The organism is Acetatifactor muris (assembly GCF_024623325.1).
GTDB classification, from domain to species: Bacteria; Bacillota; Clostridia; order Lachnospirales; family Lachnospiraceae; genus Acetatifactor; species Acetatifactor muris.
Genome location: NZ_JANJZD010000003.1, coordinates 1 through 57,671, shown reverse-complemented (window position 1 = coordinate 57,671; position 57,671 = coordinate 1). Strand labels below are relative to the sequence as shown.

Annotated in this window: 51 protein-coding genes, 1 tRNA gene and 1 pseudogene; 47 read left to right on the top strand and 6 right to left on the bottom strand. The window is 49.6% G+C overall.

What is annotated here, in order from left to right; genetic code table 11:
• The first annotated feature begins 180 nt into the window (after positions 1 to 180).
• From NSB25_RS03555 to NSB25_RS03440, 24 genes are all read left to right on the top strand, one after another.
• The gene (locus tag NSB25_RS03555) at positions 181 to 2,031 is read left to right on the top strand and encodes an ABC transporter ATP-binding protein/permease (protein ID WP_172454945.1); all 1,851 of its coding nucleotides are present in this window, start codon (positions 181 to 183) and stop codon (positions 2,029 to 2,031) included.
• Positions 2,028 to 3,719, top strand: a complete 1,692-nt coding sequence (locus NSB25_RS03550; RefSeq protein WP_103238182.1) for an amino acid ABC transporter ATP-binding/permease protein — start codon at positions 2,028 to 2,030, stop codon at positions 3,717 to 3,719. Before NSB25_RS03555 ends, NSB25_RS03550 begins: the two co-directional genes overlap by 4 nt.
• Positions 3,719 to 4,069 carry a nitrous oxide-stimulated promoter family protein gene (locus NSB25_RS03545; RefSeq protein ID WP_103238183.1) on the top strand — a complete coding sequence of 117 codons (351 nt, stop codon included), beginning with the start codon at positions 3,719 to 3,721 and terminating at the stop codon, positions 4,067 to 4,069. The genes NSB25_RS03550 and NSB25_RS03545 overlap by 1 nt, the downstream gene beginning before the upstream one ends.
• Positions 4,059 to 4,442, top strand: coding sequence for a YbaN family protein (locus NSB25_RS03540; RefSeq protein WP_103238184.1), 384 nt, complete (start codon positions 4,059 to 4,061; stop codon positions 4,440 to 4,442). The genes NSB25_RS03545 and NSB25_RS03540 overlap by 11 nt, the downstream gene beginning before the upstream one ends.
• 75 nt (positions 4,443 to 4,517) lie before the next feature.
• Positions 4,518 to 4,721: a hypothetical protein gene (locus NSB25_RS03535; protein WP_103238185.1), complete on the top strand. Its 204-nt coding sequence runs from the start codon at positions 4,518 to 4,520 to the stop codon at positions 4,719 to 4,721.
• A gap of 615 nt (positions 4,722 to 5,336) precedes the next feature.
• Positions 5,337 to 6,098: a class I SAM-dependent methyltransferase gene (locus tag NSB25_RS03530; RefSeq protein WP_146039972.1), complete on the top strand. Its 762-nt coding sequence runs from the start codon at positions 5,337 to 5,339 to the stop codon at positions 6,096 to 6,098.
• Between the two features lie 288 nt (positions 6,099 to 6,386).
• On the top strand, positions 6,387 to 7,271 hold the full coding sequence (locus NSB25_RS03525; protein WP_103238187.1) for a carbon-nitrogen hydrolase family protein: 885 nt from the start codon (positions 6,387 to 6,389) through the stop codon (positions 7,269 to 7,271).
• Positions 7,272 to 7,455: 184 nt separating this feature from the next.
• Complete coding sequence (locus NSB25_RS03520) at positions 7,456 to 8,907, top strand: aminoacyl-histidine dipeptidase (protein ID WP_103238188.1); 1,452 nt, start codon at positions 7,456 to 7,458, stop codon at positions 8,905 to 8,907.
• Positions 8,908 to 8,968: 61 nt separating this feature from the next.
• Positions 8,969 to 9,043, top strand: a tRNA-Pro gene (locus NSB25_RS03515).
• 154 nt (positions 9,044 to 9,197) lie between these two features.
• On the top strand, positions 9,198 to 10,364 hold the full coding sequence (gene rlmD / locus NSB25_RS03510) for a 23S rRNA (uracil(1939)-C(5))-methyltransferase RlmD (protein WP_242982289.1): 1,167 nt from the start codon (positions 9,198 to 9,200) through the stop codon (positions 10,362 to 10,364).
• Between the two features lie 29 nt (positions 10,365 to 10,393).
• Positions 10,394 to 11,593: a CapA family protein gene (locus tag NSB25_RS03505; RefSeq protein ID WP_103238189.1), complete on the top strand. Its 1,200-nt coding sequence runs from the start codon at positions 10,394 to 10,396 to the stop codon at positions 11,591 to 11,593.
• 10 nt (positions 11,594 to 11,603) lie between these two features.
• Positions 11,604 to 12,632 carry an asparaginase gene (locus NSB25_RS03500; RefSeq protein ID WP_103238250.1) on the top strand — a complete coding sequence of 343 codons (1,029 nt, stop codon included), beginning with the start codon at positions 11,604 to 11,606 and terminating at the stop codon, positions 12,630 to 12,632.
• Between the two features lie 214 nt (positions 12,633 to 12,846).
• Positions 12,847 to 14,136, top strand: coding sequence for a trigger factor (gene tig / locus NSB25_RS03495; protein ID WP_103238251.1), 1,290 nt, complete (start codon positions 12,847 to 12,849; stop codon positions 14,134 to 14,136).
• Between the two features lie 290 nt (positions 14,137 to 14,426).
• Positions 14,427 to 15,023: an ATP-dependent Clp endopeptidase proteolytic subunit ClpP gene (clpP, locus tag NSB25_RS03490; protein WP_103238190.1), complete on the top strand. Its 597-nt coding sequence runs from the start codon at positions 14,427 to 14,429 to the stop codon at positions 15,021 to 15,023.
• Positions 15,024 to 15,059: 36 nt separating this feature from the next.
• Entirely contained in the window at positions 15,060 to 16,334 is a 1,275-nt protein-coding gene (gene clpX / locus NSB25_RS03485; RefSeq protein ID WP_103238191.1) for an ATP-dependent Clp protease ATP-binding subunit ClpX, read from the top strand.
• A gap of 62 nt (positions 16,335 to 16,396) precedes the next feature.
• Entirely contained in the window at positions 16,397 to 16,993 is a 597-nt protein-coding gene (gene yihA / locus NSB25_RS03480; protein ID WP_103238192.1) for a ribosome biogenesis GTP-binding protein YihA/YsxC, read from the top strand.
• A 35-nt stretch (positions 16,994 to 17,028) separates the two neighbouring features.
• Entirely contained in the window at positions 17,029 to 18,222 is a 1,194-nt protein-coding gene (ytvI, locus tag NSB25_RS03475) for a sporulation integral membrane protein YtvI (RefSeq protein WP_103238193.1), read from the top strand.
• A 245-nt stretch (positions 18,223 to 18,467) separates the two neighbouring features.
• Positions 18,468 to 19,031 (top strand): RNA polymerase sigma factor, encoded by a 564-nt coding sequence (locus NSB25_RS03470; protein ID WP_103238194.1) that lies wholly within the window; start codon positions 18,468 to 18,470, stop codon positions 19,029 to 19,031.
• The gene (locus tag NSB25_RS03465; protein WP_103238195.1) at positions 19,024 to 19,839 is read left to right on the top strand and encodes a hypothetical protein; all 816 of its coding nucleotides are present in this window, start codon (positions 19,024 to 19,026) and stop codon (positions 19,837 to 19,839) included. The genes NSB25_RS03470 and NSB25_RS03465 overlap by 8 nt, the downstream gene beginning before the upstream one ends.
• A 91-nt stretch (positions 19,840 to 19,930) precedes the next feature.
• The gene (locus NSB25_RS03460; protein ID WP_103238196.1) at positions 19,931 to 20,629 is read left to right on the top strand and encodes a response regulator transcription factor; all 699 of its coding nucleotides are present in this window, start codon (positions 19,931 to 19,933) and stop codon (positions 20,627 to 20,629) included.
• Positions 20,610 to 20,783, top strand: coding sequence for a hypothetical protein (locus NSB25_RS03455; RefSeq protein ID WP_172454946.1), 174 nt, complete (start codon positions 20,610 to 20,612; stop codon positions 20,781 to 20,783). Before NSB25_RS03460 ends, NSB25_RS03455 begins: the two co-directional genes overlap by 20 nt.
• A 47-nt stretch (positions 20,784 to 20,830) precedes the next feature.
• Positions 20,831 to 21,841: a TraX family protein gene (locus NSB25_RS03450; RefSeq protein WP_172454947.1), complete on the top strand. Its 1,011-nt coding sequence runs from the start codon at positions 20,831 to 20,833 to the stop codon at positions 21,839 to 21,841.
• Between the two features lie 165 nt (positions 21,842 to 22,006).
• Positions 22,007 to 22,777, top strand: a complete 771-nt coding sequence (locus NSB25_RS03445) for an ABC transporter ATP-binding protein (protein WP_103238197.1) — start codon at positions 22,007 to 22,009, stop codon at positions 22,775 to 22,777.
• Between the two features lie 4 nt (positions 22,778 to 22,781).
• Entirely contained in the window at positions 22,782 to 24,362 is a 1,581-nt protein-coding gene (locus NSB25_RS03440; protein WP_103238198.1) for a putative ABC exporter domain-containing protein, read from the top strand.
• A gap of 48 nt (positions 24,363 to 24,410) precedes the next feature.
• Here NSB25_RS03440 and NSB25_RS03435 read toward each other — a convergent pair whose 3' ends face one another.
• Entirely contained in the window at positions 24,411 to 24,764 is a 354-nt protein-coding gene (locus NSB25_RS03435; RefSeq protein WP_103238199.1) for a helix-turn-helix domain-containing protein, read from the bottom strand.
• A gap of 232 nt (positions 24,765 to 24,996) precedes the next feature.
• On the opposite strand from NSB25_RS03435, the gene NSB25_RS03430 reads away from it, so the two are divergent.
• The 10 genes from NSB25_RS03430 (at position 24,997) to NSB25_RS03385 (ending at position 37,751) form a co-directional block, all read left to right on the top strand.
• Positions 24,997 to 25,371 carry a GntR family transcriptional regulator gene (locus NSB25_RS03430; RefSeq protein ID WP_103238253.1) on the top strand — a complete coding sequence of 125 codons (375 nt, stop codon included), beginning with the start codon at positions 24,997 to 24,999 and terminating at the stop codon, positions 25,369 to 25,371.
• Positions 25,364 to 26,065, top strand: a complete 702-nt coding sequence (locus NSB25_RS03425) for an ABC transporter ATP-binding protein (RefSeq protein WP_103238200.1) — start codon at positions 25,364 to 25,366, stop codon at positions 26,063 to 26,065. The genes NSB25_RS03430 and NSB25_RS03425 overlap by 8 nt, the downstream gene beginning before the upstream one ends.
• Positions 26,059 to 26,898, top strand: a complete 840-nt coding sequence (locus tag NSB25_RS03420; RefSeq protein WP_103238201.1) for a hypothetical protein — start codon at positions 26,059 to 26,061, stop codon at positions 26,896 to 26,898. Before NSB25_RS03425 ends, NSB25_RS03420 begins: the two co-directional genes overlap by 7 nt.
• A gap of 55 nt (positions 26,899 to 26,953) precedes the next feature.
• Entirely contained in the window at positions 26,954 to 30,532 is a 3,579-nt protein-coding gene (locus NSB25_RS03415) for a DUF5717 family protein (protein WP_103238202.1), read from the top strand.
• 39 nt (positions 30,533 to 30,571) lie between these two features.
• Positions 30,572 to 31,858 (top strand): DUF5716 family protein, encoded by a 1,287-nt coding sequence (locus NSB25_RS03410; RefSeq protein WP_103238203.1) that lies wholly within the window; start codon positions 30,572 to 30,574, stop codon positions 31,856 to 31,858.
• Positions 31,859 to 31,871: 13 nt separating this feature from the next.
• A complete protein-coding gene (locus NSB25_RS03405) occupies positions 31,872 to 32,723 on the top strand; it encodes a tetratricopeptide repeat protein (protein ID WP_103238204.1) in 852 nt (283 codons plus the stop codon).
• A 34-nt stretch (positions 32,724 to 32,757) separates the two neighbouring features.
• Positions 32,758 to 33,936, top strand: a complete 1,179-nt coding sequence (locus NSB25_RS03400; protein WP_103238205.1) for a hypothetical protein — start codon at positions 32,758 to 32,760, stop codon at positions 33,934 to 33,936.
• A gap of 111 nt (positions 33,937 to 34,047) precedes the next feature.
• Positions 34,048 to 35,499 carry an adenylosuccinate lyase gene (purB, locus tag NSB25_RS03395; protein WP_103238206.1) on the top strand — a complete coding sequence of 484 codons (1,452 nt, stop codon included), beginning with the start codon at positions 34,048 to 34,050 and terminating at the stop codon, positions 35,497 to 35,499.
• 79 nt (positions 35,500 to 35,578) lie between these two features.
• The gene (locus tag NSB25_RS03390; RefSeq protein ID WP_103238207.1) at positions 35,579 to 37,003 is read left to right on the top strand and encodes an amidophosphoribosyltransferase; all 1,425 of its coding nucleotides are present in this window, start codon (positions 35,579 to 35,581) and stop codon (positions 37,001 to 37,003) included.
• Positions 37,004 to 37,130: 127 nt separating this feature from the next.
• Positions 37,131 to 37,751 carry a lysophospholipid acyltransferase family protein gene (locus NSB25_RS03385; protein WP_242982290.1) on the top strand — a complete coding sequence of 207 codons (621 nt, stop codon included), beginning with the start codon at positions 37,131 to 37,133 and terminating at the stop codon, positions 37,749 to 37,751.
• An 87-nt stretch (positions 37,752 to 37,838) separates the two neighbouring features.
• Here the strand turns inward: NSB25_RS03385 and NSB25_RS03380 are convergent, their stop codons facing one another.
• A complete protein-coding gene (locus NSB25_RS03380; protein ID WP_103238208.1) occupies positions 37,839 to 38,714 on the bottom strand; it encodes a phosphoribosylaminoimidazolesuccinocarboxamide synthase in 876 nt (291 codons plus the stop codon).
• 258 nt (positions 38,715 to 38,972) lie between these two features.
• Between NSB25_RS03380 and NSB25_RS03375 the strand changes: the two genes are divergently transcribed.
• The 7 genes from NSB25_RS03375 to NSB25_RS03345 all read left to right on the top strand — a co-directional run bounded on the left by NSB25_RS03375 (position 38,973) and on the right by NSB25_RS03345 (position 45,416).
• Positions 38,973 to 39,506, top strand: a complete 534-nt coding sequence (locus NSB25_RS03375) for a methylated-DNA--[protein]-cysteine S-methyltransferase (protein WP_103238209.1) — start codon at positions 38,973 to 38,975, stop codon at positions 39,504 to 39,506.
• Positions 39,507 to 39,652: 146 nt separating this feature from the next.
• Positions 39,653 to 39,964: an MGMT family protein gene (locus tag NSB25_RS03370; RefSeq protein WP_103238210.1), complete on the top strand. Its 312-nt coding sequence runs from the start codon at positions 39,653 to 39,655 to the stop codon at positions 39,962 to 39,964.
• A 150-nt stretch (positions 39,965 to 40,114) separates the two neighbouring features.
• Entirely contained in the window at positions 40,115 to 40,516 is a 402-nt protein-coding gene (locus NSB25_RS03365; protein WP_146039973.1) for a hypothetical protein, read from the top strand.
• 179 nt (positions 40,517 to 40,695) lie between these two features.
• The gene (locus NSB25_RS03360; protein ID WP_103238212.1) at positions 40,696 to 41,316 is read left to right on the top strand and encodes a DUF1653 domain-containing protein; all 621 of its coding nucleotides are present in this window, start codon (positions 40,696 to 40,698) and stop codon (positions 41,314 to 41,316) included.
• A gap of 168 nt (positions 41,317 to 41,484) precedes the next feature.
• Positions 41,485 to 42,447 carry a 5'-nucleotidase gene (locus NSB25_RS03355; protein ID WP_103238255.1) on the top strand — a complete coding sequence of 321 codons (963 nt, stop codon included), beginning with the start codon at positions 41,485 to 41,487 and terminating at the stop codon, positions 42,445 to 42,447.
• Between the two features lie 32 nt (positions 42,448 to 42,479).
• Positions 42,480 to 44,348: an A/G-specific adenine glycosylase gene (mutY, locus tag NSB25_RS03350; RefSeq protein ID WP_103238256.1), complete on the top strand. Its 1,869-nt coding sequence runs from the start codon at positions 42,480 to 42,482 to the stop codon at positions 44,346 to 44,348.
• Between the two features lie 39 nt (positions 44,349 to 44,387).
• Positions 44,388 to 45,416 carry a glycosyltransferase family 2 protein gene (locus NSB25_RS03345; protein ID WP_103238257.1) on the top strand — a complete coding sequence of 343 codons (1,029 nt, stop codon included), beginning with the start codon at positions 44,388 to 44,390 and terminating at the stop codon, positions 45,414 to 45,416.
• A 107-nt stretch (positions 45,417 to 45,523) separates the two neighbouring features.
• Here the strand turns inward: NSB25_RS03345 and NSB25_RS03340 are convergent, their stop codons facing one another.
• The gene (locus NSB25_RS03340) at positions 45,524 to 46,204 is read right to left on the bottom strand and encodes a phosphatase PAP2 family protein (RefSeq protein ID WP_103238213.1); all 681 of its coding nucleotides are present in this window, start codon (positions 46,202 to 46,204) and stop codon (positions 45,524 to 45,526) included.
• 205 nt (positions 46,205 to 46,409) lie between these two features.
• Positions 46,410 to 47,333 carry a diacylglycerol/lipid kinase family protein gene (locus NSB25_RS03335; RefSeq protein ID WP_103238214.1) on the bottom strand — a complete coding sequence of 308 codons (924 nt, stop codon included), beginning with the start codon at positions 47,331 to 47,333 and terminating at the stop codon, positions 46,410 to 46,412.
• 188 nt (positions 47,334 to 47,521) lie between these two features.
• Between NSB25_RS03335 and glyA the strand changes: the two genes are divergently transcribed.
• The 5 genes from glyA (at position 47,522) to NSB25_RS03310 (ending at position 54,430) form a co-directional block, all read left to right on the top strand.
• Positions 47,522 to 48,760: a serine hydroxymethyltransferase gene (gene glyA, locus NSB25_RS03330; RefSeq protein ID WP_103238215.1), complete on the top strand. Its 1,239-nt coding sequence runs from the start codon at positions 47,522 to 47,524 to the stop codon at positions 48,758 to 48,760.
• A 104-nt stretch (positions 48,761 to 48,864) separates the two neighbouring features.
• On the top strand, positions 48,865 to 50,076 hold the full coding sequence (locus NSB25_RS03325; RefSeq protein ID WP_103238216.1) for a homoserine dehydrogenase: 1,212 nt from the start codon (positions 48,865 to 48,867) through the stop codon (positions 50,074 to 50,076).
• 70 nt (positions 50,077 to 50,146) lie between these two features.
• Complete coding sequence (locus NSB25_RS03320) at positions 50,147 to 51,349, top strand: cofactor-independent phosphoglycerate mutase (protein ID WP_103238217.1); 1,203 nt, start codon at positions 50,147 to 50,149, stop codon at positions 51,347 to 51,349.
• Positions 51,350 to 51,425: 76 nt separating this feature from the next.
• Positions 51,426 to 52,745, top strand: a complete 1,320-nt coding sequence (locus tag NSB25_RS03315; protein WP_103238218.1) for an aspartate kinase — start codon at positions 51,426 to 51,428, stop codon at positions 52,743 to 52,745.
• 356 nt (positions 52,746 to 53,101) lie between these two features.
• Positions 53,102 to 54,430 carry a glycoside hydrolase family 3 N-terminal domain-containing protein gene (locus NSB25_RS03310; protein ID WP_103238219.1) on the top strand — a complete coding sequence of 443 codons (1,329 nt, stop codon included), beginning with the start codon at positions 53,102 to 53,104 and terminating at the stop codon, positions 54,428 to 54,430.
• 63 nt (positions 54,431 to 54,493) lie between these two features.
• Here NSB25_RS03310 and NSB25_RS03305 read toward each other — a convergent pair whose 3' ends face one another.
• Positions 54,494 to 55,507, bottom strand: coding sequence for a hypothetical protein (locus tag NSB25_RS03305; protein ID WP_103238220.1), 1,014 nt, complete (start codon positions 55,505 to 55,507; stop codon positions 54,494 to 54,496).
• 352 nt (positions 55,508 to 55,859) lie between these two features.
• On the opposite strand from NSB25_RS03305, the gene NSB25_RS03300 reads away from it, so the two are divergent.
• Complete coding sequence (locus NSB25_RS03300; RefSeq protein WP_103238258.1) at positions 55,860 to 57,335, top strand: UDP-N-acetylmuramoyl-L-alanyl-D-glutamate--2,6-diaminopimelate ligase; 1,476 nt, start codon at positions 55,860 to 55,862, stop codon at positions 57,333 to 57,335.
• 151 nt (positions 57,336 to 57,486) lie between these two features.
• Here the strand turns inward: NSB25_RS03300 and NSB25_RS03295 are convergent.
• Positions 57,487 to 57,671 (bottom strand): annotated as a pseudogene (locus NSB25_RS03295) (hypothetical protein); the annotation flags it as partial.

Genomic DNA, 57,671 nt, shown 5'->3' with positions numbered 1-57,671 from the left:
TCAATGTACGCAGATGCGCCTGTAAACAGAAACACAGAATGCCTTAACCTGGAAAAGGGATCTGCATCCGGAAAGCGGCCCCCTTGAAATGGGATAAATCGGAGGACATAAGGAAAAAGGCACAGACGGCTGGAATGGAGAAAGCGCTGCCTATAAAATGACGATTGCGGAGGTAAATTTATGATGATCAATAAAAGGCTGATCGGGACAGTCAGCGAAAGCAAAAAGTACATAGCAGGGAATGTGGCGGCACAGTGGTGTTCCCTTGCGGCGAATATTGTCATGATGACGGCGGTGACAGGCCTGCTTGCTTCTCTTTTCCATAAAACGGCAGATAAAAACAACGGGTTCCTTACGGCGGCTATAGCAGCGGCGGCAGTTATGGTCCGTTATAACTGCACACTTCTTTCAAGCCGTATGGGATATCTCTCATCCAAAACGGTTAAAAAAACACTGCGTGAAAAAATATACGAAAAACTTCTGCGGCTGGGCGCTTCTTACAATGAGCAGGTGAAAACATCGGAAGTGGTACAGGTAGCGGTGGAGGGCGTGGAGCAGCTCGAAACCTATTTCGGGGCATATCTCCCGCAGTTTTTTTATGCAATGCTTGCCCCGCTTACATTGTTTTCCTGTTTGTGCTTTGTCAATGTGCCGTCCGCTGTTGTACTGTTTGTATGTGTGCCTCTGATACCTGTATCGATTGCGGCGGTGCAGACATGGGCAAAAAAGCTGCTGTCAAAATATTGGGGGCAGTACACGGCTTTGGGAGATACCTTCCTGGAAAACCTGCAGGGGCTTACGACACTGAAAATTTACCAGTCTGACAGTTTTAAGAATGAGGAGATGAACCGCGAGGCGGAAAAGTTCCGTAGAATAACCATGAAAGTCCTGACAATGCAGCTTAATTCGATCACGGTCATGGACCTGATTGCCTATGGGGGTGCGGCATTAGGGGTGATTATGGCGGCAACGCAGTTCCGTGCAGGGAATGTGACCCTTTCAGGGTGTCTTTTGGTTATCCTGCTCTCGGCGGATTTCTTCATCCCTATGCGGCAGCTTGGCAGCTTCTTTCATGTTGCGATGAACGGCATGGCGGCAAGTGATAAGATCTTCCGCCTGCTGGATCTTCCCGAAGCAGAAGAGAAAACAGGGAGCTTTCCGCAGGACTGTAAAATTGTCTGTACCGGGCTGCGCTTTTCCTATGGTGAAAATTCCTCCGATGGAGGGAATTCCTTTAATGAAGATAATTCCTCCTGCGGAGGAAGGGAAATCCTGCATGGGATCTCCATGCAGTTCCCGAAAGGGGGATTTGTTTCCATTGTCGGGGAGAGCGGCTGTGGAAAATCCACCATGGCAGCAGTCCTTATGGGGAGGGGCCGCGGCTATGGCGGCTCGGTGAAAATCGGAGACAAAGAACTTTCAGATATAAGGGAAACGGAGCTTATGAAAAACATCACCTATGTCAGCAACCAAAGCTATCTGTTCAAGGGCACCGTGAAGGAGAACCTTCTGATGGGAAAGCCGGATGCCTCTGACCAGGAGCTTTGGGAGATCCTTAATCGGGTGAACCTGGCGGGATTTCTGAAATCCGGGGGCGGGCTTGGGACGCTCCTTACGGAAAAAGCCTCGAACCTGTCAGGCGGGCAGCGCCAGAGGCTTGCGCTGGCAAGGGCGCTCTTACATGACAGCCCGGTGTATATTTTTGATGAAGCCACCTCCAATATTGATGTGGAGAGCGAGAACGACATTATGCGGGAAATCCATGCATTGGCCGGGCAGAAAACGGTGATTCTCATTTCCCACCGTCTTGCCAGTGTGACGGTTTCAGACAACATCTATGTGATGGACAAAGGGAATGTGGCGGAAAGCGGCAGCCATGAAGAACTGCTGGCAGGAGGCGGCGTTTATGCAAAGCTGTGGGATACACAGCAGAGCCTTGAAAATTACGGGAATTCCCCAAGGGTATACCTGGATGGCCATTCTGCTGGTGTAGAAGACCGGGACAGAAGAAAGGATGGTGCGGCCGGATGAAAAGAAGAAGTGGATTTTCGGTTATGGCAAGGCTGATCGGCCTTGTGAAGCCCCTTGTGGGATTTATGGTTTTGGCGGTGGTCATGGGGCTGGCAGGCCATTTGTGCGCATCGTTCATCACGATCTTTGGCAGTTACGCCGTGCTTGGGCTGCTCGGCTTTGATACGCCTCTGGGGCTGAAAGCCATGTTTGCCAGTGTAGTCCTGTTTGCAGTACTCAGGGCAGTCCTGCGTTATGCGGAGCAGTCCTGCAACCATTTTATTGCGTTTAAGCTGCTGGCGCTGATCCGGGATCAGGTGTTCCTCGCACTGCGGAAACTCTGCCCGGCAAAGCTGGAGGGCAGGGACAAAGGGGACCTGATCTCGGTCATTACCTCGGATATCGAGCTGCTGGAGGTTTTCTATGCGCACACCATTTCCCCTGCGGCAATCGCATTTTTCTATACTGCCGTTATGTGCCTGTTTATCGGTTCCTTCCACCCTGCGATGGGAATCCTGGCGCTTCTGGCATATCTGGCAGTGGGGATTATCATACCCCTCATTACATCAAGATTGAGCGGCAGCGGACGGACAGCGGCAGATGCCGCTGCGGAGTTCCGTACCGGTTCCGGGGATTTAAGCGGGTTCGTGCTTGACAGCCTGCGGGGGCTTTCCGAAACAATACAGTACAGCCGGGGCAGGGAGCGCCTGATACAGATGAATGACAGGACAGACGCCCTTTCGGAAACTGAGAAACGGATGAAGCGTACCGCAGGGAGGAATATGGCGGTCACGAATACAGCAATCCTTCTATTTGATTTATGTATGCTGCTTGTATCTGCAATGCTGTATCAAAGCGGAAAAGTGGATTTTGCCGGGGTACTCGTTCCGGTCATTGCCCTGTTTTCCTCTTTTGGCCCTGCTGTGGCGCTTGCAAATCTGGGAAGTACGCTGCAGAACACTTTCGCAGCGGGTAACCGTGTGCTGGACATTTTAGACGAAATTCCCGCCGTGCTGGAGGTGGCAGGCCGGGAAAAAACAGCTTTTGAGGGTGCCGCCGCAAAAAATGTCAGCTTTTCCTATGGGGCTGAAAGCATCCTTGAGGGTGTGTCTTTGGAAATCCCCAGGGGGCAGGTCATCGGGATTGTCGGAAAAAGCGGAAGCGGGAAATCCACGCTGTTGAAGCTGTTTATGCGGTTCTGGGATGCGGGGAACGGCAGTGTGGAGATTTCCGGCAGGGATATTTCCAGAATCAACACGGCGGATTTAAGGAATATGGAAAGTTTCATGACACAGGAAACCCATCTGTTTCATGACAGCATAAGGAGCAATCTGCGTATTGCGAAGCTGGATGCAACGGATGCTGAAATAGAAGCTGCCTGCCGGAAAGCCTCCATCCATGATTTTATCATGGGGCTGCCACAGGGGTATGATACGCCTGTGGGGGAGCTTGGGGATACGCTCTCCGGCGGCGAGAGGCAGCGGCTGGGGCTGGCAAGGGCATTCCTGCATGATGCGCCCTTCCTGCTCCTTGATGAGCCGACCAGCAACCTGGACAGCTTAAATGAGGCGGTCATACTGAAATCCCTGCGGGAAGAGCGGGATGGGAAAACGGTGCTGCTGGTGTCCCACAGGCAGTCTACAATGCGGGTTGCTGACGCCGTATATTCGGTAGAAGATCTTTCACGGACAGGAGGAAGGGTAAGCTGATGCATAAGGGTATCAATACAAAGAGGGAACGGGAAAAGGCTGTGGTGTCGGAGATGATTGCACTTTACTGCAGGAGACAGCATGGCAGGAAAAACGGCCTCTGCCCGGAATGTACAGCCCTCAATACATATGCAAGGCAGAGGAGCGACAAATGCCCGTTTATGGAGACAAAGACATTTTGCTCTAATTGTAAGGTACACTGCTATAAGCCTGAAATGAGGGAAGAAATCCGCACAGTCATGCGTTTTTCGGGACCGAGGATGATATTCCGCCACCCGGTGATGGCTGTGCGCCATGTATTGGAAGTGAAAAAAGAGAAAAAGCGATTGGAGATGTGTGATGAAACTTAAAAAAATACTGTATGTGGTTTTAGGCTGTATCGGCGTTGCATTGGGGGCATTGGGGGCAGTCCTTCCGCTCCTGCCTGCTTTCCCGTTCCTCCTGCTTGCAGCGTTTTGTTTTGCCAGGAGTTCGGAAAGGATGAACCGCTGGTTTACCGGGACAAAGCTGTATAAGAACAATCTGGAGAGCTATGTAAAGGGCAGGGGCATGACACGGAAAACCAAGGTTAAAATCATGGTGACGGTGACGCTTTTGATGTCGGTGGGGTTCGTTATGATGGATCAGGTTCCTGTCGGCAGGATTGTCCTTGCCTGCGTGTGGGTATTCCATATCCTTTATTTCATGCTGGGCGTGAAAACGATTCCCAAAGGGCAGACTTAACGGGATAGCGGCAGGCGTTATTTTGTGGTATACTTTCGTTAAAATCTAAAGAATACCCGTTTACGGAGGAATAATATGGCGCTCCATTCTAATAAGGTGAAGGCTAAGATTATCAAAAGCTCTTTTACATGCCAGAGAGACAACCTTACCATCCGGGGAACAGAGTACAGGCCCAAGGGGGACTGTCTGCCAATCGCTGTTGTAAGCCATGGCTTTATGGCTTTTCAAGATACGGTCCGCCAGTATGCGAAAGCGATGGTGGAAATGGGATATGTTTAATAGAGGAAAGAACGATGGGGCAGGAACCGTATCGTTCTTCCCGTTAGACGGCGGCAGGCATGGATTTTCTAAAAGGCATGACAGGGCGGCGATAGGGTATTTGAAACAATTCCTTGCTGTAGGAAACCCATAATCTAAGCACATACTTTCGTTTCCAATGCAAAGTCTGGCTGTCCAGGAACTGGACAGGGCAGCAACCTTAAGATGGCCTATTGAACAATGCTTTGAAAAATGTAAAAGCAACCTGGGAATAGGATATTATGAATGCCGGAGTTACCAGGGCTGGAACCGTCATATGCTGTGTGTGATGATAGCGCATCTGTTTACGATTTATATGCGGGAAATCTTTAAAAAAAGAAATTCCATCGATCATGCCGATGGTAGTTAAGCTGATGCATGGAATTGTAACCTATACAGTTACAAATATGAAAGCGATTGTATGTTACCACATACGCAGGAACCATTGTGCCTATCTGGCTCATAGAAAGACCACGCTTTCAAAAAGTTCGCTGTAGTACTAAGGCAAGGGAAATAACCGTAAAAATAGTTTCTGATTCATTCATAATTTACACCAAATTCAGAATTGTGCGAATCTGCATCTTCAAGGAGAGTTTTATGGAAAAAGAAAAATTACTTTTTTATAATGAATACGAAGAGTTTTATGAAATGGCAGAAACATCTATTGCTTTTCAAAGATTTTGTTTTGATTCGTTTGGACAGGACTTTTCACAAGATGGATTTAGTGACATTGAGCAAATAGATATGATATTGCCATATATTCCGACTGTAGGAGATGTTCATATATTGGATGTTGGCTGCGGAAACGGAAAAATGTTGGGATATTTGCAAAAAAGGACTGGTGCATTTATACATGGCTTTGACTATTCCCAAAAAGCAATAACAAATGCTCGGGCGCAATTTACCCGGAATGCAGACTTTAACCAGGGGATAATAGGTGAAATCGAGTATCCGAACAATTCCTTTGATGTGGTTGTATCTATGGATACTATGTACTTTTCGAAAGATATGAGTGCCTTTGTAGGTCAAATAAAGAGATGGCTAAAACCTGATGGCACTTTATTTGCAGGTTATCAGGAAGGTGAGTTGGTTCCAAGGACAATTGATGAATATACTACAGAATTGGCTAATGCCCTGAAAAATAATAGAATGAATTTTGAGGTAAAAAATATTACAGAACAAACTTATGAGCTATTGAAAACGAAAAGAGATGCTGCAATTATTCATAAAGCCGAGTTTGAAAACGAAGGGCATAAACAATGGTTTGATATGCTGATGGTGCAAACGGAGTGGGCTGAGGAACCATATCAAGTATTTGAAAAGGCGATGGCCAGGTATATTTATATAGCAAGAAAATAGGTACTATCAATGAGAACAATAAAAATCCATTCATAATGGAAGGAGGTCTGCTGTGGACAGTCAGGGCTTAAAAAGAAACTATACCGCAGGACAGCTTGCTCTTCTTTTAATGATTAACAAAGAGCTGGTGGAAGGACATGGACAATTGAATTTAAATGACAGCAGCCTGTGATTTCCATAGAAAAATGGTGACATTTGATAAATGTACAGGATGGAAATATATTTACAGAAGAAAAGGTATCAGGTAACTTGTAATGTGGTATATATAGAAAGAGAGGGAACAGAACAATGAATTTGTTAAAAATCGCTTTATTGCAGATTGCACCCTGCAAGACACTGAAGGAAAATCTCGATAAGGGCATCAGATATTGTACCGAAGCAAAGGAAAAAGGGGCTGATATCGCGCTGTTTCCTGAAATGTGGAGCAGCGGATACCGCATCTATGACCGTCCTGTGGAAGAGTGGAAAGCGGAGGCAATCTCTGCGGACAGTGATTTTGTGCAGGCTTTTGGCGAGCTTGCCGGGACACTTCACATGGCTGTCGGTATCACTTTGCTTGAAAAATATGAAAACGCCCCCCGCAATTCACTTATTCTCTTTGACAGATTCGGAGAACGAAAGTTAAGCTATGCCAAAGTACATACCTGCGATTTTGATGTGGAGCGGCATCTGACGCCCGGGGAAGACTTTTATGTTACGACCCTGGATACGGCCTGCGGTGAGTTAAAAACGGGCGCAATGATCTGCTATGACAGAGAATTCCCTGAAAGCGCAAGAATTTTAATGCTGAAAGGAGCGGAGCTGATTCTGGTGCCAAATGCCTGCCCCATGGAAATAAATCGTCTTACACAGCTGCGGGCCAGAGCTTATGAGAATATGACCGCCATTGCCACCTGTAATTATCCCGAATCGGTTCCCGACTGCAACGGCGGTTCCAGTGTCTTTGACGGTGTGGCTTACCTTCCTGAACTGGAACATTCGAGGGATACCTGCATATTGCAGGCGGACGGAAAAGAAGGAATTTATATTGCCGGGCTTGACCTGGATCAGCTGCGTAACTACCGCAGGAGGGAAGTACACGGAAATGCCTATCGTCATCCGAAAAAATATGGACTTTTAGTTGACACACAGATTAACGCTCCGTTTATCAGAAATGATTATCGGGAGAATTGAAGTTTTATGGGGAATGGGATATACTTGAAATATGACATACAATCATGAGACAGAGCTTTGCGCAGGCCGTTGCGCAGATAAAAGAACCGTACGGCATATTTCACAGAGAACCGTACGCAGCGGCAGTTTTCTCAGCGGCCGGAATGACGGCGGGCGGATGTAAAGCAGAGACAGGAGGAGCAAAATGGGTATTTTATCGGAACTGGAACCGAAGAATGTATTTACTTTTTTTGAAGAGATCACAAAGATTCCCCATGGTTCGGGGAATGTGGAGCAGATCAGCAATTATCTGGCGGACTTTGCCGGGGAGAGAGGGCTTTTCTGTATTCAGGACAGTCTGAAGAATGTGATTATCATAAAGGAAGCCACACCGGGGTATGAGCAGGAGCCTGCGGTAATTCTGCAGGGACATATGGACATGGTGGCAGTGAGAAAGCCGGACTGTGACATTGACATGAAAAAGGAAGGTCTGCGGGTTGCGGTCCGCGGGGATGAAATCTATGCGGAAGGGACCAGCCTGGGCGGAGATGACGGCATTGCGGTGGCCTATTGCCTGGCGCTTCTGGACGCAGGGAGCATTGCGCATCCCCGGCTGGAAGTGGTCATCACAGTGGATGAAGAAGTGGGAATGGACGGCGCAAGAGGGATTGATCTGTCCGTGCTTAAGGGTCATCGCATGATTAATCTGGATTCCGAGGATGAGGGAATCTTCCTGACCAGCTGTGCCGGGGGAGCAAGGGTGCATTGTAATCTGCCTCTCAACAGGTGTGAGAGGACAGGAAAGGCTGTGGAGGTAACGCTGGGGGGACTGCTGGGAGGGCATTCCGGAGGAGAGATACACAGGGAGAGAGGCAATTCCAACTGTCTCTTCGGCAGGCTTCTGTACAGGCTCTCGGCAAAAATGCCGGTCAGTATTCAGGAATTGAACGGAGGTCTGGCGGACAATGCCATTCCCCGGGAGACCAGGGCCATACTGGTGTTCGAGGAGGCGGACAATGCCGGATTTATGGAGACGGTAAAGTGTGTGGAGGAAGAAATGCAGGCAGAACTGGCCTCCAGGGATCCGGGCTTCTTTATTCAGGTGAAAGAAAACGGGTCGGGTGTTTTTTCCTGCATAACGGCAGAAGATACCAAAAAAGCGGCATATTTCCTGACAGCGCTGCCGAACGGCGTACAGGCTATGAGCCCCGACATGCCGGGGCTGGTGGAAACTTCGCTGAATCTGGGGATTCTGAAAGTCGAAGATGCCGGTCTGCAGGCAGAATTTTCCGTGCGCAGCAGTGTGGAGACCGCAAAAGCTGCACTGATTGAAAAACTGCAGGTAATTACAGAGCTGACAGGAGGAAGCTGTGTCATTTCGGGAGATTATCCGGGCTGGAAGTATCGTAAGAATTCACCTCTGCGGGAGAAAATGACTTCCTTATATAAAGAGATGTACGGAGAGATGCCCAGGGTGGAGGCGATTCACGCGGGACTGGAATGCGGTATTCTGGGAAGTAAAATCAAGGACCTGGACTGCGTGTCCATAGGGCCGGATATGAGAGATATCCATACCACAGAGGAGACACTGAGCATTGCCTCCACCAGGCGGGTGTGGGAGTATCTGGTACGACTGCTGGAGAAGAAAGAAAATTAAATTTTTTTGAAAAAAACTGTTGCATTTTTTCCTGTGACACGTTATAATACTACTTGTGTCACGGGGTGTGGCTCAGCTTGGTTAGAGCGCCGTCTTAGGGAGGCGGAGGTCGCGAGTTCGAATCCCGCCACTCCGATACCGGAAAGCACCGATTTTGTCGGTGCTTTTATTCGTAACAACAGAATCCACGCTCTGCGTGGATTCTGTTGTTGTACGCGGAGATTATCCGGCACGCCGTTACCGTGCCGGCAGGAATGAAGGCTGAAGAGTATTATATACAGGAGAAAGAGATGCAGCAGAAGAAGCAAAACGAAGGGAAGCAAAAAGTATGTCCGGTGTCTTCCAAATGCGGAGGATGTCGCTGGATTCATAAAAGTTATCAGGAGCAGCTGGAAGCTAAAAGCATATTTTTCCGGAAGCTTATGGAGCCTTACTGCAGGCCGGAGCCAATGATTGCCATGGAGAAGCCAACTCATTATCGGAATAAAGTGCATGCGGTATTCGGTGAAGACAGGAGACACAATGTCATCTCCGGGATCTATGAAGAGAAAAGCCACAGGATAGTCCCGGTGGACAGCTGCCTCATTGAAAATCAGAAGGCAGACGAGATTATTGTGTCCATAAGGGGACTTCTGAAGTCCTTTAAAATCCGACCTTACAACGAAGATACAGGCTTTGGGCTGCTGCGTCATGTGCTGGTGCGGGTGGGACATGCCACGGGACAGATTATGGTGGTGCTGGTGCTGAGCTCACCTGTTCTGCCCTCCAAAAATAATTTTGTCAGAGCGCTGCTGAAGCTTCATCCGGAGATTACCACGATAGTCCTCAATGTCAATGACCGGGATACCAGCATGATTCTGGGAGATCGGGAGAGAACAATCTACGGGAAGGGGTATATAGAAGACCGGCTCTGCGGGAAGACATTCCGGATTTCCCCGGGTTCCTTTTACCAGGTAAATCCTGTTCAGACGGAAAAGCTTTACACAAAGGCCATGGAATATGCCTGTCTGACAGGCAGGGAACGGGTAGTGGACGCCTACTGCGGCACCGGTACCATCGGGATGATTGCCGCCGACCATGCCGGGGAGGTCATCGGGGTGGAGCTGAACCGGGATGCGGTCAGAGATGCGGTAAAAGGTGCCAGACAAAATGGAATCAGGAATATCAGCTTTTACCGGAATGATGCGGGAGATTTTCTTCTGGAGATGGCGGAACAGGGGGAGGGGCTCGACGTGCTGCTGATGGATCCGCCCAGAAGCGGCAGCAGCGAAGTCTTTTTAAATGCGGCAGCAAGAATCGCGCCGAAGCGGATTGTATATATTTCCTGTAATCCGGAGACGCTGGTGAGGGATCTTCGTCTGCTTACGAAGAAGAATTACCGGGCGGCAAAAGCTGTGGCTGTGGATATGTTTCCCTTTACGGATTCTGTGGAAGCTGTCGTGCAGCTGCTCAGATGAGTAAGAGCTGACGAAAAGAGGTACAGGAAATGATGAAAAAGAAACTGGAGGGACTGCTGCTTCTGCTCTGTCTTGCGCTGAGCGGATGCGGGAACAGAGAGGCACAGGCTGTGGTACCGTTTCCTTCGGCGCAGGCGGCAGAGGAAGTACCCGGACAGCCGAAAGACAACATACAGCCGAAAGACAACACACAGCCGTCAGAAGGGACCGCAGGGACAACGGAGACGGCCGCTTCGGAGCCCGCACAGGAACCGGAAGATACCGGGTATGATTTCACGGTATGCTTTGCCGGCGATATCAATCTGGATGAGAACTGGGGCACCACACAGTTTATGAGCGCACAGGAGAACGGCATCTATGACTGTATCTCGGAGGAGCTTGTCTCTGCGATGCAGGAAGCGGACATCATGTGTCTGAACAACGAATTCACCTACAGTACGGGCGGGGAGCCTCTGGCGGGAAAGGCGTATACCTTCCGGGCCATGCCGGAGAGAGTGGAGGTGCTGCATCAGCTGGGAGTGGATGCGGTGACTCTGGCCAACAATCATGTCTATGACTATGGGAAAGAGGCTTTGCTTGATACTTTTGGGGTGCTGGAGGAGGCGGAAATCCCGTACTTTGGAGCGGGACGGAATCTGGAAGAAGCCGGAAAGCCTCTGTATCTGGAGATCCAGGGCAAGACAGTGGCACTTGTGGCCGCTTCCCGGGCGGAGAAAAATAAGATGACGCCTCAGGCCACAGATACGGAACCTGGGATTCTGCGCTGTTATGACACGGAACTGTTCCTGGATACCATTCGGGAGGCAAAGGAGAATTCCGATTTCTGCATTGCCTTTGTCCACTGGGGAACGGAGTACAGCTTTGCGCTGGAGCAGGTGCAGCCGGATACCGGCAAGCAGTACCTGGACGCCGGAGCCGATGCGGTCATCGGCGCGCACACGCATTGTCTTCAGGGAATGGAATATTATGACGGGAAGCCCATAATCTACAGTCTGGGGAATTACTGGTTTAATGAGAAAACTCTGGACACCATGCTTCTGCAGCTGCATTTTTCGGGGGATGAGGAATCTGCGCAGCTGACTGTGCAGGTAATTCCGGCAGTGCAGTCAGGATACAGAACCGTTTATGCGGCAGATGCCGGAGAACAGAGACGGATTTATGATTTCCTGGAAGAGATTTCCGTCAATGTGAGAATTTCGGATGAAGGAATTGTCTCGGAGGTCAAATGAAATGGAAGATATGAAAAAAGTACTGTTGATTGCCACAGGAGGCACCATTGCATCCGGATATACGGAAGATGGTCTTGCGCCGCAGATAGCTGCCGGGGCACTGCTGCGGTATGTGGAGGAATACAGAGATTTCTGCAGAGTGGATGTACAGGAACCTTTCAGTCTGGACAGTACGAATATATATGGAAGACATTGGGTGGAGCTGGCAGGGCTGATTGAAAAAAAGTATGACGCTTACGACGGCTTTGTAATCTGCCACGGTACGGACACCATGGCGTTCACGGCGGCAGCATTGTCCTATCTGATACAGAACAGCAGGAAGCCGATTGTGGTTACCGGGGCTCAGAAACCCATAGACCTGCCGGTGACAGATGCCAGGACCAATCTGCTGGACAGTCTGAGGTTTGCGTCTGATGGGAGAGCACATGGGGTTAATATTGTCTTTGGCGGCAATGTAATCGCCGGGACCAGAGCAAAAAAGGAGCGCTCCAAAAGCTACAATGCCTTTTCCAGCATCAACTATCCCAATATAGCCGTCATCAGAGACGGCAGGATCATTTTTTACATTGAGGATGAAGACCGGATAAACGGACAGGTAACCTTCTATCATACATTGAACGAGAGGATACTGCTTCTGAAGCTGGTTCCCGGAATGGATGGCACGGTGCTGAACCGGCTGTTTTCCGGCTATGACGGTGTGATTATAGAGGCTTTTGGCGTGGGCGGCTTCCCGGATTACGGAGAGATTCCCTTTTATTCGGAAATCCGCCGCTGGATGGACGCCGGCAAATTCGTGATGATGGCCACCCAGGTGACGCATGAGGGAAGTGATATGGAGGTCTATCAGGTGGGAAAGGTGATCAAGGAGGAATTCGGTCTGATGGAAGCCTATGATATGACGCTGGAGGCCACGGTTACGAAGGCCATGTGGGCACTGGGACAGACAAAAGACCCGGAGGTGTTCCGCAGGCTGTTTTACAGAACGGTCAATCACGATATTCTGTTAGGGGAGGAACAGGCGTCTGAACTGCCCAGTTAACAAAAAATTAATCCGAAAACATTTGTGTTTTCGAAGACCTTATGCTATAATGCTAATAATTGTGGCTGTGTCTGCAGTGTTGTCGGAACATATCTTCCTTTGCGGAGTAGAAGCTTCTTTAATATAACGGACTGTATAATAGAAGATTTTTCTTAAGATGATGACAATGGACGATGAATATATAAGACACAGATTTGAAGGAGGAAATGGTACGATGAGTTTACAGGTGGAAAAATTAGAGAACAATATGGCCAGGCTGACGATTGAAGTGGCGGCGGAGGAGCTGGAGAAGGCAATTGAGAGCGCTTATCAGAAGAATAAGGGCAAGATCAGCCTTCCCGGTTTCCGCAAGGGCAAGGCGCCCCGCAGGATGCTGGAGCAGATGTACGGCAAGGAGATATTTTATGAAGATGCCGCCAATGAGCTGATTCCTGATGCATATGAAGCGGCTTATGACGAGTGCGGAGAGGAGATCGTGTCCAGCCCGAAGATCGACGTGGTTCAGCTGGAGGCGGGAAAGCCCTTCATTTTCACAGCGGAGGTAGCGCTGAAGCCGGAGGCTGTCCTCGGTCAGTATAAGGGAATCAAAGTGGACAAGGTGGATGCAGAGGTTACGGAAGAAGAGATAACCGCGGAGATTGACAGAGAGAGGGAGAAGAATTCCAGGACTGTGGATGTCACCGACAGAGCGATCAGGGAAGGCGACATTGCCACCATTGACTTTGAAGGCTTTGTGGACGGAGAGGCTTTTGAGGGCGGAAAGGGAAGCGATTATCCGCTGACCATTGGTTCTCATACATTCATTCCCGGCTTTGAGGAAGAGCTGATCGGTGCCGAGGCCGGTCAGGAGAAGGAAGTAAATGTGACATTTCCGGAGGACTATCAGGCGGCGGAGCTGGCCGGGAAGCCTGCGGTATTTAAGTGTGTGGTTAAGCGGCTGCAGGAGAAGCAGCTCCCTGAGCTCGACGATGATTTTGTAGGAGAAGTGTCGGAGGAAAGCGATACTGTGGAGGAATACAGAACCGAAATCCGGAATAAACTGGCTGACAGGAAGACAGCGGAAGCCAAAAACGCCAAAGAGGAGTCGGTGATTGACGCTATCATTGCCAATGCGCAGATGGAGATACCGGAACCTATGATCGAGACACAGCAGAGACAGATGGTTCAGGAGTATGCGCAGAGAATGCAGTCCCAGGGTATCAGCATCGAACAGTATATGCAGTTTACCGGCATGACCAGAGAAATGCTGCTGGAGCAGGTGAAGCCGCAGGTACTGAAGAGAATTCAGTCCAGACTGGTGCTGGAGGCGGTTGCGGAAGCCGAGAACATTGAAGTGACAGAAGAGGAAGTAAACGAAGAGCTGAAGAAGATGGGCGAAGCCTATCAGATGGAGATTGATAAGGTGGAAGAGTTCCTGGGCGAGAACGGAAGAACTCAGGTGAAGGAAGATATTCGTGTCAGAAAGGCCGCGGAACTTGTGGTGGAGAACGCCGTGGAAGAATAGACAGGTTTGCGGAACTTAAACAGCAGAGATGTCGAAAGGTATATCGAGGAATCTCTGCGGAACTTAAACAGCAGAGATGCCGAAGATATACGATAAATTTACGGATACGCATTTTGTAGCCGGAAATTTATCAGGATAAAGGTATATCGAGGAATCTCTGCGGAACTTAAACAGCAGAGATGCCGAAGATATACGATAAATTTACGGATACGCACTATGTAGCCGGAAATTTATCAGGATAAAGGTATATCGAGGAATCTCTGCGGAACTTAAATAGGAGGTTTTTCAAAATGAGTTTAATACCTTATGTGGTTGAACAGACCAGCAGAGGCGAGAGATCATATGATATTTATTCCAGATTGTTAAAGGACAGAATCGTGGTTCTTGGGGAGGAAGTGAATGATGTTTCCGCCAGTGTGATAGTGGCACAGCTGCTGTTCCTGGAAGCCGAGGATCCGGAGAAGGACATTCATCTCTATATCAACAGCCCGGGCGGCGTCATTACTGCGGGTATGGCTATTTATGATACCATGCACTATATTAAATGCGACGTGTCCACAGTATGCATGGGAATGGCGGCAAGCATGGGATCTTTTCTGCTTGCCGGAGGAGCAAAGGGAAAACGCTTTGCCCTTCCCAACGCGGAGGTCATGATTCATCAGCCTGCAGGCGGTTCTCAGGGGCAGGCCACGGATATTGACATTGCAGCGAAGCATATTCTGAGGACCCGGGAGAAATTAAATCATATGCTTGCCGAGAATACAGGCAGGGATTATGAGACCATATGTGCCGATACCGAGCGCGATTACTGGATGACTGCCCAGGAAGCGAAGGAATATGGCATTGTGGATATGGTGATTTCTTCCCATGACGCTCAGAAGGCCTGAGCTGTCATGAAATGAGTAAAGAGTAGGAGTAGCGGAATGGCGAGTAAAATGATGGGAAATGATATCAGATGTTCTTTCTGTAACAAGACGCAGAATCAGGTCCGCAAGCTGATTGCCGGGCCGGCAGGCGTCTACATCTGTGACGATTGTATTGATATCTGTGCGGATATACTGGAGGAAGAGCTGCAGGATGAGGAAGAGGAAGAAGCAATTCATCCTGACATTAATCTGCTGAAGCCCGTTGAAATCAAGAATTTTCTGGATGAATATGTAGTGGGGCAGGAGGATGCCAAAAAGGTATTGTCCGTTGCTGTGTACAATCATTATAAGAGGGTGATGGCCCCGAGGGACCTGGATGATGTTGAATTGCAGAAGAGCAACATTATCATGGTAGGACCTACAGGGTCCGGCAAAACCTATCTGGCCCAGACACTGGCGAAGATTATCAATGTGCCGTTTGCCATTGCAGATGCGACGACGCTGACTGAGGCCGGATATGTGGGTGAGGACGTGGAGAATATTCTGCTGAAGCTGATTCAGGCTGCAGAATATGATGTGGAACGCGCCCAGTACGGAATTATTTATATTGACGAGATTGACAAGATTACCAAAAAAGGTGAGAATGTATCCATCACCCGTGATGTGTCGGGGGAGGGTGTTCAGCAGGCTCTCCTGAAGATTGTGGAGGGTACGGTTGCGAATGTTCCGCCTCAGGGAGGCAGAAAGCATCCGCATCAGGAATTGATTTCCATTGACACTTCCAATATTTTATTTATCTGCGGCGGTGCTTTCGACGGACTGGAGAAGATTGTGGAGGCCAGGCTGGACCGCAAAGCCATCGGCTTCAGTACGGATGTTACCGAGAAGTCGAGAAAGGAAATCGGAGATCTGCTGCAGGAGGTGACGCCCCAGGATCTGGTGAAATTTGGTCTGATACCCGAGTTTGTAGGCCGTGTGCCCATCTGCGTGTCGCTGAGAGGGCTGGATGACGAGGCGTTGATTCGCATTCTGCAGGAGCCTAAAAATGCGCTGATCAAGCAATACCAAAAGCTGTTTGACATGGACGGTGTGGAGCTTAACTTTGAGGAGGAGGCCATCAGGGCGATTGCCATGAAAGCGTTTGAGCGCAAGACAGGGGCAAGAGGACTCCGCTCCATCATGGAAAGTATTCTGATGGATATCATGTATCGGATACCTTCCGATGAGACCATTGAAGAATGCATTATCACGAAGGATACGGTGGAGGAAGGAAATGCGCCTCTGACGATTCACAAGAATGAACACAGAATAGGTCTGAATAAAGCGATGTAATACAGCATAAAACGCCGTCCCTGTGACGGCGTTTTGCGTGAGAGGGAAAGGATATACGGAATATGGTAATCAAAGATGTCAGCCTGGAAATCGTGTGTGGCGTCAGCAGCAGACTGCCGGAAACGACTTTGCCGGAAGTGGCATTTGCGGGCAAAAGCAATGTGGGCAAATCCTCGTTGATCAACGCGCTGATGAACCGGAAGTCTCTGGCCAGAACCAGCTCCCAGCCGGGGAAGACCCAGACAATCAATTACTATAACATTAATCATGCGCTTTATTTTGTGGATTTACCGGGGTATGGCTATGCGAAAGTCAATGAAAAAGTAAAGGCACAGTGGGGGAAAATGGTGGAAAATTATCTCCATGGTTCCGGACAGCTCAGACAGGTGTTTCATCTGATTGACATTCGGCATGCGCCATCGGAAAACGACAGAACCATGTACGACTGGATTGTGAAGAGCGGCTATCACCCTGTGCTTATAGCCACAAAGCTGGACAAACTCAAGAGAAGCCAGATACAGGGACAGCTGAAGCTGATTCGCACCGGACTGAATGCAGATAAAAATACCGTTATTGTACCGTTTTCAGCCGAGACAAAGCAGGGGCGTGAGGAAATATATGGGATTCTGGACGGGATTCTGAACGATTCAGTTTATTGATTTGAGCATGCGCCGAAGCGCACAGGGGGGTAGGCATGAAAAAGTACTGCAAGGCATTAGCAAATCTTACGGTGGCACTGGTAATCCTGCTTTGTGTCATCTTTATTCTTCCCAGAGCAATTGTATTCTTCTCACCTTTTGTGACAGGGTGGATTATTGCTCTGATTGCGGGACCGCTGGTGCGTTTTTTTGAGGAGAAGGTAAAGCTGAAGAGAAAGGTAGGCGGTGCCTTTGTGATTGTTGTGGTCATTGCATTGGTGGTTCTGGTGATTTATCTGGCGGGTGTCAAGCTGTTTGAGCAGATGGCCGGACTTGCTTCCTCACTGCCGGAAATGCTGGAGAGCATGGAGGCTGATCTGGCCAGCATAGGGGATAAACTGAATGTGCTGCTGGATAAGCTTCCCTGGGATATCCATCTGAACCTGAATCAGAATGCGATAAAACTGGATGACTATTTCGGCGAATTTCTGGAGAGAGTGGGTACGCCTACCATCGAGGCGGCGGGAAATTTTGCGAAGCAGCTGCCGGCTCTGTTTATCGCAATGATTATGGCGCTGCTTTCCTCTTACTTTTTTGTGGCGGAGAGACAGCAGATCAACGAAGGATTCCGGAAATACATGCCCGCTTCCATGCAGCTTCGGTATCGCCTGATTCGTCACAGCCTGACGAAATCTGTGGGAGGCTATCTGAAGGCACAGCTGAAGATCGAAGTCTGGATGTATTTTCTGCTGCTGATTGGTCTGGGCATTTTAAAGGTTAATTATTTTGCACTGATAGCGCTGGTCATTGCATTTCTGGATTTCCTGCCGTTTCTTGGCACAGGGACAGTGCTGATTCCCTGGGCGGTTATCAAGATTCTGACCGCGGATTACAAGACCGCGATTGGACTGCTGGTAATCTGGGGTGTGGGACAGTTGGCCAGACAGCTGATTCAGCCGAAAATTGTGGGTGATTCCATCGGTGTTCCTCCGCTGCCTACGCTTTTCCTGCTTTATGTGGGATATAAAGTCAGCGGTGTGGTGGGAATGATTGTGGCTGTGCCAATCGGACTTCTGATCTATTCCCTGTATCAGGACGGCGCATTTGAGACCACGAAGAACAGTGTGCTGATTCTGGTGGCCGGTGTCAACCGATTTCGAAGGCTTGACAGGGAAGATATGACAGAGGTGGAGGAAATGGCCAGACGGAACGAGACCGCTGCAGAGAAACTGGATGAAACCGGGGAATAGAATCCGCTTTTTGAAAAAATAAAATAATTATCTTTTTGATGAAACTTTTTACAGTTAAAATACGTCTATATATGTAAGAGAGTGTACAATGCACTCTCTTTTATATTGGATACAAAAATTTTACAACCGCAGACAAAGTACATATGCAACTTTGATACAAAGTTATTTTACAATATTTGCAGTAAACCGATATGGTTCGGGATATTACTATATAGAAGAAAAGGTTTTGCGCAAAACATATCAGGATGATAACAACAGATACGGATAGTCGAAAGCTACAACAGAAAATTGATGAGTATGGCGACATGCTGTTTAAGCTGAGCTTCGTGCGTCTTCAGAATGTACAGGATGCGGAGGACGTTGTGCAGGAGGTCTTTTATCAGTATGTCAAAAATATCGGTTCTTTTCAGGATCCCGAGCATGAGAAGGCATGGCTGCTGAAGGTGACTGTGAACGCCTGCCGCAAGGTGTGGCGCAGTGCATGGCGCCGCCGCAGGAGAGAATGGAATCCGGAGGATGGCAGAACGGAGGAGACTGGGCAGGACGGCATCTGCCGGGAAGCACAGAGTACGATGCCCGGGCCGGAAGAGACAGCTTTCCGAAGGGAAGAAAACCGGTGTCTGATGAGTGCAGTGATGGCGCTGCCGGCAAAATATCGTGATGTGATTCACCTTTTCTACTATGAGGAGCTTTCCGTGAAAGAGATTGCCCGGATTACGGGGCGTGTGGAATCCACGGTGACATCGCAGCTGACCAGAGGACGGGAGCTGCTGAGGAAGTCATTAAAGGGGGAGTACGATTTTGATTAAATTTCGGAATGCATATCGGGAAGCTGCGAGTGACCTGCCTGAATTTCATATGGAGGCATCTCAGGTACAGGATGAGCTGCATCATCACAGAATGCAGATGCAGAGGAGAAGGTACCTGATTGCCAGAGGCTGTACAGCGGCGGCTGTGTTTCTTTTGTTCGGTGCAGGAACCGTGGCGGCAAAAAATTATCGGGACAGCAATATACGGGTCAGTGACAATGGATTTGTTATCACCAGTGCAGGGGAAGACCAGGAAGGGCTCCCTGACGGGAGAAATCTTCCTGATCCGGCCTCAATTTTAAGCCTAGGGGGGGCATTTTCCATAGAGGAAGGTATCCCTGACGACGAGATAGAGGTATATGAACCGGAGATAACAGAATACAATTCTATAGAGGAATTTCTCACGGTGTCCAATGTGACTGCCGCAATTCCGGATAAAGAACTTTTCGGCGAGACATTTACAGGTGAAAACGTGGATGTTGTGGAAGACGGAAGTGAAGTGAGTATTTATCTGTATAATGAGAATGTAAGTTTTTTCATGATACAATTTGACAACAGAGAGTATGAGGGGTACAGTACTGCAACCTCGTTTTCGGGAAGCAGCGGTAACGAGAGGAACTATACCAACAGCCAGGGTCTGAATTATGTGGTATTTGACTCTGTAGATGAGAAGGGGGAGACGGAATCCGTGCATGCGGCAATTTCCGTAAATGGCAGGGATTTGACGTTTACTTTCCAGGGCTTTGACGAGACTGTGATCGAGAAAATTTTATATACCCTGGATTTAACCGTTTATTTTCAGGATTAGCGGCGATAATTCAACAGGGCGGATTTAGAATACAGATCTCCCATATGGGTGTAAATTGCAATAGATTATTTGAGAAAGGATGGAGGATACAATGGAGAAAAATATTTTGGTATATAATAACCAGACAGGAATTGCGGAAAAAATGGTGCCACTGTGCACGGGGGAAGGCATTGCGGTACTTGTGGCCGCCAATGTGCAGCAGCTGTTTGAAATATTGGACCAGGCCGAAATCCATCTGATGCTGGTGGATGTGGAGCTGAATGACAAGGGCTGGGATAAGGGGATTGAGATGATTGCCAGTCTGAGGCGCAGGAGCAGCATTCCGCTGATGGTAATTTCCGCACAGTCCGCGGAGACGGCGAAAATCATGGCGCTGGAGGCGGGAGCGGATGATTATGTGACGGCGGACTGCAATCCGCTGGAAATTCTGGCCAGAATCAAGTCCCAGCTTCGCAGATATACACAGCTGGTGAATATGTGTGCCAATATTGACAGGATTTACCGGGTAGATGACCTTGTCATTGACGATACCCAGAGGAAAGTTACGGTGGAGGGAAGGAATGTGCGCCTGACGCCTATCGAATACAAGATACTTCGTCTGTTGGTGCAGAAGAAAGGGAAAGTATTCTCAAACAGCCAGATTTACGAGAATATCTGGCACATGCAGGCCATAGGTGCCGACAATACCATTGCCGTACATGTGCGGCATATCAGAGAAAAGATTGAGAAGAATCCCAGGGAGCCGAGATATCTGAAGGTGGTGTGGGGAAATGGGTATAAAGTGGGATGAGCGAAGCGAATCTGAGCCGGGGCAGACCGTATGGTCTGCCCTGGTTTCTTTCGAAGCTTTTTGTACCTGTCTGAATGGTCAGGACCTGTTACAGAATTCCACGGTACTCATGAGGAATGGATTGACAGTCCGCCGAAAAGGGGGTATTGTATGAAGTGAGCAATACAGCTTAAGAATGATCAGAGGAAAGGTTGTCGGAAGATGAGTGGAAAACAGTTGAATGAAGTGACAGACGTTGCGGAGAAAAGGGGAATCAGCGGCAGTACAATCAAGATAATTGCGGTGATTGCCATGTTGATAGATCACACAGCGGCTGTGGTAATGATCAGAGAGATTATGGCCAGGGGATTCCAGGAAGCGGCTTTGGGAGGGCAAAGCCTGCTGCTGGGCTGGCTGATGGAAAACGGTGTTCTGTTTTACGGATATGAGATTATGCGGATGATCGGCAGGCTGGGATTTCCCATTTTCTGCTTTTTGCTGGTAGAAGGATTCCAGCGGACCAGAGATGTGAAAAAATATGCGCTGCGGCTGGGACTTTTCGCACTGATTTCCGAGCTGCCCTTCAATCTGGCCGTGACAGGCAGGCTGTGGTACAGCGGGTATCAGAACGTCTATTTTACCTTATTGATTGGGTTGCTGGCGCTCTGGGCATACAGTTTTTTTGATAAATATGAGCATCAGGAGAAGGGAAAAGATCTGCCGGCAGCGCTGAGATGGATTCTTACCGCAGCGGGAGTAGTGCTTCCGGCCGCATATCCGGCCGTATTTATTCCCTTTCAGGACCAGACGGCCAGACTGACCTGCTGTGGTCTTGTTCTGACGGCTACGGTGGTGACATTGGCACTGTACGGCCGGCGGAAAGGATTTCGCCGGGTGCAGACGGTCTGCGCGGACATCACGGTGTTGATACCGCTTATGTTCCTGGCGGAATATCTGCAGACGGATTATTCAGGGATGGGGGTGCTGACCATCTCGGTGATGTATGTGTTCAGAAAGCGCAGAGCGCTGTCCATGGCAATGGGCTGTATCGTTCTGACGCTGATGAGCGTCAGTGAAATTCCCGCGTTCCTGGCAGTAATTTTTATTGCGCTGTACAACGGAAGAAGGGGACTGAAAATGAAGTATTTCTTCTATGTGTTTTACCCGGCACATCTGCTTTTGCTGTATCTGACGGCGGTACTGATGGGCCTGGGAGATGTTATGCTTATGTGAATGTCTGAGCCTGCCCTGCTGAAACTCTGCAGAGGCAGGATTTGACTTTTCAGCACCGGTACTGTTCAGAATCTTGCCGTAAATGATAAGGAAGAACATGCACGGAAACCTGCAGGAGAGAACAAAATACAGGCGATTGTACACAGATCGCGGAAATGAGGAAATATGCTGGAAGTAATGAATCTGACGAAAAAGTATGGAAAGACAATTGCAGTGGATAATGTGGGCTTTGCCGTGCCGGACGGGAGAATCGGAATCCTGCTGGGGCCCAATGGTGCAGGGAAATCCACCGTGATTAAAAGTATAGCGGGATTGCTGAAATATAAGGGAACAATTCGTATTCAGGGGTTGAATTCCCGGACGATGGAGGCGAAGAGATGCTTTGCCTATGTGCCGGAAATGCCGTACATGTACGATGCCCTGACTGTGCGGGAACATATCGAATTCATCACGAGAGCCTACGGTGTGGAATGCACGGAAGAAGAGCTGAAGATGCTTTTTGACCGGTTCGAACTGACAGATAAGCAGGAAAAGCTGGGAAGCGAGCTGTCAAAAGGTATGATGCAGAAGGTCAGTATCTGCTGCGCGCTGGTCATAAAGCCCAAAGTAATTCTGCTGGATGAGCCCATGGTGGGGCTTGACCCCGCTGCCATCAGAGAACTGAAGACAGTGATACTGGACTTGCGGGAAAAAGGCTGTACTATCCTGATCAGCACACATATGCTGGAAATGGTGCGGGATTTATGGGATGCTACCTTTGTGATGGATGGGGGACATATTTTGGGAACCTATGTGAAGGAAAATGTGGCCAATGAAGACCTGGAAGAACTGTTCTTTTCTGTTACCGGTCAGAAAGCTTCAGAGGAGAGGGCGGCCGTACAACGAGGGGAAGAATCGGACACAGTGAGCGCGGAAGTCGAAGGGGACGGGAGGTAACAAAATGGGAGCTGTCGGATATCTTTACCGCAGAATTTTCTGCAATCGCGTGAAAACGGCGCTTCGCAGGCCCGTAACTTATGTCTATATCCTGCTTGTTCTGTTCTACTTTACAGCGCTTCCCATGTCTCTGCGCATGGTTGTGGAGGAAATGGAAGCAGATACTCCGGAGGAGATGATTACAGTGCTGACGGTGCTGGCCTTCTGGGTGATTCCGGCCAATCTGATCGCCTATGCGAAGAGAAAAGGGCTGCTGTATCGAAACAGTGATGTCCAGTTCCTTTTTCCGGCGCCGGTGAGTCCCAGGAAAGTGCTTCTATATGCACATCTGAAGACATTGGTGGGACAGATATTGCTGAATTCGTTTGCGATTGTCTGCGGTGCGCTGCTGTTTCATGTGGAAGCCTGGCGTCTGGCTGTGTATTTTCTCTTTTCCATGATTCTGGAGAATCTGCTGGAGGGAAGTATTATGATATTGATTTACGGATCCGAAAGGATGGAGGAGAAGCAGCGAAGCCTGGTGGTAAAAGCGGTTTACGGACTGGTGGGGATTCTGGTTCTCATGGGCGTCTGGACCTGGCTTCGGGAAGGACTGAGCATGAAGACAGTGGCAGATTACCTGCACAGCGATATGGTTCAGATGGTACCGCTGATTGGATGGTATATTGCCGCACTGCATCTTATGTTTACAGGGGCCACAGCGGTGAATATAGCAGGTACATGCTGTTATCTGGTTTTACTGATCCTGGCGGTGACGGCGGCGCGGCGGATGAAGTGTGAGGGATCCTTCTATGAAGATGCCATGAAATTTGCCGGGGATTATGAGGAGGTAGTCAGAAGCAGGAAGCAGGGCGACAGCCAGAAGCGCCTGGGGAAAGGACAGAAATTCGGGAAGGCCAGCGTGAACTGGAGAGGAGACGGCGCCAGGGCGCTGTTCTACAGACAGTTGCTGGAATATAAGAAAAGCAGGTATTTTATCTTTGACATGGGAACGGTAACAGCGCTTCTGGGCGGAATCGGGATTGCCTGGTTTTACAGCCGTGAAGGTGGTTTTGGTTCTCTGAATGCTTTCACGCCATTTATCATACCTGCAATTTCGTCGTACCTGATTTTTGTCTTCACCGCAGTCAACGGAAAATGGGCAAAGGAACTTCGCTCTCCCTATACCTACATGATTCCGGACACGGTATTCCGAAAACTACTAAACGCCACGGCGATGCATCATGTACAGAGCTTTGTCAATGGATGTCTGATTACAATACCGGGGGCGGTAGCCACGGGGATGACGCCGGTGACCACAGTGCTGTGTATTGTATTTTATACGGTATTGTCTGCCAATAAGCTGTATGCGCTGGCTGTGGCGGAAGCTGTATGCGGGAATACGCTGGGAACTATGGGGAAACAGTTTTTGCAGATGCTGATTCAGGGGACTGCCATAGGAATGGCGATACTGGGAGGTATACTGGGGATGGCGGTCGGAGGCGTGTTGGCAGCTTACCTGCTTATGGATTTTTTCCTGGTGATGTATACTCTTATATTTATGGTGACAGCAGCTCTGAATTTTTATAATATGGAAGTTGCATGAGTGAGGCGGGGACAGCGTCCTGAGGAACGGGACGGCTGCAGGTCAGATTTACCGGCTGTTCTGCGTGTCACGCAGATAATTGACATAGCTGATAGCAGCATCGCGGGATTTCGAATCCAGAGACAGAATCACATTGGTGATGCCGTGGATTGTGTAATCGGAAGTGATGTAGCGGTCAAGATTTTCAGGCGGGCAGCGGTAGCCGGTGCGGCCCAGGAGATAGTCGGTGGTAACCTGAAAGAAGTCAGCCAGCTTGCACAATGTGGCCAGGTCCGGCGCGTGTACGTTGTTTTCGTAATTTGAAATAGTTCCGATGGACATATTCAGGAGAGCCGCCAGTTCCTTTTGGCCCAGCTCCCGTTCCTTGCGCAGCTGTGACAGTCTTTGTCCGACACTTCTCATGCCTGTTTCTCCTCAACTTTAATGCATAAGAGATGCTGTAATAATCAGTCTCTTTTACTTTTGATAAAGTTTATTCTACATAATTTCAGAATTTCTAAAACAGCGTTTTAATATACGAATAATCTTTTGACATTATTTTACAAAGGATAAAACAGGAATGGACGAAACACTAAATTCGGTGTATGATGATAAGAGTATAGGAATCTGCAGAATGATTGTGAGGAGGGAAATTATGGTGTGGAATCTGGATGCTGACAGACCGATATATTCACAGCTTGTGGAAAAACTGCAGTTGCAGATTATCTCCGGACATTATCCGCCGGGAGGGAAGCTTCCCAGTGTCAGAGAGCTTGCCGCCGAGGCGGCGGTGAATCCCAATACCATGCAGAAAGCGTTTGCAGAACTGGAGAGAGGCGGTCTGATTGTCACACAGAGTACCAATGGCAGAACTGTGACAGAAGATACAGAGCTGCTCAGGCGCAGCAGACTTTTGCTGGCCCAAAAGCATGTGGATATGTTCTTGGACAAAATGAGGGGGCTGGGATATACGATAGACGAAGCAATTGCAGCTCTTGACAGAATGAAGGGAGGGACAGCCGATGAATGAACTGATTGAAATCGTTGGGCTGACAAAGGCTTATAATGCCAACAGTATAGCGGTGAACAATATTTCGCTTACTTTGCCAAGGGGTAGGATTATAGGGCTTCTGGGGCCTAACGGCAGCGGTAAAACCACATTGATTAAGATGCTCAACGGTCTTCTGACGCCTACCAGGGGATGGATTCGGATTAACGGACAGCCGGTGGGGGTTGAGACCAAGGCCAGGGTGGCTTATCTGCCTGACAGAACGTATCTGTCAGGCTCAAAGAGAGTCAATGAGATTCTGGACTATTTCTGTGACTTTTATGCGGATTTTTCCAGGGAAAGAGCCCTGGAAATGCTGCACAGCCTGGATATTGCTCCGAATGCAAAGCTGAATACACTCTCAAAGGGGACCAAAGAAAAGGTGCAGCTGATACTGGTCATGAGCAGGAATGCCGACCTCTATATCCTGGATGAACCCATAGCCGGCGTGGACCCGGCGGCCAGAGACTATATTCTGCGGACCATTATCAATAACTATAATCCGGCGGCAACCGTGCTGATTTCCACCCATCTGATCGGCGATATCGAACAGGTGCTGGATGAAGTGATTTTCATGCGGTATGGCTATCTGGTGCTGTATACCTCTGTGGACAATATCAGGGAACAGCATGGTAAGTCGGTGGATGCTTATTTCAGGGAGGTGTTTGCATGTTAGGGAAACTCATCAGACATGAATGGAAGGAAACCAGTAAAATGGGTTGTCTTTTGCTTTTTGTGGTGGTGCTGATTACGCTGTTCGGCTGGCTGGCCTTTCGGACGCCCATGTGGAAATCCATCAGCAACGGCAACGCAAGCTTCAGCTGGCTGGATATTTTCAGCGTGCTCACGCTGATGATGTATGTGATGATGCTGGCAGGCATCAATTATGGGATTACCATATATCTGGGAGTACGCTTTTACCAGACAATGTACACGGACCAGGGCTATCTGACCCACACACTGCCGGTGACGAAGCATCAGCTTCTGCTCAGCAAAATCCTGGTCAGCGGTCTCTGGATATTTTTTCTGATGCTGTCCTTGTATTTATCCGTGTTTATTCTGGGTGCGTCCATGTTGTCTTTGTTTTTGCCCCAGGGATATTCGCTGGCTTCTCTGTGGAGAGAGCTGGGACTTAACTTTGGGGAATTGCTGGAGCTGATCGGGGAGGAAATGGATTTCAATGTGATCCGCTGGCTGGTGACGCTGGTGGTTACCACAATCCTTTCGCCCTTTGCCACGGTGACCATTTTGTTCGGAGCAATTTCCATGGGGCAGCTGTTCAGTAAGCACAGAGTGCTTGCAGCAATACTGAGTTATATCGGGATTATGGTAGCGGTGAGTGTGCTCAGCTCAGTTTTTCGGAGCATTTTGATGTTTTCCAGAATTACCAGTGCGGGAAGCTATCTGAACAATTCGCTGGATTCCAGTATTATCATTAATCTGCTGCTTGCGGTGGGACTGTATTTTGTCTCCTGGCATGTGACCAGCAACCGACTGAATATGCAATAAAATGTAAAGGCCTGCGCTGCCGTATGACGCCGGCCAAATCCTGAGGTGAGTGCAAATGCAGATGCAGAAGATAATCGATCAGATTCTGCAGGGAGAGTTTGATTATGAGAACGGCTCTCTTGATTTCTCCTGCGAAAAAATTGAACTTTCTGTCAGAAGAGGGCAGCAGTGCGAGGGGAGCTTTTGTATCAATGGGCCCCGGGGACTTTACACCAACGGGATCGTGCTCTCATCTGACTGGAGAATGGAGTGTCTGACAGGAGAATTCACAGGGGAGTCGGAGGAAATCGCCTTTTGCTTTCACGGAGAAACGCTGGAAGAAGGAGATGTGGTAAAGGGAAGCTTTGAGGTCATCAGCAATCGGGGAGAGTATTACCTGCCCTTTGCGGTGACAGTGGAATATACCATGCCGGAGTCTTCTGTGGGAGTTGTAAAGAATCTGTTTCATTTTGCCAATCTGGCCAAAAGCAACTGGAAAGAGGCTGTAAAACTTTTCTACCTGCCGGAATTCGGGCAGGTTTTAAGCGGCAGCGACGCAGAGTACAGCGAGGACTATCGGGCTCTTTCCTCCTATAACGGATGGGAGCAGAATGTAGAGGAATTCCTGATTCGGATTCACAAAAAGGAGAAGGTGGAATTTCTGACAGAAGAGCAGGAGCTGTCAGTGAAGCTTCCCGCTGCCGGACTCTCCGGGGGAGTGACGGAACAGGAACTGACGGTCATCAGAAACGGCTGGGGATATACCAGACTTTTCGTGAAATGCACAGGGGATTTTCTGTTCACGGAAAAGGAAGTGCTGACAGATGATGATTTCCTGGGAAATCGCTGCGGCCTGCCTGTGTTTGTGGACGGCAGCCTCTGCCACAGCGGGAAGAATTTCGGCCTGTTGTGTCTGTATAATTCCTATGTGACATTGCATATTCCGGTGACGGTTCAGATGGGGATTGACGGTGCAGGGGCTGTCCGGGAAGCTGACAGGAAACGTTATATCATTCAGATGATGGAATTTTATCTGTCATTCCGAATGAGGAAAATCGGAACTTCCGCATGGCTGAAGGAGACGGGCAGCCTGGTGGAAAAGCTGGTGAAGATGGATGAAAACGATATATCCGTCAGACTGTTCCAGGCACAGATTCTGATCACCGAGGAGAGATATAATGAAGCGGGATGGATACTGGACCATGTGGCGGAGCTTTTTGAGAAGAGAAAGCCGCAGGATACGCTGCGGGCCTACTATCTCTATCTTACTACCCTGATTCACGGGGAGGAGGAATATATTGTCAGAGTGACCGCGGAAGTGGAACGTATCTTTCGCCGGGACGAGACGGACTGGCGTGTGGCGTGGCTTCTCCTGTATCTGTCAGATGAGTATCATAAGTCGGACCGGAAGAAATGGGCGTTATTTGAAAGGCTTTTTCAGGCTGGGTGTGTCAGCCCTGTAGTCTATATAGAAGCTATCTCCGCTCTGAATGCGAATCCGGCGCTGCTGCGCAGACTGGGCAGATTTGAGCGTCAGCTGCTGTACTGGGGCGCCAGGCAGGGGCTGCTGAAACGGGAAGTGACGGAACAGCTGATTTACCTTACCGGAAGGGTGAAGGAATACTCGAGAGTCCTTTTCGAGACGCTGAAGATACTGTATGAGAAGAAAAAGGATGTGCGTATTCTCCAGGAAATCTGTGCACTTCTCGTAAAGGGAGGGAAGACCGGAACGGCATATTCTGACTGGTACAGGGCGGGAGTGGAGGCTCAGCTTCGGATTACCAATCTCTATGAATATTATATGATGTCTCTGGATTTGGACAGGCCGGAGGAGATTCCGAGGTCGGTTCTGATATATTTTTCCTATCAGAACAGTCTGGATTATGTCCGCAGTGCATACCTTTATGAATATGTTCTTCAAAACAGAGATGAACTGGGAGATATCTATGAGTCTTACAGACCGGGGATGGAATATTTTGTCACGGACCAGATGAAAAAAGGACATATTGACAGACATCTGGCAGGGCTGTACAATAAGCTGCTGCGGCCCCACATGGTGGACGAACAGACCAGTGAGCCTCTTTCCAGGCTGTTGTTCGCGCATTTGATTCAGGTGGAGGATGACAGGCTGCGGAAGGTCTATGTGTATCAGCCGGGGAATCTGTATCCGGGCGAATATATATTGACGGACAGGCGGACATGGGTGCCTCTGTACGGAAGCAGGTATACTATCGTTTTTGAAGATGCCGGGAAGAACCGATTTATCAAAAGTGCAGAATATACCATGGAGAAGCTGATTATTCCGGGGAAATTTCTGCGGTGGCTGCTGCCGTTTACGGCTGTTGCTCCGGAGCTTGATCTGTATCTGTGCGGCGATGAGAGCATCTGCCGGGAAGAGCCGGGAGAAAGGATAAAACGGGAGGTACGGATTGCGGATTCCGACTATGCGCAGGAAGGCATCAGAAGGGATATCTGTCTGCGGATTCTGCAGTTTTATTACGATACGGACGATATGTTTGCCCTGGATGAATATCTGAAGCGGGTTCCTGCAGAGGAGCTTACTGCCGCGGAGAGGAGCACGGTAATCCGTTTTATGGTGCTTCGGGGCAGTTATGACCTGGCGGGAGAATGGCTGAAGACTTACGGGCCGTACTTTGTGGATGTGAAGATTCTGGCTCGCCTGATCAGTGCGCTTATGGAGAGACGCAATATGGCGGGAGACCCGCTGCTGACTGCGGCGGCGGTATCTGTTTTCCGGAAGGGAAAATACGACAGCAGGATACTGGAATATCTGATTCTGCATTATCGGGGGATGACCAGAAATCTGCGGGATATCTGGAAGGCGGCGAGATCTTTTGACGTGGACTGCTACAGACTCAGTGAGCTCATCCTGGTGCGCATGTTGTACTCCGGCGCATTTGTGGGAGAGAAGATGGAGATTTTTCGTCACTATCTGTCTCAGGGAGCAAGGCCGGAGGTGGAGGAAGCTTTTCTGGCGCAGTGTGCCTATGACTGCTTTGTCAGAGACAGAGTCATGGAAAATGTGATATTCTATGAGATAGGACGGATGTACCGGAGAGAGGAGCCGGTGCAGAAGGTCTGCAAGCTGGCTTATCTGAAATATTTTGCCGAGAACAGGGAGGAGATGGACGAGGACAGTGCTGCTCTCGCAAAAAAGTTCCTGAAGGAAATGATCCGGGAGGGGATCCGGCTGGAATTTTTCCGGAAATTCGAGGATTGTCCGGAAGTGCGGCAGGAGCTTGCCGATAAGACAATTCTCGAGTACCACACCAATCCGCACTGCAGAGTCTGTATTCACTATTCTCTCCTGCATGAAAGCGGCGAGGCGGCCGGATACAGGGCGGAGCATATGAAGGAAGCGTTCGGAGGCGTATTTTTCAAAGAGTTTGTCCTGTTTTTCGGTGAAAGTCTTCAGTATTACATAACGGAAGAGAGAAACGGAGAGGAAATGCTGACGGAGAGCGGCAGTCTGCAGAGGAGCGACGGCAGCGGGTATGAAGAGGAGAGCAGATACAGGATGATCAATGATATTGTCATCAGTCAGTCCATGGAGGATTTTGACACCATGGATAACCTGCTGGAGGAGTATCTGAAAAAAGAATTTCTGAATGAGAAGTTATTTGTTCTGAGATAGAGACAGCACGGACATGAAGCGGAGGCGGAAGGGGGACGTATGGGATTTCTGAGCGGTGAAAAGCTGATAGTGGGATATGATCTGGGCAGCGAATATTCCCAGATCAGCTTTGCTCTCTCCGAAGACGGGGAGACGGATACCTTCTCTCAGGTGGCCGGAGCGGAGATATATAATATCCCCACTGCACTGTGCAAAAAGTACGGAACAAATCAGTGGCTGTACGGCAGAGAGGCTGTCCGATGTGCCGGGGAGGACCAGGGAATTCTGGTCAGGAATCTGCTGGGAATGGCACTGGACGGCGAGACGGTTGTCATTGACAGGGACAGCTTTGACCCGGTGGCGCTTCTGGCACTTTTCCTGAAGCGGACACTCGGAATGTTCTCCAAAGCGGGTGGGCAGGCGGGAAGGCCGGAGAAAATCAGCGCGCTGATGATTACCTGTCCGACCCTTGACCATGAGATTCTGGAAGTGCTTGGCTGTGCGGCAGAGGGACTGGGACTGAAGCGGGATAAGATTTTTTTCCAGAGCTATGCGGAGAGCTTTTATAATTATATGCTTCGACAGCCCGCTGAACTGTGGAAACTTCCGCCGGTACTGTTCCACTACAGAGAGGGCGGAATAAGGGTCTACCGGATGGAATGCAACAGGCGGACAACACCGATGGTAACTATTGTGGAAGAGGCGGAATATGCGTTCCCGGGACCGGAGGCGACGCAGGAGCCGGACAGGGCGGAAGAGCTGGACGCTGCATTTCAGGAGATTGCCGCCGAAGCCTGTGACGGAGTGGGCAGCGTCTTTCTGATTGGAGACAGTTTTGACGAGAGCTGGATGAAGCACTCCCTCCGTTTTCTCTGTAAAGGGAGGAGAGTGTTCCTGGGGAATAATCTGTTCAGCAAGGGAGCCTGCTGCGGAATGCAGGAGAGGCTGGCGGTGAGCAAAGCAGGGGAAGCGTCCGTTTTCCTGGGGACAGATAAACTGAAGGCGAACATCGGTATGAAAATACTCCGCCAGGGGGAGAATTCCTATTATGCACTGCTGGACGCCGGGATGAACTGGTACGAGGCGGCGCAGACGCTTGAGCTCTATCTGCAGGACGGCAATGAGCTGGTCCTGACGGTGACGCAGGTATTGTCCGGGAGAAGCAGAGAGGTGCGGATTTCGCTGGACGGCCTGCCGGGAACGACTGCCAGACTGAAGCTTCACCTTTTTATGAAAGGAGAGAACTGTCTGGAGGCGGAAGTGGAGGATTTGGGGTTCGGAGAATTCAGAGCGGCCTCCGGACATGTATGGAAAACGGAGATTGATTTTGCCGCGGATGTGAATTGAGGAGTGTGAGAAGGTGCGTGTCAGTGTCTGTGTGGGAAATTATGCAAAAACGGCATATGAGATTCCGGGAGTGGGAGTGAAGGTTTTCTGCATGGAGGAGCTTTGCTGCTGTATGAAGGAGAATGCCTTTCTTCTGGACCTGTCACTTTTAAATGACGAGCTGCTGCGCTGGATAGAGCAGGAATGCGGGTTGCGGGAACTGGCGAAGGCGCTGCATTTTCTGGTTCATAAGCAGGGGTCTCTCAGCGGGTTTGTGACAACTGTTCTGCGGTATGTGGGCTTTTATGGGGAAGAGATTATCTGTGAGACCGAACAGGTGCTGAAACAGGGAGCCGGACTGAGCGGGATTGAAAAGCGGAAAAGTCAGATTGACTATCTGGTGAAAAAGAAAAAATATAAGCCGGCCCTGAACGAATATGATGAATTGCTGAAGCAATGGCAGGAGCAGGAGACACAGAGCGGTGTACAGCCGCCGGCCAGAGAGTTTCTGGCGAAAATCTGGCATAATAAGGGGGTGGCCTGTACGGGGCTGATGCTTTATGATGCGGCGGCGGAATGTTTTCAGCGGGCCTGTGAGCTGGATGAGAAGGAGGAATATCGCGGGGCATATCTGGCTGCAATGAGAATGCTGCTTCCGGAAAAGGAGTATGTGGACTTTGCGGCAGAACATGGAGAGCTATATCGCCATACGCTGGAACTGGAAAAAAGGCTGGAGCAATATACCGGGGAATGGGAGGTGCAGCCGGATTATCTGAGGCTGTATAACAGAAGGGAGCTCAGAAACAGCGGAGATCATCTTCGATATCATGAGGAGAGCCGGCGTGTGATACAGGCCCTGAAGGACAGCTATCGGCGGGAAGTGTGAATTCCGGGAAAGTAAAGTGGTGCGGAGGAAATAAATGGGTTTTTTGTCTAAAATATGGAAAAGAAAAAAATATCAGGAGAATGTCGCCGACGACTGGGAAAATATAGTCTATGACCGGGATACGGTGAATTTCGGGGAGGAAGAGCAGCGGAGCAGATATATTACCAACTGTCTGGAGCAGATCAACGAGGCGGGACGGGAGCTGAATCTGCTGACCGGCGAATATTCTCTTGTCACATCCTATCTCACAGACATGGAAGAGATAGAAGCCCTGCCCAAAGAAGAGAGAGAAGTGCTGAATGGGATTGCCGAAAGATTTGTGAGGCAGGAGGAGGAGCGGGCGCGGTATCGGGGAAAGAAGAACCGGATGACAGACGCCGACTATTATCGGCTGCGCAAGCAGGAGGACGAGCTTCAGGAAGGAATTGCGAAGCTGAGGGAATGTGAAACCTATGGGACGAAGGTGAAGCAGGACCTGCAGCGTCTGGACAGAGAACGTCATGCCTATGAATTCCGCAGGCAGGAACTGGATGCGATTATAAATAATATGCGCGGTATGATCATGATTTTCCTGACGGCGTTCATTATCTGCATTGTCATGCTGTTGGTTCTGCAGTTTGGGTTCGAGATGAACACGAAGGCGGGATATCTGATAGCAGTGGCGGCGGTGGCGGTGGCAATCACGGTGGTCTGGGTGAAGTATACGGATGGAGACAATGAGCTGCACCGGGTGGAAATGGCGGTCAACAAGCTGATTTTGCTCCAGAACAAGGTGAAAATCCGCTATGTGAACAATAAAAATCTGACGGACTATCTGTACATCAAATACAGTACCGACAGTGCGGCTGCTCTGGAAAGGCTCTGGAAACAGTATCAGGAGGAGAAAGAGGAACGGCGGGAGTATGCGGAAACGGAATCCAAGAGGGAGTATTACCGGAAGCAGCTGCTGAGCCGGATATCCAATTACCGGGTTACAAGCCCGGAGCGGTGGCTGGGACATCCGGAAGCGCTGCTGGATAAAAGGGAAATGGTGGAGATGCGCCATGAACTGATTCTCCGCAGACAGGCGCTGCGGAAACAGATGGATTACAATAACGATGTGGCGGAGAAGGCCAGGAAGGAAATCAGAGACGTGGCTGACAAATATCCGGCCCATGCAGCTGAAATCCAGGAAATCGTACGGCGCTATAAGGGAGAGGATTCTGACTATTGACTTATCCGCTGCCTTACTATATGATAAAAAAGTGTCGGGACACATAGGGAACGATAACAGCAGGTGTCCCGAAGATACATGGATTGAGGAACTATAATAAAGGAGCATGATATGAGTACAGACAGATATGTGAGTCCCCTGTCCGAGAGGTATGCAAGCAGGGAGATGCAGTATATTTTTTCACCGGACATGAAATTCCGCACCTGGAGGCGTCTGTGGATAGCCCTGGCGGAGACGGAGAAGGAGCTGGGGCTGAGCCGGAACGGCAGACCGGTTATCACCCAGGACCAGATTGACGAGCTGAAGGCGCATGCCGAAGATATCAATTACGATGTGGCGAAAGCACGGGAAAAGGAAGTCCGCCATGACGTCATGAGCCATGTATACGCATATGGACAGCAATGTCCGAAGGCGGCCGGCATCATTCATCTGGGGGCAACCTCCTGCTATGTGGGAGACAATACGGATATCATTGTGATGACTGAAGGACTGAAGCTGCTGAAGCGGAAGCTGCTGAACGTGATTGCCGGACTGGCCGGATTTGCTGATGCGTATAAGGCACAGCCCACTCTCGCCTTTACGCATTTTCAACCTGCCCAGCCCACCACAGTGGGAAAACGGGCGACTCTGTGGCTGCAGGAATTCTATCTGGATCTGGAAGATCTGGATTATGTATTGAACGGAATGAAGCTTCTGGGCTCCAAAGGAACCACAGGTACCCAGGCTTCTTTTCTGGAGCTTTTTGACGGGGACCAGGAAATTGTGGACAGAATCGACCCCATGATTGCGGAGAAAATGGGCTTCAGGGAGTGTTTCCCGGTATCCGGGCAGACCTATTCCAGGAAAGTGGACACAAGGGTAGCCAATGTTCTGGCCGGCATTGCCGCTTCCGCCCACAAGATGAGCAATGATATCCGTCTGCTGCAGCATCTGAAGGAGGTGGAGGAGCCTTTTGAGAAGAGCCAGATCGGTTCCTCGGCCATGGCGTACAAGAGAAATCCCATGAGAAGCGAAAGAATTGCTTCTCTGTCCCGATATGTGATGATTGATGCGCTGAACCCGGCAATTACCTCCGCCACACAGTGGTTTGAGAGAACGCTGGACGACTCGGCCAATAAACGTCTGTCCATTCCGGAAGGTTTTCTGGCAGTGGACGGGATTCTTGATTTATGCCTGAATGTGGTGGACGGGCTGGTGGTATATCCGAAGGTGATAGAGAAGCATCTGCAGAGTGAGCTTCCTTTTATGGCCACAGAGAATATCATGATGGATGCGGTGAAGATGGGCGGGAATCGTCAGGAACTTCATGAGCGCATTCGTGAGCTTTCCATGGAAGCCGGGCGCCAGGTGAAGGTGGAGGGGAAGGAGAATAATCTTCTGGAACTGATTGCGGCGGATCCTGCTTTCAACATGAATCTGGAGGAACTGCGAAAGGCCATGGATTCTTCAAGGTATACCGGCCGTGCCGCGGAGCAGGTGGAGGCTTTTCTGAAAAAGGTGGTTGGGCCTGTGCTGGAGGAAAATGCGGATCTGCTTGGAATGAAAGCGGAGATTCATGTGTAATATAAAAGGCGGCGTTTGGCCCCGGGACAGTGAAGTACAAAAAGTAAGATAAAGAACAGTTGATGACAGGGAGGTATACATGGGAGGTTTTTTTGGTGTTGCGGCCAAAGAGGACTGCGTGTTTGACGTATTTTTCGGAACGGACTATCATTCTCATCTGGGTACCAGGCGGGCGGGAATGGTGATTTATGACAGGGAACGCGGATTTGACAGGGCGATTCATAACATTGAGAATGCGCCGTTCCGTACAAAATTTGACAAAGAAATGATTAATATGCGGGGGAGTATCGGGATTGGCTGTATATCTGATTTTGAGCCCCAGCCTTTGATGGTGCGTTCTCACCATGGAACCTATGCCATTGCCACTGTAGGCAGAATTAATAATGCAGACTTCCTGACACAGGAATTGTTCTCCAAAGGCCATGCACATTTTCTTGAAATGAGCGGCGGAGATATTAACGCCACGGAACTGGTGGCGGCGCTTCTGGACCAGAAGGACAACCTGGTGGAGGGGATTCAGTATGCGCAGGAGGTCATTGAAGGTTCCATGACCCTGTTGGTTATGACTTCCAAAGGAATTTATGCGGCCAGAGACCGCTATGGCAGGACACCTGTCTCCATCGGGAAAAAGGAAGGCGCGTACTGTGTCTCCTTTGAGAGCTTTGCCTGCCTGAATCTGGGATATGTGTCCGACAGAGAGCTGGGGCCCGGCGAAATTGCCGTGGTGACACCTGAGGGCGTTCACACCCTGGTAGATCCCGGAAAGAAGATGAAAATCTGTACATTTCTCTGGGTATATTACGGATATCCTTCCTCTTCCTACGAGGGAGTGAGCGTGGAGAAAATGCGCTATAACTGCGGAGCTCTGCTGGCGGAACGGGATCATGTGAAGCCCGATACCGTGGCGGGAGTGCCGGATTCCGGAATCGCTCATGCCATCGGATATGCCAACAGATCGGGGGTTCCTTTTTCCAGGCCCTTTATCAAATACACGCCTACCTGGCCCCGGTCCTTTATGCCGGTGATTCAGACCCAGAGGAATCTGATTGCCAGGATGAAGCTTCTTCCGGTACAGGATCTGATTGAGGGGAAGAGTCTGCTTCTGATTGATGACTCTATCGTCCGGGGAACGCAGCTGCGGGAGACAACGGAATTCCTCTATCAGAGCGGCGCGAAGGAAGTGCATATCCGTCCTGCCTGCCCTCCGATTCTCTTTGGCTGTAAATACCTGAATTTTTCACGCTCAACTTCGGAGATGGATTTGATTGCCAGAAGAGTGATACGGGAAATGGAGCAGGAGGACAGGAAGATAGACTTAAAGCACTATGCGGATCCTGACAGGGCGGAATATGCGGAGATGGTGGAGAGAATCGGCAGGCAGCTGAACTTTACCACCCTTCGTTATCACAGACTGGATGATATGATTGCAGCTGTGGGGATCGACAGAAGCAGGCTTTGTACTTACTGCTGGGACGGTGCGGAGGATAACAGCGAAGAAGGCTGAGGTGTTGATTGTGTTAAGGTTATGTTATGTGATAGCAGTTTCATTTCCATGTGTCATCTATTATATCTGTAAAGCACATTTTATTGAACGGCACGGATCACATTTTTCGGAGGAGCGCCGTTACAGGATGGCAAGGAGATGTATTTCCATTATGATGCACAACGGCCGTATCAGAACGGAGTGCACCGGACAGGACAGACTGCCGAAAGAGGGCGGCTATGTGATGTATTCCAATCATCAGGGGAAATACGATACCCTGGGAATTATGTATTCTCATTTCAGACCCTGCACAGTGGTGATAGATGCGTATCGCTCAAAACTGCCTATCACAGATACCTTCATTGATCTGGTGCAGGGGTGCCGGCTGGACAAACGGGATATGAAGACACAGCTGAAGGCGATTCTTGAGATTGCGGAGAATGTGAAAAAAGGAAGACGTTATATTATATTCCCGGAGGGCGGTTATGACAATAACCGGAATGATCTTCAGGAATTTATGGCTGGTTCTTTTAAGTGTGCGGTGAAGGCGAAGGCTCCTATTGTGCCGGTGGCTATTATCGACTCTTACAAACCCTTCGGGATAAATTCTCTGCGCAGGGTAAAAACGCAGGTACATTTTCTGGAACCGATTTATTACGAGGAATATGCAGAAATGCGGACGATGGAAATCGCAAAGCTGGTGAAGTCCAGAATCGGAGCTGTCATTGATGCAAGGACGAAAGCGAAAGACCTGGAAGACGCAGGATAACGGATATATGCCTGCGCAGGACCCCTGTGTGTGAAAACGCCCCGATGCAGTTATATGAATGCAGCGGGGCGTTTGCCATGCGTAAATTTATAATGCATTTCCGGTCAGCATTTCATAGGCCTGCAGATACTTTTCGATGGTCTTCTGAACTACTTCCTCCGGGAGAACCCAGTTGCTGTCCGGATTGGCCTTCAGCCAGTCACGGGCAAACTGCTTGTCGAAGGAGGGCTGACCGTGGCCGGGCTCATAGCTGTCCGCGGGCCAGAAACGGGAACTGTCAGGAGTCAGCATTTCATCTGCCAGTACAATATTGCCGTCCTCGTCAAGACCGAATTCAAACTTGGTGTCCGCTATAATGATGCCGCGCTTCAGGGCATAATCGGCACATTTTTTATATAACGCAAGAGAACAGTCACGGATTTTCTCCGCATATTCCCTGCCCTTTCCGGGGAAGCGCTTTTCCAGATAGTCGACACTCTGCTCAAAGGAAATATTCTCGTCGTGATCTCCGATTTCAGCTTTGGTGGAAGGGGTATAAACAGGCTCCGGCAGCTTGTCCGCTTCCCGTAGTCCTGACTGCAGGCGGATGCCGCAGACCGTACCGTCCTTCTGATAGCTGGCCCACCCGCTTCCGGTGATGTATCCGCGGACAATGCATTCCACGGGAAGTATATTCAGCTTGCGGCACAGCATGCTTTTTCCCTCAAATTCCTTCGTCTGGAAAAAGGCGGGCATATCCTTTACATCCACAGACAGCATATGGTTTGGCAGGATATCCTTTGTCATATCGAACCAGAATCTGGACATCTGGGTCAGCACGGTTCCCTTTTTCTCCACTTTGTTGCCTAAAATGACGTCGAAACAGCTGATTCTGTCGGTTGCAACCATAATCAGACTGTCTCCGTTGTCATAAATCTCACGCACTTTGCCCGCTTTTATGGGCTTGAGTTCCTGAATACTCATTGTTAGCCTCCTTTTATTTATGGCTTTTGTTCTGCGCTGCGGCTTTGCTCAGACCTGACGCGTTACCTACATTATACCGGATTCCCTGTAATTGGCAAGCTGTTTTTGCGGAAGAATCAAAAGTCATCCAGGTGATTTTGGGGGTAAAATGGAAAGCAGTGGAAATATCTGCAGGGTTGTAATATAATAAAGTTCCGGTCAGAGAATCTGTTATAAGTATCGTCTGTGGGAACAGGTATGGGCAGGAGGAGATATAATATGGAATATATCCGGTATTATGAGTCACCCCTCGGAAGGATTTTAATGTCCTGTGACGGGAAAGCGCTGAATGGCCTGTGGTTTGTGGATCAGAAATATTGTGCGCTCACATTGTCGGAAGAACATCAGGAGAAAAATACGGCGGTGTTTGACCGGGCCAGTGAATGGCTGGACATATATTTTCAGGGACGGGAGCCGGATTTTACACCGCCTCTCGCGATGAAGACAACCCCGTTTCGAAAAAAGGTATGGGAGATTCTGCTGACGATTCCCTATGGACAGACCATGACTTACGGGGGAATTGCAGGCAGGCTGGCAGCGGAAAAGGGGCTTTCACATATGTCGGCTCAGGCTGTGGGCGGAGCTGTGGGACATAATGCCGTCTCGCTTATCATTCCCTGTCACAGGGTGGTGGGGACGGACGGGAGCCTCACCGGTTATGCGGGGGGAATTGACAGGAAGGTAAAGCTGCTTACCCTGGAGAAGGTGAATATGTCCTCTCTCTTTGTCCCGAAGAAAGGAACTGCGCTGTAGAAGTGGCTGCCCATGGCAGGGAGGCTGTCTGAGCAGGCGGATTTCGAAGATGGATACTGAAATTCTGCGGGTTTTCAATGGTGGTTCGGGCCGGGCAAAGGCTGCGGAGTGCGAATATTTACTGGGGTAAAAAGGAGAAGTCAGATATGGCGGCGGTCATGACAGAAAGGTTGATTTACGAGATTCTGTCCGCGGTGGAGGAGATACCGGAAGGCAGAGTGGCTACATACGGACAGATTGCCCGGTTAATCGGCAGGGATAAGAATGCGAGACTTGTGGGAAAGGTTCTGAGCAGAGCGGAATATTACGGGAAATATCCCTGTCACCGTGTGGTGAATCATGCGGGGAGGCTGGCACCGCACTTTCCGGAACAGCGACATCTGCTGGAAGACGAGGGCGTGAAATTCCGGGATGAAACTCATGTGGATATGAAGAAATATCAGTGGGACGGAACTTGAGCCGGCAACTTTGAAAATATTTTTTGAGGGCGTTTTATGGGCCTTATCATTTTATACAATTTGCCTGTCAAAAATCGTTGACAAATTCGAACAAATGTTTTATTCTGGAAAAAGGAAAGAGAACATTTGTTCTGCGAGAAGGAGAGGGAGATGAAGAAAATGAGAAGGACAGGAAAAGGCGGATTTCCGATAATGGTGTTGTTTCTGACATGGATTACGATATTTTGCAGCGCGGGAACCGCTATGAGCCGGAGCGATTTGAGCACACAGGAGCTGGAAGGATATTATAAGGAACAGGAGCGGATACTGGTGGATGAGGCGCGGGCGTTTCTGGACGGGAAAGGCTTTGTCAACAGTGGCGTCATGCTGACCAGGGTGATTGACGGAGACGGGAAGAGAGAGTACACTTTGACCGTGCATCACGGCAAGATCGACAGACTGAGCGATGAGAACAGGTTTGCGCTGATGGCGGAACTGGAAGAGCTCGTTTTTGAAGATGAAGGCTGTTCATTTACTCACAGATTCCTGGACAGCAGTCTGAATGTGAGATAATGAAAATGAAAATCTGCCCGGTTTGTGCGAAGAGAGACATGATTTGTCCGGACTGTTGCCGATTTGCAGATTAAATTACATATGAATGACAGGAAGTACATGACATTTCTTAAAAATAGGGGTATACTCTTTTCAGGAATGCCTGCGCAGGACTGCGGCGGGCGGAAAGGAGTCCGAAGATGTCATTTATTCCGAAACCACAGGAGATATATAAGCATTTTAAAGGAAATCTGTATCAGATAACGGCTGTTGCGGAACATACTGAAACAGGGGAGACGCTGGTAGTCTATCAGGCGCTTTACGGTGATTTCAGGACCTATGCAAGGCCTCTTGACATGTTTGTGAGCAAAGTGGACAGGGAAAAGTATCCCGACGCAAAGCAGGAATTCCGATTTGAATTACAGGGACCTGATGCAGACAGGCACAGAGCAGACCGTCTGCTGGAATATACAAAAGCAGGGGAGACAGACCCGGATGAAGCGGATAAAAAGGGTACCATTCACACTGGTACGGGAGGAGAAGCATACGGGAAGGATGCCGTTCAGAGCGATATGGACCCGGATGCGTGCGGAGAACTGTCTCTTGACCCCCTGGTGATGGAGTTCCTGGATGCAGACAGCTATGAACAGCGGCTCAACATTCTGGCAGGACTTCACCACAGAATTACAGATGACATGCTCACAACCATGGCAATTGCCTGTGACATTGAGATAAACGACGGCGATATCGAAGAGCGTTACGAGGCTCTGCGGGCCTGTCTGCTGACTTTGGAGCGTTATGAATGTAATCGTCTGAGGTGAGGAAGAGCATATGGCAGCATTGCCGTTGGAGCTTTCTTTAAAATGTGTTGAATATATGGTTCGGCGAAAGCAGGAACTGTTGTGATGATTCCGGCATAAGATGTATGTTGTGTTGACATTTATGTGCGGCGGGCATATATGACGGACATTCAGGGAAGGGAGCGGCATATGGCATATAAGTTGGAGAAAAAGATGGTAATCGGCGTTTCTTCCAGGGCACTGTTTGACCTGACAGTTGAGAACGAGATTTTTGAACAGCAGGGACTGGAAGCATACTGCAGATATCAGGTGGAGCATGAACAGGAGATATTGAAGCCGGGACCGGGATTCGGACTCATCAAGGCATTGCTTAAGCTGAATGAATACAGCCAGAACAAAGATCTGGTGGAAGTGATTATCATGTCACGGAACAGTCCGGACACTTCTCTGAGAGTGTTTAATGCCATTGCACATTATGGGTTGAGCATTACTCGCTCAGTGCTGGTAAGCGGTGCGGCGCTGGCACCTTATCTGACGGCGTTTCACACGGATTTGTTCCTGTCCGCTTATGAGGATGATGTGCAAAGTGCCATAGACAGCGGTATAGCGGCCGGGATTATCTGTACGGAGCACAGAGGATACGGCGCGCCGGCACAGGTGATTCCCATACAGGCGGGGATTGCCGCCGGGCAGGGGGAAAGGGCGGATGAGGCATGTCAGATTCGCATTGCATTTGACGGGGACGCCGTGCTTTTCACGGATGAGTCGGAACTGATATTCAGAGAGAAGGGCCTGAATGCCTTTGAAGAAAATGAGAAAATGCATGCCAGGGAGCCCCTGGAAAAAGGTCCCTTTGCTCAGTTTTTAAAAAAGCTGTCGGATTTGCAGAAAGAGCTGGGGACAGAAAACTGTCCAATCCGGACGGCTTTGGTGACATCCCGCAGTGCGCCCGCCCATGAGAGAGTGATTCGCACCATGCGCGCATGGAATGTGAGAGTGGATGAGGCTTTTTTTCTGGGAGGTCTGGAGAAAAAAGATGTGCTGAAGGCGTTTGGCGCTCAAATCTTTTTTGACGACCAGTCGGTACACACGGCCAGTGCGGCACAGGCTGTGCCTGCGGCCAGGGTACCATGCTGCAGAAGTGCAGGATGAACAAATCAGGTAAAAGGAGACAGACTTACAGAATGGAATATAAGCATATTGTGCCGGGGCGTTTTCTGGAACGTCCCAACCGGTTTATCGCGAAAGTGGAAATCGCCAATATGAGGGAACAGGGGATAGAAGGCTGCAGTACAGAGACAGTCCATGTGAAAAATACAGGCAGATGCAGGGAGCTTCTGCAGAAAGGGGCCCGGGTTTATCTGGAGAGAAGCAGTAATCCCAAAAGGAGTACGGCCTGTGATCTGGTGGCCGTGGAAAAAGGGAAAAGGCTGATTAACATGGACTCTCAGGCGCCGAATAAGGCGGTGGAGGAATGGCTGCGGGCGGGTACTTTTCAGGCGGATATATCGCTGGTACGGCCGGAAGTTAAATACGGCAGTTCCAGGTTCGACTTTTATATGGAAACAGCGACGGACAGGATTTTTATGGAGGTAAAGGGTGTCACACTGGAGGAGGACGGAGTGGTCCTGTTTCCGGATGCGCCTTCGGACAGAGCGGTAAAGCATGTGGAGGAGCTGATTCAGGCCAGGCATGCAGGTTACCGCTGTTTTGTGTTGTTTGTGATCCAGATGGAGAATGTGAAGTATTTTACTCCCAACAGGAGAATGCATTCCGAATTTGCGGAGGCGCTCTGCAGAGCGGAGAAGGCGGGGGTGGAGATACTGGCATATGACTGCCTGGTAACACCGGAGAGTATGAGAATAAACAGGCCCGTTCCGGTTATACTTTGCCCGGAGGAAAAGGGAATAATGAAAACGGACGTTTATGAAACCTTAAGAAAAACCTCAGAAAAGAATAAGCTTGGGCATATTTCCATGCCGCTCTTAAAGTGGTATGATGAGAACAGACGGATTCTGCCCTGGCGGGAGAAGCCCACGCCTTATCGTGTGTGGGTATCTGAGATTATGCTGCAGCAGACGAGAGTCGAGGCGGTAAAACCCTATTTTGAACGATTTATGAAGGAACTTCCGGATATTGAAGCGCTGGCGGAAGCGGAGGAAGAGATTCTGCTGAAGCTCTGGGAGGGACTGGGATATTACAATCGAGTCCGGAATCTGAAAAAGGCGGCAGTTCAGATACAGAGAGAATATGGCGGAGAAATGCCGGATACTTATGAAGAACTGCTTACGCTTACGGGAATCGGGAATTATACGGCGGGAGCAATTGCCTCCATTGCTTTTCAGCGGCCGGTGCCCGCGGTGGATGGAAATGTGCTTCGTGTGATATCCAGGCTGACAGAGGACCCAAGACCTGTAGATGAAGCAAAGGTAAAAGAGGGTGTGGAACGGGATTTAAAAGAGGTGATACCCCGGGACCGTCCGGGAGATTTCAACCAGGCCATGATGGAAATAGGGGCCTGTGTGTGTATTCCCAACGGGGTGCCGCTGTGCGGAAGCTGTCCGCTGGGGGAATTCTGTGCCGCTCACAGGGCGGGGACAGAGCAGGATTATCCCAGACGGCAGGCGAAAAAGCCCAGACAGACTGAAGATAAGACAATACTGTTAATTATGGATGAGAGAAGAACGGCCATACGGAAACGTCCCGGCAGGGGACTGCTGGCCGGAATGTATGAGTTTCCCTCGATAGAGGGTTTCCGCACCGGGGAGGAAGTAGCGGGATATCTGGCGGAAAGGGGACTCAGAGCACTGGAGATTCAGCCGCTGGAGGATGCAAGACACATTTTTACCCACAGAGAATGGCATATGAAAGGATATATGGTCAAAGTGGACAGGCTGGAGCCGGGGAAAGCAAATGATTCTGCAGAGGACTGGCTGTATATTGAACCTGAAGAGACAAGGGACAGATATCCCATTCCGTCTGCCTTCAGTGCATATACAAAATATCTGAGCATCAGGCTGGGCAAGGAGAGATATGAATCCGGAAAGGCATAATGCGAAGTTGTAAATTACAGGAAAGGTATGGTTAATAAAATGAAACTGTTATCAATTGCAATACCCTGTTATAATTCGGAAGGGTATATGGCAAAATGTGTGGAATCTCTGCTGGCAGGCGGGGAGGATGTGGAGATTATCATTGTGGACGACGGTTCCACGAAGGATGGAACAGCCCGGGTGGCGGACGAATATGCGCAGAAGTATCCCTCTATTGTGAAGGCCGTGCATCAGGAGAACGGAGGACATGGCTCCGCGGTAAACACAGGGATTCAGAATGCCACCGGCCTGTATTTTAAGGTGGTGGACAGCGACGACTGGGTGAAGAAGGAAGCATACCTTCAGGTGCTTGACACTTTGAGAGAGTTGGCTGGGGGGGCATGCAGTCTGGATATGCTGGTCTGCAATTTTGTCTATGAGAAGGAGGGCGAGAAGAGAAAAAAGGTAATGCATTATCGCCATATTCTTCCCCAGGGAGAAATGTTTACCTGGAAGGACTGCCATCACTTTTCCAAGGGACATTATATTCTGATGCATTCGGTGATTTTCCGGACCAGACTGCTGCGGGAATGCGGACTGGAGCTTCCAAAGCATACCTTTTATGTGGACAACATCTATGTGTTTGAGCCACTGCCCTTTGTGAAGAATATCTATTATCTGGATGTCAACCTGTATCGGTATTATATCGGAAGGGAAGGACAGTCTGTGAACGAAGCCACTATGATATCCAGAATAGATCAGCAGATTAAGGTAAATAAGATTATGATTGACTATTTTGTGGATAAAAAGCAGGAGCTGTTAAAAGATAAAAGACTTTATCAGTATATGTATAATTATCTGGAAATCATAACTACAGTATCATCCGTGCTGCTGATCCGGTCAGGTACGGAGGAAAACCTGGAGAAGAAAAAAGAGCTGTGGAAATATCTGAAGGCAAAGGATAAAAAACTGTTTACAAGGATGAGGCATGGTATCATGGGAAGCGCCATGAACCTTCCCGGAAAAAGCGGCCGTAAAATATCCGTGGGAGGCTATAAGATCTGCCAGAAGATATTCAAATTTAACTGATGCAGAAAGTCTGACTGTACTGCACATATAATTTCAAAGGATTAAAAGAAGGGTTAAAAAGAACGCCGGGTTTTGGAAACTGCCGGCGTTTTTCTTTACAAACTGTTTTACATTGATATTCTCTTTTTCATTCCGCGCCGCATTTTTCCGGCAGCCAGTGCGGCTTCTCTCCTGTATACAAAGGTGTACATGACACTGCCCAGCGCGATTGCCGTAGCCACATCAAATACAGAATGCTGCTTGAGGAGCATCGTGGAGAGGATAATGGACACGCATAAAATACCGGAGGCAAATTTGATCCCTTTTCTGCCTTTCAGCGCGGTGCAGCGCATAACTGCAAAATGCGCGCCCATGGAATTATACACATGAATACTTGGCCACAGATTCGTGGGGGTATCCACTTTCCACAGGAAGGAGACAGCCTGTGTGAAGACATTATCCCGGGGCATCACTGCCGGCCGGAGATGATGGCCGTTGGGCCACAGGGTGGAGATAATCAGGAAAATGGTCATGCCGGTGAATAAGAACACACAGCATTTGTAATACTCCTGCCTGTTTTTGAAAAAAAGGAAAACCACCACTGCCGCCACATAGGCAAACCATAAAAAGTAGGGAACAACGAACACTTCCCAGAAGGGAATATAATCGTCCAGAGTTACATGTATGACCTGATAGTTCTTGATATTGGTGCTCTCCAGCCATGCAAACCATGACAGATAGATAATCATGTATATCGCAAGCGGGATTCCGTGCTTATACTTTGCATATAAACGCTTTAAAATATTCATCTCGTAAAAACCAGCCTTTCAATTTTTTCCCTGAAGAACAGAAACTGTAACAATAGAAACTATAAAACAATTTCCCTTAATTATAGCTTGTAATAATTATATTTCAATGCTTTTTTTCAGTTCTTTAAGATTATTTAGAAATCCTTAAGGATTCAGGGATTCGGGATCATGGATGAAAGGTATGGTCGCTGCAACCTGGAAGAAATCAGCGTATCATCCGGATTGCATCTTTCTCACAGGTGACATGGATACGATTGCTTTTGCGGGTGACTTCCCCGTCCGTATGTACCCACAGCGGCTGACTGGTTTCGATAGTGAGGCTGTCTGCACAATAGGGACTGACACCCCTGAAGCGGAAGTGCTTTCCTTTGAAAGCGGTAGGAAGGGCAAATAAAATCAGCAGCTTTGACAAATCGCCCACGGCACACATATTCAGGAGCCCGTCGTTTGCATCTGCGTCGGGAGCGAACATAAAGCCTCCGCCTTCATATTTGTGGAGCATGCATGCGGTAAAAAGCATATTGCCGATATCTATGGGTGCACTGTCTTCCATGGTAAGCTTTCCCGAAATGGCTCTGGCGGCGAGCAGCTGTCTCAGCGCGATACCCAGGTAAGTCAGCTTCCCCAGCCCCAGCCTGTTCATGACCCTCTTGAGCCCGGAATGAAGTGCTTCCTCACAGACGGCTGCGTCGAAACCGATACCACAGCTGACGGCAAAGCGCCTCCGCTCACCGTCGGTATAGAGTACGGTGCCCAGGTCCATGGGAAGAGGATTGCCAGAGTGAAGAATCAGGTCCAGCGCTTCTGATGGATTCGTGGGTATCTTCAAATCCCTGGCCAGGTCATTGCTGGAGCCGGTGGGAATATAACCGAGAACTACCCGGGAGGTATCGTCCAGCCCCTGGAGAGCTTCATTTACGGTACCGTCACCCCCCAGAATGATAAGGGACAGAACATCTGTGGTCTGAGAGGATAATTTTCCGGCAATACAGGTGGTGTCCCCGGCGCATTCGGAAAAATAGTGGCGATAAGGGACTTTTTTTCTCTGCAGTATGGGCTCTACCTGATTCTTCCATATCTGCAGTCCTTTGCCTGAACGGGAAACGGGATTGATAATAATATGATACATGAAATACCCTCTGCTTTCTGATGTAAAATTGAGCTGATCTGCTCAAAATCACTTCCATTTTAACAGTAACAGATAAATCCGTAAACCCGATTCGAAAATTTTTGTCTGTTTTTTTATTTGCAATCTCTTCATTCTATGATATAATCGAACCGTGTGTCAGGCCGAAAAAAGAGGAGGAGGATTTTGGAATGTATTCGTTGGACGAAATTAGAAAAGTTGATCCTGAAATTGCACAGGCCATTGTGGACGAGCAGGCTAGACAGAACAGCCATATTGAGCTGATTGCTTCCGAGAACTGGGTGAGCAAAGCCGTGATGGCAGCCATGGGAAGTCCTTTGACCAATAAATATGCGGAGGGGTATCCCGGAAAACGCTACTATGGCGGATGCGAGTGTGTGGATGTGGCGGAAAAGCTTGCCATAGAGCGGGCAAAGGAGCTGTTCGGCTGTGAATATGCCAATGTACAGCCTCATTCCGGTGCGCAGGCCAATATGGCGGTACAGTTTGCGGTATGTAAGCCCGGAGATACCATCATGGGCATGAATCTGGATCATGGCGGACATCTCACTCATGGAAGTCCTGTTAATATGTCCGGAAAATATTTCAAAATCGTTCCTTACGGAGTAGATGACAATGGCTTTATAGATTACGATAAACTGCGTGAAATCGCGCTGGAAGCCCGGCCCAGAATGATCATTGCAGGCGCTTCCGCCTACGCGCGCACGATAGATTTCAAAAAGTTCAGAGAGGTTGCCGACGAGGTGGGCGCATTCCTCATGGTAGATATGGCGCATATTGCGGGACTGGTGGCGGCAGGCCTTCATCCCAATCCCATACCATATGCCCATGTAACCACCACGACTACGCATAAGACACTTCGCGGGCCCAGGGGCGGGCTGATTCTGTCCAGCAATGAGGTGAATGAGAAATACAATTTCAACAAGGCGATTTTCCCGGGCACCCAGGGCGGTCCTCTGATGCATGTCATTGCCGCGAAGGCAGTATGCTTTAAGGAGGCGCTGAGCGATGACTTCAGGGTTTATCAGAAAAATATCATAGACAATGCACAGGCCCTCTGCAAAGGACTTATGGAAAGAGGGATTCAGATCGTGTCCGGAGGCACGGACAACCATCTCATGCTGGTAGATCTGACCAATTACGGCCTCACGGGCAAGGCGGTGGAGAAACTGCTTGACAGGGCAAATATCACCTGTAACAAGAATACAATTCCGAACGATCCGCAGTCGCCGTTTGTGACCAGCGGCATCCGTCTGGGTACGCCTGCGGCTACGTCCAGAGGGATGAATACAGAGGATATGGACAGGATAGCGGAGGCAATTGCCCTTGTGATTAAGGGGGGCGAAGACAAAATTGCCGAGGCGCGGGTCATTGTCCAGACCCTGACAGACAGATACCCTTTGTCATAAGAAAATGCCGCGATATTATGCGCATGGAGGAACCGGATATTCTGCCGGCATAAAGTATGCGCAGGATTGCGGCAGATAAAATGCAGTGAGAAGAGGAGATTACGATGATAAATATAGCAGTGCTGGGATACGGAGTTGTGGGAAGCGGCGTGGTGGAAGTAATCGGACGCAACCATGAGGAAGTGATGAAAAAGGCCGGGGATGAGGTCAGAGTCAAGTATATTCTTGACCTGAGAGATTTCCCGGGAGATCCGTATGAAGATCGTGTCATACATGATTTTGACACTATATTAAATGATCCGGAAATCAGTATAGTGTGCGAGGTCATGGGAGGGATCGGTGCGGCGTATCAGTTTACCAGGCAGCTGCTGGAAGCAGGCAAAAGTGTATGCACCTCCAATAAGGAACTGGTTGCGAAGCACGGTGCCGAATTCCTGGAGCTTGCTGTTGCCCGGCATTGTAATTATATGTTTGAAGCCAGTGTGGGAGGCGGCATTCCCATAATCCGCTCGGTGAATACTGCGCTGACGGCAGAGAAAATCGAGGCCGTCACGGCTATATTAAACGGTACTACGAATTATATTCTCACAAAGATGGGCAGTGAGGGGACAGAGTATGATGAGGCCCTGAAGCAGGCCCAGGAGCTGGGATATGCGGAGCGCAATCCCGAGGCGGATGTGGAAGGACATGATGCCTGCCGTAAGCTGGCAATTCTTTCATCCCTGATTACCGGCAGGAATGTGGACGCAGGAGAGATATACACCGAGGGCATTACCGGAATCACCGGAGCCGACTTTGAATATGCTCGTCTGGAAGGAATGGTGATTAAGCAGCTGGCCATAGGAAAGATGCAGGAGGACGGAAGCGTGCTGGCCATGGTTGCCCCTTTTATGCTTTCCGCCGGATATCCCCTGGCCGCTGTGAACGATGTGTTTAATGCGGTGCTGGTCACGGGGAATATGCTGGGTGACGTGATTTTTTACGGGCGCGGCGCCGGCAAGCTGCCCACGGCAAGCGCGGTGGTGGCAGACGTGATAGACTGCGCAAAGCATCAGGGCAGGAATGTCATCTGTATCTGGGACAGAGAGGCGGCGAAAGTGGCGGAAGTGGCAGATACAAAGCGCAGGTTTTTCCTCAGAGCAAAAGCGGGTGCACGCAGGGCAGTGGAGGAGACTTTTGCAGGGGGGAAGAGCGTTGTGCTGCAGGACGGTGGAGAAGCGTTCGGCTTTTTCACTGCTCAGATGAGGGAAAAAGAGTTCAACGAGAAGTGCGCGTTGCTTGGAGACGCCGTTTTAAGCAGAATACGTCTGCTGTGAATGAAGTGAACAGCGACAGGAATACATTTACAGAAGGTGGAATTCGGCGTAATACGGGAAGGAGAGAACAATGAAATATATTGTGGTGTTGGGTGACGGCATGGCGGATGAACCGATTGCCGCGCTGGAGAATAAGACGCCTCTTGCCTGGGCAAAGACACCGAATCTGGACAGACTCAGCAGACTCAGTGAACTGGGGATGGTGCATACGATTCCCGGGGGAATGAAGCCGGGGTCTGACACCGCGAATCTCGCTGTGCTGGGGTACAATCCCGAAAAGTATTACTCCGGACGCTCTCCGCTGGAAGCGTTGAGTATCGGCGTACCCATGAAGGACACGGATATTGCCGTCCGCTGCAATATCGTGACGCTTTCTGAGGAAGAGGGACCCTTCGGAGAAAAAAGGATTATAGATCACAGTTCTTCTGAGATAAGCACGGAGGATTGTGCCGTGCTGCTCCGGGAGGTAGAAAGACAGCTGGCAGACGAGACATATCAGTTTTATGTGGGAACCAGCTATCGACATTGTCTTATCTGGAACAGGGGAAAAGTAGTGGAGCTGACCCCGCCTCATGATATACTGGGGCAGAAAATCGGGCAGTATCTGCCGGAAGACGAAGTGCTCCGTGAGATGACGGAGAAAAGCTATCATATTCTGGTAAATCATCCGCTCAATCTGGAGAGAAAGAAAAAGGGACTGAATCCCGCCAACTGCTGCTGGTTCTGGGGAGCCGGCACGAAGCCGGCTCTGACTTCCTTCCAGGAGAAAACGGGGAAAAAGGGAATGATGGTATCAGCTGTGGACCTGCTGAAAGGAATTGCCGTGGGCGCCGGCATGGGTGTGGCCTGTGTGGAAGGTGCCAACGGCGGTCTGTATACCAACTATGCCGGAAAAGTGGAGGCGGCTGTGAACGCTCTGACCCGGCAGGGGTATGATTTTGCCTATATTCATCTGGAGGCGCCGGACGAGATGGGGCACCAGGGAAATGCAGAGAAAAAGGTTCAGGCCATTGAATTTCTCGACGGGAAAGTAATCGGTCCGCTGGTGGAGAAGATGGAAGATGCAGGAGAAGCCTTCCGGCTGCTGGTACTGCCGGATCATCCCACACCTGTCCGGGTGCGGACCCATACTTCGGAGAGCGTTCCCTATATGCTCTATGACAGTACCAGCCTCCGGCGGCATGAGCAGAGCTATAATGAGGAAGAATGCAGGAAGACAGGAAATTTTGTGGCGTCGGGATACAGACTGATTGATAAATTTCTGGCTGTGTAGAAGATTTATAACAGTTCAGCGATGTCTGTTATGATAATTTGTCTAAATTACAAAAAGGCAATGAGGAGTGGAAAAAATGTCTAAAGTAGTAAAATTCGGAGGAAGTTCTCTGGCAAGTGCTGAGCAGTTTAAAAAAGCGGGAGATATCGTCCGCAGTGATGCGGACAGAAAATATGTGGTACCTTCAGCGCCGGGAAAGCGCTTTAAAGAAGATACCAAAGTAACGGATATGTTGTATGCCTGCTACGACCTGGCAGAGGCCGGTGAGGACTTTTCGGAAGCATTATCCGCGATTAAGGCCAGATATTTTGAGATAACTGTGGGGCTGCAGCTTTCCGCAGATCTGGAGGAGGTATTCGAAACAATCGAGAAGAATTTTAAGGAAAAAGCGGGCAGAGACTATGCCGCCTCCAGAGGAGAATATCTGAACGGCATTATTATGGCCGCTTATCTGGACTATGAATTTATCGATGCGGCGGATGTAATTCTTTTTGATGAGAACGGAAGATTTGATGCTGACAGGACCAACGAAGTGCTTTCGGCGAGACTGGCAGAAGGCGACAATGCGGTGATTCCCGGATTTTATGGTTCCCGTCCGGATGGGTCTGTGAAGACCTTTACCAGAGGCGGCTCTGATGTGACAGGCTCCATTGTGGCCAAGGCAGTACAGGCGGATGTGTACGAGAACTGGACGGACGTTTCGGGATTTCTGATTGCAGACCCTGACATTATCAGCAATGCGAAGGGGATTGACGTGATTACATACCGGGAGCTGAGAGAGCTTTCCTACATGGGGGCGGAGGTATTTCACGAGGATGCGATTTTCCCTGTGCGGCAGAAGGGGATTCCCATCAATATCCGCAATACAAACGCACCTCAGGACAGCGGCACCTGGATTGTGGGCAGTACCTGCCAGAAGTCGAAATATGTCATTACCGGGATTGCCGGGAAGAAAGGGTTCTGCTGCATCAATATTGAGAAGGATAAAATGAATTCCGAAATCGGGTTTGGCAGAAAGGTTCTGCAGGCTTTCGAGGAGAACGGAATCTCTTTTGAGCATGTTCCTTCGGGAATCGACACCATGACTATATTTGTGCATCAGGATGATTTCGTGCACAAAGAGCAGAAAGTGGCGGCTGCCCTCTACCGGCTGGCAAAGCCGGATGCCATTGAGATTGAATCGGACCTCGCTCTGATTGCCGTCGTGGGAAGAGGCATGAAGTCCACCAGGGGTACGGCAGGAAGAATTTTCTCCGCGCTGGCCCATGCCAATGTCAATGTCAAGATGATTGACCAGGGGTCTTCCGAGCTCAATATCATTATCGGTGTGGCGAACGAAGACTTTGAAACTGCAATCAGGGCAATTTATGACATTTTCGTGCTGACGAATCTGTGACAGTGAAAGGCCGGATGTGCTGGAAATATTTAGAAATCTGTCGGAATCTGTTGACAGATGCGCGTGAGTTTACTATAATAAAAATGTCTTCCGGCAGTGCACAGAAGAGTTAACATGCTGATGAATAAGAATAATGCAAAAGAAATGAAATACAGAGGATAAATCGGAGGAAGTTAAGGAAATGGGCGCAGGTTCATTTCCTTAATGTGCGTTAATCGGATTTATTTCTGTGAGAAGGGCCAGGTGCGCTGTATTGGACAGCAGCCGGAAGAAGTGTAAAAGCAGAACAGACAGTGGCAGGAACAGGACAGTGAGACGGAAGACGCGCCGGACGGTCAGACAAAGCGAGGATACATATGGGCAACAATGACAAACTGCAGAACAGAAGAGAGCTCAGGAGAAAGAGACGTGTCAGAAACCAGATTATTTCCTATGTGATACTGACAGTTCTCATATCAGCTGCTGCCGCAGGTATTGTGTTCGTAACCGGATATCTGCTGTCAGACAGTAAGACGACAGAGCAGGAAGCGGAGAATAAGGAATTAATAGACGATATGCTGGCAGATGAGGAGTCTATTGCCACGCCGGAACCTGTGCCGGAGGAAACCGTGACACCGGAGCCGGCGCCAACGCCGGAGGAGAAGCTGGAGGAACTGGTGGAGGCGAAAGTGGCGGCCATGTCTCTGGAAGATAAAGTAATGGGGCTTTTCATTGTGGCCCCGGAAGCAATTACCGGAGTTTCCACTGTGATACAGGCGGGAGAGGGAACGCAGCAGGCGCTGAACCAATACCCGGTAGGAGGTCTTATCTATTTTAAGCAGAATATACAGTCGGAGGAACAGCTGAAGACAATGCTGGAGAACACCGCGCAGTATGCGAAATATCCGCTTTTCCTGGCGGTGGACGAGGAGGGCGGCAGCGTGTCGAGAGTAGCTGCTTCGGGGATTGGGCCGGAAGCGGGCAGCGCCGCGGATATCGGTGCCACAGGGAATACAGATAATGCATATCAGGCAGGGGTAAGCATCGGAAGTACATTGTCAGGGCTGGGATTTAATCTTGACTTTGCACCTGTGGCGGATCTGGCCAATGTGGATGGCAGTATAATGAAGGAGCGCTCTTACGGCGCAGACGCGTCCGCGGTATCCGGATTTGTCACTTCCATGAGAGCAGGGCTTGAAGAACAGGGAGTGACGGCGTGCCTGAAGCATTTTCCGGGAATCGGTGCCACCACAGGCGATACACATGAGGGCATGGTCTCCCTGGACAGAACGGCAGAACAGTTCTGGGCGGAGGAGCTGACCGTATTTCAGGCGGGAATCGACGCGGGAGCAGATATGATAATGATCAGCCATGTATCGGTGCCGGCCCTCACCGGAGACAACGAACCCTGCATTTTCTCCAGGATGCTGGTGACAGATATTCTGCGGGAACAGATGCACTTTAACGGTGTGGTCATTACGGATGCTTTGAATATGGCGGCTGTGTCCGAATACAATACCGCGGAAGAAGCTGCTGTGAGAGCCATCCTGGCAGGCTGTGACATGCTGCTGATGCCGGAGGACTTTGAACAGGCTTATCAGGGAGTACTGAAAGCTGTGCAGAACGGGAATATTGCGGAGGAGCGTATTAACGATTCCCTGAAACGAATTTACAGAATAAAATATGCGGACCAGATTGAACAGTAAGATGGTATGCGCTGGAGCAGGGGATTGGTGCGTGATTAATGTTTATACTGCTGCCTGTACGAATCATGCTTTGACGGGAAAGCTGATTTCCATATCATCCTTTGGCTTTATCCGAAAAACCATCCGCCACTGTACTGCTGGTACAGGCTCAAAATGCAGGGAGGAAACTGCCATCCGTTTGTCAGGAGAGACATTTCTTCCCGCCATAAAGACTGCCGTGGGGCCGTCTGAGCCGCCCGGCCGCCTCCGGGCGTCCTGAGCATCACCCATCTCCGGATGGTCACTTTCTGCGCAGTCACGAATGTCAAAAAGGCTGCTGTCTATTTCCGGCTCAATGCTGTAGGAGAGTACCTGGCAGTATTCCGGGTAAACCACACCTTTCGCACCGATTTCTGCGAAGCTGTTCCTGATCTGTTCGCATCTGTGCAGCGTCAGGGTGTATTCCTGCCCTGTTATGGGATGGGCTGTCTTTACCATTTCCCCATTGCAGGATAAGTCAGTGGAAAAATGCCCTGCAGTGACGGAGATTAAGTTTGCCCGGAAAGCAAGAGATATTCTTTGAGGGGACAGTATTGGCTCATTGTCCCAATTATAGGAAAGCCGCTCAAAATACCAGCAGCATCCCCTGTCGCAGCCATAAGCTTCCATCCATTCCACGGCAGATTTATTATTTTCAAACCCGTCTTCGCCGGCTGGACCGGCACTCCCCAGTTGGATTATATTTTCCGGATACCATCTCAGGCTGCTGCTCATACGACATACCAGCGGCACACCATCAAGACATATTTCAACGGCCAATTCTCTGCTTCCGGGGTTGTCCGCATCTATCATTTCAAATTCTTCCGGGGTCCTTAATGACATCCGCCGCTCATAATCCCATTTTTTCAGGAATGCAGCCATATCTTCTACAGGGATTCTGGCGCATATATCAAGGACGGCACCTGCTTTGCCTACATAGACTGCCGGGATAAGAATTTCCTGTTCTTCCCAAAGAAAAGAGTGACTGACAGGGAGGGCTGTCAGTTTTGTTCCAGTTTTGCCTTTTCCCCATATATTGCTGTTATGATATACATCCATTCTGTGGGCCTCCTGAATATTTAATGAAGCGATTATACCATGAGCGCCGAAAATCAAGCGGCTCCGAAGGAGACATTTGATTTTCAAGCCATGGATTGCCAGGTAAAATGCATCACGCAGTGATGTCAAGTCAGCATAAGCTGACTTGTATTCTGCGAATGCAGAATCATTATACCATGAGCGCCGGGATATTTCCAACCTTTTTGATTTACCTGTAGATATTTTCACCCTTGTGAACCAAACGTGAATTTAGGGTGGTAGAAATTCACAAATTAGAGTAAAATAGAAAAGAACACCTTTGCCGGACAATAAACCGAAAGGGAGCGGAAGGAAAATATCAGGAGGAAAAGATATGAAGCTGCTGGATTTGTTGGAACAGACAGATTATGAATGCATACAGGGAACCATGGACACAGAAGTGACGGCAGTGGTTTATGACTCGCGGAAAGTAATGGAGGGCAGCCTCTTCATCTGTATTGAAGGCGCTAATTTTGACGGACACTGCTTTGCGGCAGAAGTGGTGGAAAAGGGAGCGAAAGTCCTGGTAGTCTCCAAAGCGGTGGAGAATCTGTCGGCACAGGACATTACCGTGATTAAAGTGGCAGATACCAGATATGCCATGGCCTTTATCTCGGCGGCCTGGTTCGGACATCCCGCGGAGAAACTGAAAGTCGTCGGCATTACCGGGACAAAGGGTAAGACAACCACTACCTGGCTGGTAAAAGACATTCTGGAAGAGGCCGGCTTTAAGGTGGGACTGATAGGAACCATCGAAACGATTATCGGGGACACACATATTCCCGCGGAAAGTACCACACCGGAGTCCTATGTGCTGCAGGAGGACTTCGCGAAAATGGTGGAGGCCGGGGTGGAAATTGTGGTCATGGAGGTTTCTTCCCAGGGGCTGAAGCTTCATCGGACGCAGGGCTTTACCTTTGATTACGGCATTTTTACCAATCTGGAGCCGGATCATATCGCACCCAACGAACACGCCAGCTTTGAGGAGTATATGGCCTGTAAAGGTCTTCTGTTCAGGCAATGCCGGACAGGAATCGTGAATGCGGATGACACTCATACAGAAAAGCTGCTGGAGGGATATACCTGTGAACTGGAGACCTTTGGGCTGGGAGAGAAAAGCATGCTGCGGGCGGAGCATCTGGAACTGGTGCATACGCCGGGAGAACTGGGGGTGAGATTTCATGTGACGGGGCTGATGGATTTTGCCGTGGAAGTGCCAGCCCCCGGCCGATTCAGCGTCTATAACGCATTGTGTGCCATTGCCATCTGCCGCCATTTTAAAGTGGAGCTTCCGGAGATTCAGAGAGCTCTGAAGACGGCAAAGGTAAAAGGACGCATAGAAAAAGTCCCTGTTTCGGATAAATTTACACTGTTGATTGACTATGCCCACAATGCCATGGCACTGGAGAGCCTGCTGACGACATTGCGGGAATATCAGCCGGGACGCCTGGTGTGTGTATTCGGCTGCGGGGGAAACCGTTCGAAGCTCAGACGCTTTGAGATGGGAGAAGTCAGCGGAAGGCTGGCGGATTTAACCGTCATTACTTCTGACAATCCCCGTTTTGAGGAACCGCAGGATATCATTGAGGACATTAAGACCGGAATCGGCAGAACCGCAGGCAGATATGTGGAAATATGCGACAGAAAGGAAGCGATTGCGTGGGCGATTTCCAGTGCGGAAGAGGGCGATTTGATTGTGCTGGCAGGAAAAGGCCATGAAGATTATCAGGAGATAAAGGGGAAAAAATATCCAATGGATGAGAGGCAGATTATCCGGGAATTATTGGACGGAGGTCTGACACATATATAACTTCTCGGAATCTCAATAAAGGAGATTCCAACCGAAGATTGACAACTGAATATCGTGCAGGAAAAGAAATTTGAGAAAAATGGACATAAACATTGGACATAGTGGGTACTATGCCTTGAAAAATCTTATGGAATCGCTTAAGATATCATTATTAGGCGGCTAAACCTAAGAATGATTTTTGAAATGCCTCAGCCGATGGCATTTCCCAGGCATCAAGATGCTGTAACATCATGATGCTGTAGAGGCGGCAGTACCACATCTTAGTTGAGCGGTGCCTGCCGTCTTCTAATTTATAGTCCTCTTTCTCGCGCTTGTTGGAGCGTTCCACGGAAGTCC

Bases quoted from the DNA above. Each gene is read 5' to 3' on its own strand.
- clpP (WP_103238190.1), top strand. From the start codon at position 14,427: ATGAGTTTAATACCTTATGTGGTTGAACAGACCAGCAGAGGCGAGAGA.
- NSB25_RS03305 (WP_103238220.1), bottom strand. From the start codon at position 55,507: ATGGATGTATATCATAACAGCAATATATGGGGAAAAGGCAAAACTGGA.
- NSB25_RS03410 (WP_103238203.1), top strand. From the start codon at position 30,572: ATGGGATTTCTGAGCGGTGAAAAGCTGATAGTGGGATATGATCTGGGC.
- NSB25_RS03300 (WP_103238258.1), top strand. From the start codon at position 55,860: ATGAAGCTGCTGGATTTGTTGGAACAGACAGATTATGAATGCATACAG.
- mutY (WP_103238256.1), top strand. From the start codon at position 42,480: ATGGAATATAAGCATATTGTGCCGGGGCGTTTTCTGGAACGTCCCAAC.
- clpX (WP_103238191.1), top strand. From the start codon at position 15,060: ATGGCGAGTAAAATGATGGGAAATGATATCAGATGTTCTTTCTGTAAC.
- NSB25_RS03390 (WP_103238207.1), top strand. From the start codon at position 35,579: ATGGGAGGTTTTTTTGGTGTTGCGGCCAAAGAGGACTGCGTGTTTGAC.
- NSB25_RS03455 (WP_172454946.1), top strand. From the start codon at position 20,610: ATGGGTATAAAGTGGGATGAGCGAAGCGAATCTGAGCCGGGGCAGACC.
- tig (WP_103238251.1), top strand. From the start codon at position 12,847: ATGAGTTTACAGGTGGAAAAATTAGAGAACAATATGGCCAGGCTGACG.
- NSB25_RS03315 (WP_103238218.1), top strand. From the start codon at position 51,426: ATGTCTAAAGTAGTAAAATTCGGAGGAAGTTCTCTGGCAAGTGCTGAG.
- NSB25_RS03420 (WP_103238201.1), top strand. From the start codon at position 26,059: ATGTTAGGGAAACTCATCAGACATGAATGGAAGGAAACCAGTAAAATG.
- NSB25_RS03345 (WP_103238257.1), top strand. From the start codon at position 44,388: ATGAAACTGTTATCAATTGCAATACCCTGTTATAATTCGGAAGGGTAT.
- NSB25_RS03415 (WP_103238202.1), top strand. From the start codon at position 26,954: ATGCAGATGCAGAAGATAATCGATCAGATTCTGCAGGGAGAGTTTGAT.
- NSB25_RS03440 (WP_103238198.1), top strand. From the start codon at position 22,782: ATGGGAGCTGTCGGATATCTTTACCGCAGAATTTTCTGCAATCGCGTG.
- NSB25_RS03385 (WP_242982290.1), top strand. From the start codon at position 37,131: ATGGCAAGGAGATGTATTTCCATTATGATGCACAACGGCCGTATCAGA.
- NSB25_RS03320 (WP_103238217.1), top strand. From the start codon at position 50,147: ATGAAATATATTGTGGTGTTGGGTGACGGCATGGCGGATGAACCGATT.
- NSB25_RS03545 (WP_103238183.1), top strand. From the start codon at position 3,719: ATGCATAAGGGTATCAATACAAAGAGGGAACGGGAAAAGGCTGTGGTG.
- NSB25_RS03375 (WP_103238209.1), top strand. From the start codon at position 38,973: ATGGAATATATCCGGTATTATGAGTCACCCCTCGGAAGGATTTTAATG.
- NSB25_RS03525 (WP_103238187.1), top strand. From the start codon at position 6,387: ATGAATTTGTTAAAAATCGCTTTATTGCAGATTGCACCCTGCAAGACA.
- NSB25_RS03450 (WP_172454947.1), top strand. From the start codon at position 20,831: ATGAGTGGAAAACAGTTGAATGAAGTGACAGACGTTGCGGAGAAAAGG.
- NSB25_RS03335 (WP_103238214.1), bottom strand. From the start codon at position 47,333: ATGTATCATATTATTATCAATCCCGTTTCCCGTTCAGGCAAAGGACTG.
- NSB25_RS03400 (WP_103238205.1), top strand. From the start codon at position 32,758: ATGGGTTTTTTGTCTAAAATATGGAAAAGAAAAAAATATCAGGAGAAT.
- NSB25_RS03365 (WP_146039973.1), top strand. From the start codon at position 40,115: ATGAAGAAAATGAGAAGGACAGGAAAAGGCGGATTTCCGATAATGGTG.
- purB (WP_103238206.1), top strand. From the start codon at position 34,048: ATGAGTACAGACAGATATGTGAGTCCCCTGTCCGAGAGGTATGCAAGC.
- NSB25_RS03425 (WP_103238200.1), top strand. From the start codon at position 25,364: ATGAATGAACTGATTGAAATCGTTGGGCTGACAAAGGCTTATAATGCC.
- yihA (WP_103238192.1), top strand. From the start codon at position 16,397: ATGGTAATCAAAGATGTCAGCCTGGAAATCGTGTGTGGCGTCAGCAGC.
- NSB25_RS03340 (WP_103238213.1), bottom strand. From the start codon at position 46,204: ATGAATATTTTAAAGCGTTTATATGCAAAGTATAAGCACGGAATCCCG.
- NSB25_RS03540 (WP_103238184.1), top strand. From the start codon at position 4,059: ATGAAACTTAAAAAAATACTGTATGTGGTTTTAGGCTGTATCGGCGTT.
- NSB25_RS03470 (WP_103238194.1), top strand. From the start codon at position 18,468: ATGATAACAACAGATACGGATAGTCGAAAGCTACAACAGAAAATTGAT.
- NSB25_RS03435 (WP_103238199.1), bottom strand. From the start codon at position 24,764: ATGAGAAGTGTCGGACAAAGACTGTCACAGCTGCGCAAGGAACGGGAG.
- NSB25_RS03505 (WP_103238189.1), top strand. From the start codon at position 10,394: ATGATGAAAAAGAAACTGGAGGGACTGCTGCTTCTGCTCTGTCTTGCG.
- NSB25_RS03430 (WP_103238253.1), top strand. From the start codon at position 24,997: ATGGTGTGGAATCTGGATGCTGACAGACCGATATATTCACAGCTTGTG.
- NSB25_RS03520 (WP_103238188.1), top strand. From the start codon at position 7,456: ATGGGTATTTTATCGGAACTGGAACCGAAGAATGTATTTACTTTTTTT.
- NSB25_RS03535 (WP_103238185.1), top strand. From the start codon at position 4,518: ATGGCGCTCCATTCTAATAAGGTGAAGGCTAAGATTATCAAAAGCTCT.
- ytvI (WP_103238193.1), top strand. From the start codon at position 17,029: ATGAAAAAGTACTGCAAGGCATTAGCAAATCTTACGGTGGCACTGGTA.
- NSB25_RS03370 (WP_103238210.1), top strand. From the start codon at position 39,653: ATGGCGGCGGTCATGACAGAAAGGTTGATTTACGAGATTCTGTCCGCG.
- NSB25_RS03355 (WP_103238255.1), top strand. From the start codon at position 41,485: ATGGCATATAAGTTGGAGAAAAAGATGGTAATCGGCGTTTCTTCCAGG.
- NSB25_RS03325 (WP_103238216.1), top strand. From the start codon at position 48,865: ATGATAAATATAGCAGTGCTGGGATACGGAGTTGTGGGAAGCGGCGTG.
- glyA (WP_103238215.1), top strand. From the start codon at position 47,522: ATGTATTCGTTGGACGAAATTAGAAAAGTTGATCCTGAAATTGCACAG.
- rlmD (WP_242982289.1), top strand. From the start codon at position 9,198: ATGCAGCAGAAGAAGCAAAACGAAGGGAAGCAAAAAGTATGTCCGGTG.
- NSB25_RS03530 (WP_146039972.1), top strand. From the start codon at position 5,337: ATGGAAAAAGAAAAATTACTTTTTTATAATGAATACGAAGAGTTTTAT.
- NSB25_RS03360 (WP_103238212.1), top strand. From the start codon at position 40,696: ATGTCATTTATTCCGAAACCACAGGAGATATATAAGCATTTTAAAGGA.
- NSB25_RS03380 (WP_103238208.1), bottom strand. From the start codon at position 38,714: ATGAGTATTCAGGAACTCAAGCCCATAAAAGCGGGCAAAGTGCGTGAG.
- NSB25_RS03555 (WP_172454945.1), top strand. From the start codon at position 181: ATGATGATCAATAAAAGGCTGATCGGGACAGTCAGCGAAAGCAAAAAG.
- NSB25_RS03310 (WP_103238219.1), top strand. From the start codon at position 53,102: ATGGGCAACAATGACAAACTGCAGAACAGAAGAGAGCTCAGGAGAAAG.
- NSB25_RS03460 (WP_103238196.1), top strand. From the start codon at position 19,931: ATGGAGAAAAATATTTTGGTATATAATAACCAGACAGGAATTGCGGAA.
- NSB25_RS03500 (WP_103238250.1), top strand. From the start codon at position 11,604: ATGAAAAAAGTACTGTTGATTGCCACAGGAGGCACCATTGCATCCGGA.
- NSB25_RS03550 (WP_103238182.1), top strand. From the start codon at position 2,028: ATGAAAAGAAGAAGTGGATTTTCGGTTATGGCAAGGCTGATCGGCCTT.
- NSB25_RS03445 (WP_103238197.1), top strand. From the start codon at position 22,007: ATGCTGGAAGTAATGAATCTGACGAAAAAGTATGGAAAGACAATTGCA.